Here is a 42,736-nt window from a genome sequence, read left to right on the forward strand (position 1 = left end):
GGTCCACGGCGTAGGTCGCGACGACCCGGTCGTACGGTGCGTCACACGGCCATCCCCCGGTGCCGTCGCCGATCGCCACCGTCACGTCGGCCGCCGCCCTGTCCAGCCGTTCCCGGGCGGTGGCGGCCAGTCCGGCGTCGGTCTCGACGCTCGTGACCCGGCCGTGGCCGGCGCGGTACGCGAGGAGCGCGGCGTTCCAGCCGGTGCCGGTGCCCAGCTCCAGGACCCGGTGTCCCGGCTCCAGCCGGAGGGAGTCGAGTATGTCCACCACGACGCCCTGACAGGACAGACTGGAGGTGGCCAGGCCGTCCGTGACCTGGGTGACGGTGGCCGTGTCCGGGCCCGGGTAGATCTCCTCCGCCCAGCGGGCGGCGTCCGCCGCGCGGTCCACCGGCCGGTAGGCGTGACCGTCCCAGTGCCAGAGCCGGTCCGGCGCGAACCGGTGCCGGGGCAGGGCCTCCACGGCCGCCCGGATCCAGGGCGACCGCACCGGCCACTCGCCCCGGCGCTCCATCACCTCAGCGAGGCGCCGGCTCCGCTCGGCGCACGAGGGCGCCGCGAGGGATGTCCCCGCGGGGGCATTCGCCGATACGGGGCCGGGCACCCCTGGGGGTACGTCCGGGGGCGGCGCGGCGGACATCGCTACTTCTTCTTGTGCTTGCCGTCGGCGGGCGGTGGCGGTGGCACCTGGCTGTCGGAATTACCGGGTGGCGGTTTGCCCTTCGCCGGATCGGCCGGCGGCTTCTCGTGCTTCCCCATGACGCTTCCCCCGTCCTCGGGCCCCGGCACCGGGCTCCTCGGCCCGGCCGGGCTTCCGTGGCCCAGGGTGGCGCACGGCGGACCCCGCCAGGTAGGGGGCATTCGGGTGACAGCGCCCAGCGGGCGGCCCCGACCGGCGACGGGCGGTCGGGGCGGGGCCCGGTCGGTTCGGCGTGTGGTGTGAGCCGGTTCGGTGTGCGGTGCGGGTTGGTTCGGCCTGCGCGCTGCGGGTCAGTTCAGGTGGACGCTCTGGCCGAATTCCGCCGCGTAGCCGCTGGCGGTGTCGCCGGGCGCGATCACTTCGAGGACCTCGCCGTCGCATGCCGGGCCCGCGTGGACCAGCACGTATTCGTCGGTGTTGTTCTGCACGGTCAGGGGGCGGGTCTGCCCGGCGTGACAGCCGGAGGGGTTCTCGATGACCTGCCCCGAGAGGACGAGTTGGCCGTGGGCGGCGGAGGCCGGGGCTGCCAGGCCGATGGCCATGGTCGCGGCGAGCGCCAGGGTGCCGGCCGCGGTCAGGATGGGGCGCATAGGTGACTCTCCTTCGTGGGTGGGCACCGGGGGCGATCCCGGACGCCCCGATCGTCACTGGCGATAACGAAGCGCCCTGGTACGGGTTATCGGTCGGCTCTCGCTTCCCGCGCACCCTCGGCCCGCCCGGAATTCACAGAGCCGTCGCTACGGCCTCCGCCCCCGGCCGCTGCGGGCCTACTGCGCGGAGGTCGCCGGCCGGGCCTGAGCGGTCCCGGGTCTGAGCGGTCCCGGGCCTTGCCTCCGCTTCACCGCCCTTGCCTCCGCTTCATCGTTCTCGTCACCTGCCGCGTCCGGCCTCCCCGCGCAGCCGGTAGGCCCGCTGTTGGCAGGCGCGGGAGCAGTACGTCCGGGGCCGCCCCGCGGCACTCTGTTCCACCGGCTTCCCGCACACCTCACACCCCTTTACATCACGAGTTTCGTCACGGCCCTTCCGGTGACCCTCCTCGCGTCCGCCCTCGCGTCCGCCCTCGCGTCCGCCCTCGCGTCCGCCCCCGGGTCCGCCCCTGTGCCCCTCTCCGTTTCCCTCCTCGGGAATGAGCGCCGCCACCCCGTCGAGCACCCGTCGCAGGCCGAACTCGAAGGGGTCGAGCGGCGCGTCGTAGGCCCCCTCCTCGTACAGCCTGGTCAGGGTGGGATACCGCTCGTCCAACTGGGCGAAGAGCGATTCGCGCGCGCTCCACCACTCGTCGTCGCTGACCCCGGTGCGCCGCTCCGTGCGCTCCGTGGCCGCCAGTTGCCGGGCGGCGCCGTCGACGAAGTCGCCGACCAGGGTCACCGCCGCGACCACCTGCGCGGGCGCCAGACCGGTGCGCGCCACGATGCTCAGCGCGCGCTCGAAGTCGGCCATCGCGTGCGGCCCCGGGATCTGCCGCTCCTCTCCCAGCTCGGCGAGCCAGGGGTGGCGCCGTTGCAGCGTGATCCCGGCGCGGGCCCACGCCTCCAGATCCGCGCGCCAGTCCGTGGGCTGGTCCGTGGGCTGGTCCGTGGGCTGGTCCGTGGGCTGGTCCGTGGGCTGGTCCGTGGGCTGGTCCGTGGGCTGGTCCGCCGGGCGGCCGGTCGCGTGATCTGCTCCGTCCGACGGGCCGAGTTCGCCCATGACCGCGTCGCGCATCAGGGCCAGCAGCTCGGCCTTCCCGGGTACGTGCCGGTAGAGCGCCATCGTGGTGAAGCCGAGCCGTTCGGCCAGTCGCCGCATCGACACCGCGCGCAGCCCGTCGGTGTCGGCCAGCTCGACGGCGGAGCGCACGATCCGCTCCAGGTTGAGCCCGCGCCGGGGGCCGATTCCCCACAGCAGCGCGGTACTTCGCTCCGGATTCGTCATGGCGGGCCCTCCTTCGGTGTGTATGTTGTCTAGCAGATGTGTACACCGTATACACGACAGGGGATTCTGATGATCTTCGTAGCTCCGTCGGGCGACGACACGGGACCGGGCACCGTCGAGCGGCCGTTCGCCACGCTCCAGCGAGCCCGGGACGAGGCCGTACCGGGCGCGGTGGTCGAACTCAGGGCGGGCACCTACCGACTGACCGAGACCTTCCTGCTCTCCGCCGAGCACTCCGGCGTCGTCTACCGGGCCCATGGCCACGGCACCCCGGACCAGGAGGAGGTGGTGATCAGCGGCGGACGTGAGATCACCGACTGGAGCGCCGATGACGACGGCACCCACCGCGCCGCGCTCCCCGGCCCCGCACCCCGCCAGCTCTACGTCCACGGGCGCCGCGCCGATCGCGCGTCGATCCCGCTGGAGGGCGTGGCCCTGACCCGTACGGCCGACGGCTACACCGTCGACGGCACCGGGCCCCAGTCCTGGGCGGGCGACGTCGAATTCGTCTACCGGGGCGCCTACCCCTGGTCCGAGGGCCGCTGCCAGGTCGCCGCCATCACCGGAGACGCGCACACGACCACCCTCACCATGGCCGCCCCCGCCTTCGGGCAGGCCGCGCGGCTCTACCACTCGAAATTCACCTGGGACGCCCCCGGCGCGGGCGAGTTCTACGGGGTGGACGCCCCCACCTCCGCCGAGAACAGCCCCGCCTTCCTCACCGAGGGCACCTTCGCCACGCGCGGCACGGAGCTGCACTACCGGCCACGCCCCGATGAGCCCCCGACCGGTGTGGTCGCCCCGGTGCTGGAGACCCTGTTGCACGCCCGGGGCGTCCGGGACCTCACCTTCCGGGGCATCACCTTCGCCGACGCCACCTGGCTCCGGCCCAGCACCCCGCAGGGCTTCCTGCACTACCACGGCAACGGCTACTACGACGGCGGCGACCTCCAGACCGTCACCTTCGCCGAGGGCGAGGGCCGGGTGACCGTCCCCGGCGACGACGCGACCATGCCCGGCAACCTGATCTTCGAGGACAGCTCCGGGGTCACCCTGGCGGACTGCCGCTTCGTCCGACTGGGCGCGGTCGCGGTGGAGTTCCGGGGCGCCGGAACCGACAACACCCTCCGCGACAGCGAGATCACCGAGGTCGCCGGCGGCGGCCTGGTGATCGGCGACGGCGCCCGCGACCACCGCGTCGAGAACAACCACATCCACCGCATCGGCCTCGACTACCACGGCTCCCCGGCCGTCCTGGTCACCGGAGCCAGCGGCACCGTCGTCGCGCACAACGAGGTGGACGACGTGCCGCACGCGGGCATCGTCGTCTACGAGGGCCGGGGCACCCGGGTCCTGAACAACCTCGTCCACCACACGATGCGGGTCCTCGCCGACGGCGGCGGCATCTACATCTCGGGCCCCCAGGGCGACTCCTACGCCACCGGCGCGCTGATCCGCGGCAATGTCGTCCGCGACACCATCACCTCGTACAACTACGGCCTCTACACCGACTACGGCGCGGCCCACGTCACCGTCGAGTCCAACGCCGTCCACCGTTCCGAAGCGTCCGTAGTCCTGACCGTCTGGCCCCCACTGGACCAGGTGACCTTCACCGGCAACGTCTGGGACATCGACCCGGGCGAGGCCCCGGACGGCGTGGTCCTCAGGGGCAACACCACGGTGCCGGGGGAGTCGTTCGAGACGGACCCGAGGGCGGTGCAGATCACGGCGGGGGCGGGCCGCCGAGCGGGGCGGTGACAGATGGGGAAACGGCCCGATCCGTCGACACCCGCTCATAGACTGACCCGGCCGTTACGAGAGGAAGATCGCTCATGCGTCCCGGAAGGTTCCAGGAGTTAGTTGTCGACCTGGCCAAGAACAACACCACCGCGATCCAGGTGCAGACGCTCGCGGAGGTGGGCGACACCAAGACCCCGGGTGGAGTCGCCATCACCACGGCAGCCGGTATCTCGCGGTGGGGCATAGTCGGTCAGCTCCCGGACGGCGCGAAGCACGAAGAGTTCGATGACAGCCCGGTCCACGGTCTGCCGACCGCGCCGGGGGACGCTCCAGAACCGACGGACGAGCCCGAGGCTTGGTTGGCCGCGCTGCTCGCCCGTTCCGAGTTCCCGGAGATCGCGAGCATCGAACGCTGGTCGACCCGCGAAGAGGCACGGCCCAACTACTCCGGACTGACCGTGCGTTTCCACAACGGCGCCAAGGTGTTCGTACGTCTTCTCTGACAGGGCCCCGAAGGTTGATGGCTTCATGGCCGCGGAGTACTCCTCCTCAGCGGTACGGGGAGGAGCACTCCGCGTCGTGTTGTGCGGGCTCGCCCCGGGAGCGTCTGGAGTCCCTACAGCCGACTACTGCGGTACTTACGGTCAGCCGGCTGGCGCGTCCCCCCATGGGCGTCACCTTCACACGCCCCGGGTGAGCACAAACGCGTCGCGAGGGTCGAGCGCTCGTTCGGATGTTCCATGTTGCGCACTTCACTCGGAGACTGGACCCGGGGCCGCGCCTGACATCACGGCCTCATGGCCGCTGCCGCCGCGTTCGGCGAGCGCGCGGCGGTCTTCGCTATCCGGGAGAAACGCGTGATCGAGACGGTTTTCAGAAGTGAGGACGTGCCCGCGGCGGACCGGTTGGAGCGCTGGCGTGAGCTGGTACAGCGAGCGCACGCGCCCGTGCAATTGGACAGTGAGCATCGGGGTGATTTCCGGGCGTCGCAGCGGATGCTGGAGTTCGGTGGGGTGACGGTGTGGCCGTGCCGGTTCCAGCCGGTGCGATTCCTGCGGACGCCGAAGCTGGTCAGACAGTCGGACCCCGAGCGGGTCAATCTCTCCCTGCCCACGCTGGGGAAGCTGAACGTCACCAGGGACGACCGTGAAGCGGTGTACGACCCGTTCAGCTTCTGCGTCATCGACAGCTCGCGCCCCGTGGACGTGCGAGTGGGTGTCCCCCACGAGGGGATCGGGTTCGACGTTCCCAGAGCCCTGCTCCCCCTGCCCGCGGATTCGATCTCGCAATTGAGCGGGTACCGGCTCTCCGCACGGGAGGGAATCGGCGCTCTGCTGGCGGACTTCCTCACCCGGCTCTCCACCGACACGGACTCGTTCCGCCAGTCGGATGGCCTGCGGCTGGCCGTCGTCGCCGTCGATCTGGTGTCCGCGCTGTTCGCCAACGCGCTGGACGCCGACGGCACGCTGCCCCCGGAGTCCCGCACCCGGACGCTGACACTGCGGATCCAGGCGTTCATCCGCACTCACCTGCGCGACCCCGGTCTGACACCCGCATCGGTCGCCGCGGCACACCACATCTCGGTGAGCTACCTGCACCACCTCTTTCACGACCAGGGCACCACGGTCGCCGCCCTGATCCGGCGCCTGCGGCTGGAGGGCGCCCACCGCGACCTCACCAGCCCCGCGTACCTGAGCACGCCCATCGGCGGCATCGCGCTCCGATGGGGATTCGCCTCCCACTCCACCTTCGCCCGCAGCTTCCACGCCGCCTACGGGCTGACGCCCCGCGACTGCCGCCATCGGGCAGTGGACGCTACGACAAGAATCAGGGCACTTGCTGCTAAGGACTCGGGCCGGGCTCACCGCGCATCCTGAAGGCGCAAGGAACCGCAGAAATGGAGGCGCTGATCCGGAAGGGATCGGCTTCGTCGGGGGCCCGCACACGGGGGCGGGCCCCCAACGCGAAGCCCCCGGGCCTTAGGGAGTGGACCGCCTACGGGTCGGGGCGTCGAGCGGTTCGTTTTCGGTCCGTGCGAATTGGTGGCTGTGGCCGCCCGAGTGCCCTTCGAAGAGTTCGCAGCCTTCATTCCTCCCTGCCGGTTGGCCGTTGTGGGTGGGGCAGTCGGGGAGGATGGCGACGGCGTCGGGGGTGTGGTCGTCTTCCCAGCGGGCCCAGATCTCGCCGTGGGTGGCGTCGTCGAGTTCCCGTACGAGGTCGACGTGGGGCCCGGTGGTGTGCCGCTCCAGCGAACACCGCAGCCGGGTGCTCACGTCCAGGGGGCTTCCCTGCTCGTCCGGGGTGATCTCCAACGCGTACAGCACGAGCTGGATTGGCAGGTCGGCGGTGTGCGTGCACCCGCGCGGCTGTGCGGTCACGACGATTCCTTGGCGTCGGTGTCGAGTACGACCGGCAGGTGAGTGCACTCCTGCAACGCCAACACATCAGGGGCGAGCCGGGCCAGGATTCCGGCCTGGGCCCGTAAGCGCCGCCCCGATCCGTCGTCGTCCACGCCACCGCCGTACGGATTCCAGGTCACGGCCCGTAAACCCGTTCCGACGGCGTGGCTCTTAAGTTCTCTAAGCTGCGTCGACTGATACATGAACACCCTCCTTGGTTGGTTGTTGAGCCGGGGCCTATACGGTGCGAGGGACGGCGAGCAGGCACCAGGTGCAGCTCCCGTCGGCGGTCACACCCCACGCGTCGGCGACGGCATCGACCAGCCACAACCCCCGCCCGCTCTCCTCCGACACCCCCGCCTCCCGCACACATGGCACCTGGGCGCCGCCACCGCTGACGACCTCGACGCAGACACAGACCTCGGTCCGCCACAGCCGCACCCCGACCGGGCCGCCCCGTCCGTGCCGGAAGCCGTTGGTCACCAGCTCGCTGAGCAGCAGCTCGATGGAGTCCCCGAGGGCGTCGAGCCCCCACATCCGCAGATGCTCCCGCCCGACCCGCCGCATCTGACCGGGCCAGGACCGGTCCTGCGGTGACAAGCCATCCCCGCCCCGGCCGGTGCGGCTGATCACCACATCGAACCCGGTACGGGCGCTCGGCCTGTCCCGCACCAGCTCGCCGATGTGCTGCCTGGTGCTTGTGTCCCGTCGCGTGGCTGTCATCGACATGCCCCTGTCCTCCACGGTTTGCGGACAGGGCGAGGCTGGGCCTGGAAGTGCGGGAGGTCCAGTTTTGTGCATCGCCGTCCGGCTTGGCTCTGTCTCAACTACGTTGATGTATGTGTGAGTTCTTGTGCAAGCGCGAAAAGCCAGCTTCAAAAATTGGCACATGCCCGAGTACGAGCACGGCTTGCCCGGAGGCGGACAGGGGGTGGGACACTCGGGGGTACGACACACGTCGGCACCCCACACAGGTCACGTCAAGCACCGACAGACCAACGGTGAGAGGGGACAGCAAGGTGGCAGCAAAACGGGGTGCGACATTCCGGCGTCGCGAGCTAGGCAAGGAGCTGAGGAAGCTCCGCGACAGGGCGGATCTCACGCTCCAGGACGTGGCCAGAGAGATGGGGTTCTCGCACACGAAGCTGGCGAGGGTCGAGATCGGGGAGAACGATCTGCCCCGGACGAGCGATCTCGTGGCCCTCATGGACCTCTACGACGCGAACATGCCGAGGGAGGATCGGGAGACGTTGCTCAAACTCCACCGCGAGTCGCTGAGCAAGGAGCCGTGGACGCCCTACAAGGCGTTCATGCCGTCGAAGATGCCGACGTATCGCGGACTGGAGCAGGACGCGCGAGTGATGCGGTCCTTCCAACCGAGCTTCGTCTTCGGGCTGCTTCAGACAGAGGCGTACACCCGGGCTCTGTACTCGATCGCCAAGCCTGTGGAAGAAACCACTTCGGAGTACATAGAGCAGAACGTTCGGCTCCGGATGGAGCGGAAGGAACTGATCACCCGTTCCGAAAGCCCGCTGGAGCTGCGAGTCATCATGGACGAAGCAGCGGTGCGCCGCATGGTGGCCGGTCCGGAGGTCATGCGGGAGCAGTACGAAGCGATCGTGGAGCTGGGCCGTCTGGACAATGTGACCATCCAGATCCTCCCGCACGACGTCGTGACGTACCGCTCGGAGACCAACTTCGCAATCCTCGACTTCTCCGAAACTCTCGACCCGGTCGTGCATGTCGATATGTCGAACACCATCAGCGTCACGGACGAATGGCGCGAGGTGCAGCGCAACATCCGCCGCTTCGACGCCATGCGTGACAGCGCCCTACCTCCGGCTCGTACAGCCGGATTCCTACAAGAACTAGAAAGCCAGTGGGGGTAGTCATCAGTACGCACATCACGGCCCTGGATGTGGCCGAAGAGTCCGCCTGGTTCAAGTCCTCCTACAGCAACGACACCGGGGGTAGCTGCATCGAGATCGCAGCCCTGACACCCGAGTCCGCCTGGTTCAAGTCCTCCTACAGCAACGACTCCGGAGGCGTGTGCGTCGAGGTCGCGACCCTGACCACCCACGTCGGCATCCGCGACTCCAAGGACAAGCAGGGCCCCGCCCTCGTCGTCCCCGCCACCACCTGGACCAACTTCATCACCTTCGCGACCGGGCCGGCCTCCGCCTGACCCGACGCGGGCCCGCGCACCACGACGCGGAGTGCTCCTCCCCGTACCGCTGAGGAGGAGCACTCCGCGTCCGTGTTCCGCGACGATGCCCATCTGATGTCGTCGCCCGCGTGTCTGGCATCAGGCGCCGGTATGGTCCGCGAGTATCCCGGCACCACGAGGGGGAGTGTGAAGTTCGCGATGCGGCCGGCGCGACCGGATGACGCGGATGCCGTCATGCGGATCATCCTTGCCCGCTCGGCATGGCTGGAGGAACGGGGGATGCCGAGCTGGCGTGACAGCGCTGAGAAGCTCGCGGCCCTGACCAGTAGCGACGACGGGTCGACGTACCTCCTTGAGGCCGATGGACAGCCAGTGGGATGCACGACGGCGACGGATTCCACGCCCCCGATGGCCTGGACGGCCGAGGAACTCGCGCAGCCTTCCCTGTATCTGTACAGCACGATCACTGACCCGGCGGTTCGCGGGGCCAACCCCGGCGCGATCATCGCCCTGTGGGCCGTCGATCGGGCCGCTCGCGAGGAGAAGCTCTGGGTGCGACGAGGCTGCCGTTTCCCCGGACTTGTCTCGTACTACGAGCGGCAGGGGTTCACGCTCATCCACGAGATGCAGAAGACCCATGGCCCGATGTACCTCATGGGGCGGCGAGCCGAGCGCATTGCGGATCTGGAGAACGTTTTCAACGGTGATCGTGCTCCGTTGGTGTAGACCCGGTGAGTGCACGGAAGCGGTATCGCGACCGACGGCGTCTGCTAGAGGTAGGCCGGGCCGCGCCTTCTACAACGTCACTTCCACCGAGCAGTGCTGGTACGGGAGCGGCGGGAAGAGGCCGACCGTGCCACCCACGCAGACGTGGAAACTCCGCACGATCCCGAATGACTTGGTGTGAGCCTGGTTTCTCCAGGTCCGCAGCTCGCCCTTGTGCCAGAAATTGTCCGTCACGTAGACGGTGGCCCAGTTGTGCTTGGTGCCGCCCCACACCCACACCCAGCCGTTCGAGCAGTTGTCCACCTGGATCTGGACACCGTCGTAGACGAATGGACGGGTACAAGCGGCCGTACCGGCGCTGTCGGCCATGGCCGGAGACGCTGCGGTGGTTCCGAACGCGGCAACAGTGAGCCCCAGGATGGCCACCATGCGCGCCAACCTGCCCGACAGTGACTTCATGTCCTACCTCCGATGTCCCGATCCCGACGCCTTCGAAGCGCGGACCCCATCGCAACGCCCCTTATGGAGCTGACGAGAAGTCTTTCCGTCGGACAGCGGACCCACAAATACAGAATGCTGATCGGATCTATCGGGCTTTCTGATGCCGCGGAGAGTGGCGGGGTCAGCCCCGCCCCGGCTCGTCCTCCGCGAAGAGGTCCAGTTCCTGCCAGACGCCCGACACCCGGCGCGCCGATGACCGGCTGCCGGCCGGGTCCGTCGCGGTCAGTTCGGCGAGGAGCCCGTACGCCACGCTCATCGCGACCGTCATCGACTGGATGTTCGCCACCCCCTCCGTCGGGACGACCAGGACGTGTTGGGCCTCCAGCGCGGGCGGTGAGTGGCGGGTGTCGGTGATGACGCAGGTGGTCGCGCCCGCCGTGCGGGCGATGCGGAGGGCCGCCGTGGTCTGGCGGTAGTGCTGCCAGAAGCTCCAGGCCACCACGCAGTGCCCGGGGCCCAGGCCCGCGAGGGCGTTGGCGAGTTGGGGGCCGCCCCGGTCCTCGTAGGTCACCGGGAAGCCCCGGCTCGCGGCCACCATCGCCAGTGCGTTCGCCGCGACCGCGTGGGTGCCGGAGGCGACGACCAGGGTGCGGGGGGCGTCGCGGATGGCGTCGACGACGGTGCGGGCGGTCGCGTAGTCGAAGGTGCGTTCCAGGGCGCGGAGGTTCTGGGCGTCCTGGGCGAAGGCCGTGGCCAGCAGGCCGCCGTCGGAGTCGGACGGGCGGCCGGGGTCGAACCGCTGGGCGAGGTGGACCGTGCGCAACTCGGCCTGGAACGGCGGCCAGCCCGGGTAACCGAGGCTCTGCGCGAAGCGGATGACCGTCGCCCGGTTGACCTCGGCGCGGGCGGCGACCTCGGCGGCGGTGGCGTAGGAGCAGAAGGTGGGCTGGGTCGTCAGCACCTGGCGGACGTGGGCGGCCTTCGGGCCCAGTGGCACATCCGTCACTAAACCGTCGAGCCACTCCACGACGGTGGCCCCGCTCGGGTCGTGGTCCTCAGCGTCATCCGTCACCGGCTCATTCTCCCCCGTACGCGCCCTGCCTAGAGGTGCACGTAAAAGTGCATCGACCGTTGTGCGCACCTTCATGTGCGGTTATCGTCCTCGCCATCGAGCAACGGGCCCCCGCACCACCGAGGAGCTGTCCATGTGCGTTGATCCCCACACCCCGCCACCGTCCGCCGCGGCCACCCGCCGCGGCGTCCTCGCCGGGGCCGTCGTCCTCGCGGGCGGGGCGGCGCTCACCGGAGCCGCGTCGGGCGGCGCGGTGGCGGCCGAAGCCCCGCAGCGCACGGCGAAGAGCGGACGACCGCCCCGGGGCGGCACGCTGATCATCGACGGTGGCACCCTCCTCGACCCGCTGACCGGCCGGGTCACCGAGGACGCCGTCGTCGTCATCGAGGACGGCACCGTCCGCGCGGCGGGCACCCGCCGGGCCACCCGCAACGACGTCGCCGCCGTACGGAAGGTCGCCAAGGTCATCCGCGCGCACGGCCGCTGGGTGCTCCCCGGCCTGGTCGACGCCCATATCCACCTCAGCACCCTCACCGACGCGCACCAGGCGATCCGGCTCGGCGCGACCAGCGTCCGCAGCGGCAGCACCGCCTTCTACCAAGACATCGCCCTCCGCGAACTGGCCCGCTGGACCCCGCAGCGGGCGCCCCGGATGCGGGCGGCCGGCATCTTCGTCACCCCCAAGCCCGGTGACACGATCCTCGCCGACCCCGATCTGGTCCCCCTCGCCCGGCTCAAGGACGGCGTCCGCAGCCCCGAGGCGCTGCGCCGCATGGTCGAGGTCAACCTCGCCCGGGGCGTCGACGTGATCAAGACCCGAGTCAATGAGCGCGCGGGCTCGCCCACCGAGGACCCGCTGAAGCAGGTGTACGACCGGGAGCAGCTCGCCGTCACCGTCGCGGCGGCCCGGCGCGGGGGAGCGACCGTGCTCTGCCACAGCTACAGCGAGAAGGGCATCCACGACGCCGTGATGGCGGGCGTCGACAGCATCGAGCACGGTGTCTACCTGGGCGAGCGGACCATGCGCGAGATGCGCAGGCGCCGGACGTTCTTCACGCCCACCCTCGCCGCGATGGCGAGCCTGGCGGCCGACCCGGACCCGATCCTCGCCGAACGCGGCCGGCTCTTCTTGCCGATCATCAAGCGGGCCGTGCTCAAGGCGTACGAGGAGGGTGTGCCGATCGCGGCCGGCACCGACTCGTCCGGGGGCGTGATCGACCCGATCGGACGCGAGATCGAGCTGATGCGGGAGGCCGGACTCCCCGCGCTCGACGCGATCCGGACCGCGACCACGGGCGCCGCCCGGCTGATCGGCCTGGAGCGCAGCGCGGGGCGGCTGGCCAGGGGCTTCCGTGGGGACGCCGTGCTGGTCGACCGCGACCCGCTGCGGAACGTCGCCACGCTCAAGGCGCCCAGCACGGTGATCAGTTACGGGTTCGCCGTCGACGCCTGACGGGCCGGGACGGAGGGGGTCACGGGCGGCCCGTACGGCATCCGACCAGCGTGCTTAGACTGCTGGAGCCGTGCGGCGCCGCCCGGTCCGCGTCTCCGGACGTCCGGACGCCGCCCCATGGCGTCCGGCCCGGTGCCCCCGTGCGCAGGGTCGTGTCCGCCGTCCCCGGAACCGTCCCGTTGGAGCGAGGATCACGCTCCACCGTCCCGTTGGAGCGAGGAACATGCTCACCACCCTCATCACCAACATCAGCGCCCTCGTCACCAACGACCCCACCGCGGGCGACCACTCCCCCCTCGGCCTCATCGAGGACGCCGCCCTCGTCATCGAGGACGACCGCATCGCCTGGACCGGCCGCGCCGCCGACGCCCCCGCCGCCGACACCGTCCACGACGCGGCCGGCCATGCCGTGATCCCGGGCTTCGTGGACTCCCACTCCCATCTCCTCTTCGGCGGCGACCGCACCCAGGAGTTCAACGCCCGGATGTCCGGGCGGCCGTACGAGGCCGGGGGCATCCGGACCACCGTCGCCGCCACCCGGGCCGCCGCCGACGACGCGCTCGAAGCCAACCTCGTACGCCATCTCACCGAGGCGCTCCGCCAGGGCACCACCACCTTCGAGACCAAGTCGGGGTACGGGCTCACCACCCACGACGAGGAGCGCGCCCTCCGGATCGCAGCCCGCCACACCGACGAGGTCACCTACCTCGGCGCGCACATCGTGTCGCCCGACTTCGCCGACGACCCCGCCGGCTATGTCGCCCTCGTCACCGGCGAGATGCTCGACGCCTGCGCGCCGCACGCCCGCTGGATCGACGTCTTCTGCGAGCGGGGCGCCTTCGACGCCGACCAGGCCCGGGCCGTCCTCACGGCGGGCGCGGCCCGGGGGCTCGTACCGCGGGTGCACGCCAACCAGCTCGGCCACGGCCCCGGCGTCCAGCTCGCCGTCGAACTGGACGCGGCCAGCGCCGACCACTGCACCCATCTCACCGATGCCGATGTCGCCGCCCTGGCCAGCGGGAACACCGTGGCGACCCTGCTGCCGGGCGCCGAGTTCTCCACCCGCGCGCCCTGGCCCGACGCGCGCCGCCTGCTGGACGCGGGGGCGACCGTGGCGCTCTCCACGGACTGCAACCCGGGGTCCTCGTACACGTCCTCCATGCCGTTCTGCATCGCGCTGGCCGTACGGGACATGGGGATGACGCCCGACGAGGCCCTCTGGTCGGCGACGGCGGGCGGGGCCGCGGCCCTACGGCGCACCGACATCGGCCGACTCACCCCCGGCGCCCGCGCCGACCTCGCACTCCTCGACGCGCCCAGCCACGTCCATCTGGCCTACCGCCCGGGAGTGCCCCTGGTGACCGGCGTCTGGCGCCGGGGCTTTCGGGAGGTCTAGCGTCCGAGTTCTGCCTGTTCCTCTCGGGAACTCAGCATGTGATCAGTGTGTTCAAGGCAGAGGTCTGACTGACGCGCACGCCGATTGGAAGGGATTGCAGTTCAGCCAGGGATTGTTTCCGGGCGAGTTCTGGGGTCTATTGTCCGCCGCTTGAGCCGATGGAGCCCATAAGCGACGACACGCCGTCCATTCACGGTGACCTAACCGTTACTTTGTCACTGGTGGTAACGCACGCTGCTGGGTGCACACCTCTTCAATGTGATCTAGACCATTACATTTCCGGCTGGGCTGCTAGCCCGTTGTGCAAACGGAGCCTTGGGCTCATCCCCGGGGCGCCGGATGTCGGTTGAGACCTGAGCGCGCCTCACCAATAGTGATGCCCGGCCCCGCGATCGATACGAAGGGGCCGGGCATTGTGCAGCCGAGCCTTGCGGAGGGCATTTCGGCTGCTCGCCAACGCTCACTCACCGAAGGACGTAAAGCGATGGCAAGAATTCGCACTGATGTGCGCCGAAATGTTGCGGTTGTAGCGGCGTTAACGGCAGCCGCAACATTCGCAAGTAGCGTACCGGCACTCGCCGAGGGCAGCCGGGCAACGGTCATCAGCGGCTGGGGATACGGTAAGGAATCCCAGCGCTGGTACGACGGACGCCGTGACCAGGTTTCTACGAGGGTCGCCCTCGAAGGCTGCAGCACTGATGGCACAAGCTTCAGCGCACCGTTCGTCCTCTACCGGGCCGTGGACTTGCGGCCGGACCCCGACTACGGATCCCGCGCCAACACCTGCAACGTCTCAAACTGGGGAACCATGACGACGGCCGGGAACTTCTACTTCAAGTACACCGGCACTCGCGTCATCAGCGCCCGCGACGTGGGCATCTACTGGTGACGCGCGCTCAGTGAACGCTCACGCCTGGGGGCACGCGACGTGCCCCCAGGCCCCGTTACGACGAAGGCTCGTATGACTCTCGAAGTGGCCGGGTGCACCTACGCCTACCGGCGTGGTGCCCCCGTTTTACGTGATCTCACTGTTGTTTTCCCCCCGGGGCGGACGGTCCTGCTGGGCCCGAACGGGGCGGGCAAGTCGACGCTGCTGGGCATCGCGGCCACCGCGCTCACCCCGGCCTCCGGCCGGATATCTCTCAACGACCTCAGCCCGGCGGACGCCAGGGCGAGGCGGGAGTACCGTCGCCGGGTCGGCTGGCTGCCCCAACAGGTCAGGCCCGTCGCCGGGCTCAAGCTGCGCGAGCAGGTCGCCTACGCGGGCTGGCTCAAGGGCATGGACCGACGGGCTGCCTGGAAGGCGGCCCGGTCGGCACTGGCCCGGGTGGGGCTCGCGGACCTCGCCGACCGCACGGGCCGCCAGCTCTCTGGCGGTCAGCTCCGGCGACTGGGGATCGCGCAGACTCTGGTGCATGGTGCCGAGTTCGTCCTCCTGGACGAACCGACGGCCGGCCTTGACCCACAGCAGCGCGCGGTCTTCCGCGAGACGCTCGACGCCCTGTCACCGTCGACGAGCTTCGTGGTCTCCACTCACCAGACCGAGGACCTGGCTGACGTGTTCGACACGGTCATCGTTCTCGCCCGCGGCACCGTCCGCTTCCACGGCACCACTTCCGGCTTCCTCGCCCACGCCCCGGAGGACGCCGCACAGGGACGGTTAGCCGAGGCCGCTTACACCACCTTCGTCGGCCGGGAGGTGTAACGGTGCCCTGGTCCACTCTGCTCCGTACGTCCGGCGTCGGCTGGGCGGTGATCCCCACCTGTGTGTGGATGTGGTACTTCACCAACAGCCCGACCTATTACGTCACCGAGAACTACTGGCAGGCCGCCACCTCACAGATCACCCAGATCACCATCGTGCCCCTGGCCGTATGCGCTGCCGGCGCGGCATGGGAGGCCCTGCGGCTGAAGCGCTCCGGGCTCGTGGACGGTGGTGGGGGCACCTCGGCCCGCTCCGCCCTCACTGTCGCCCTCGCGCAACTCAAACCCGTCTGGTACGCGAGCGTGCTCTTCACCGCCTGGTCCCTCGTCTGCGTCACCCGCTGGACCGATCACGCCCCCGGCCACCCCGACCTACGGGTCATCGCCCTCGTTGGCCTGATGTTCTGCGCCCACACCCTGGCCGGGTACGCCATCGGATGGCTTCTCCCGGGCCTGCTGACCGTCCCGGCTGTCGCCGTGGGCACGTTCTTGTGGCTGTCCTACCCCCGAGCCCTCGAACCTCTGTGGGTGCGCCAGCTCAACGGCACCAACCTCGCGGAGTGTTGTGGCTATGACCAGACCCTGACTCTTCGGGCATTGACCGTCCCCACGCTCGTCCTGCTGGGGCTGGTCGCCTTCGCACTCCTGGCGCTCCTGACCCGGACCCGGCGCGGCGGTCTGCTCACTCTCACCCCGCTCGTCGCTGTGGCCGCGCTCGCCGTCCCACTGGCGATTCCCCTTGGCTACAAGGTGGCTGAGAACCGGGACACCAGCGCGCAGACCTGTCTGAGGGGCGAGGTCCGTGTGTGCGTCTGGCCGGAGCAGCGCGCGGACGCGGACGAGTTCCGCACCTGGGCCCAGGAGGGGGCGTCCCGGCTGCGCCGCATGGGCGTCACACCGCCGAAGTCGTACTCGCCCTCATTCTCCAACCCCACTCGGCCGGAGGTCCTCAAGGCGCTCGTCACCTCCGTGATGCCCAGCACCTTTCCCGTTTGCGGCAAACGTCCCTGGGCTGGGCGGTCCGCTTATGTGCCGGTCGGTATTTGGCTGGAGCTCACCGCCGGCGCCTCCCGCACTGACATCGCGCGCACCACGGGCGCCAGCCCAGCCGTCTTCGCTCTCGTCAAACGGGTCCGTGCCCTGCCCCGCTCGGCCCAGCTCGCCTGGTACCGGAGCAACCACGCGGCCATCACCACCTGCACCGTTCAGCCTCGTCTCGACCCGAGCGACTACCCGGGGAGCGGCGCATGATCTGGTGGTTCCGGGTGCGCGCCGCACCCGCCGTCCTCGCGTCCCTGCTCGTGGTCCTGGCGACCGCGACCCTCGTCCGTACCTCCGAGGTTCCGGTGCCCTCGGTCGTCGGAGGACTGACCAGCGGGCTTCCCCTGCGGTTCCTCGCCCCCCTCCTGCCCGTCCTGCTTCTGCTGTACGGGCAGGCCCGCGCCGACCGGGCGATGGAACGAGTCGCTGCGCGTGGGGTCCGCTGGTTCGATCCCAGCTTCGCCATCGGCATGGTGGCCATCGCGGGCGCGGTCTCCGTGGTGGTCCCCGACGGCGTTGCCGTCACCCGCAACATCGCCGGGTACCTGGGCTTCGCCCTCTTGGCCCGCTGGCTGTCCACCTACCGTCTCGCGATGGCCCTCGTCAGCTTCCTCCCCTTCGCCGTCACCTCGTCAGGCGGCCATGCCAACCCTGCCCTGTGGGGTTGGCCCCTGCACGACGGAAGCTCCGCCCCGGCCCTCGCTGTCGCCACAGCCCTCTTCCTCCTCGGCCTCGCCACTTACCTCCGCCCACCTTTGCGAAACGACACGGAGGAGACAGACGCCTAAGGGGTGTTGCAGAACGGCCGGAATGATCACTCGGCACGCCATCGGTAAGATCGACTCGGGTGCACCGGGTGCACCAGAAGCGGGCAAAGTGCCCCCGCTGCGTTGCGAGATCATGGTGCGAATGAAGCGCCTCGCGGGTTCTGCAACACGCTTGAGGCCGTGTGGCGAAAGTGGCTCACGAGCGATGGATGATCTCGGTTCATGGCACGGGGAGATCGCTGGTTGGAGCAGCGCCTGACGGCCACTCCGGCCGGTGCTTGACCTAAACCTTGGTTGATGTATGAGAGTCGTGTCATCGAACGGCGAGACGAGGAGATTCCGATGACACAGCCCAGGATCCTGGTGACCGGCGCGACGGGAAAGGTCGGCGGCGCGGTGGTGACCCAACTGCACGCGATGGGCGTGCCCGTGCGGGCGCTGGTGCGGGGGGAGTCGGACTTCCCGGAGGGTGTGCAGGCGGTGCGCGGCGATCTCGGCGATCCCGCGTCGCTGGGCACGGCTCTGGAGGGCGTCGATTCGGTCTTCCTGGTGTGGCCGTTCCTGAGTGCTGAGGGCGCCTCGGACGTGATCGACGCGATCGGGAAGCACGCTCGACGGGTGGTGTACCTGTCGTCCGCCGGGGTTGGGGGCGAGAAGGGGAAGCCGGGCGAGGCGATCACCATGTTCCACACGGAGCTGGAGCGGCTGATCGAGGCATCGGGACTGGAGTGGACGGCGCTGCGGCCCACCGGCTTCGCGAGCAACACGCTGGGCTGGGCGGAGGAGGTCCGCGCCACCGGTGCGGTGCGGGCGCCGCTGGCAAGGCTGGCCCGCCCGCTGATCCACGAGGCGGACATGGCCGCGGTCGCCGTCCAGGCGCTGACGTCCGACGCCCTGCTGGGCGCCCGTCCCCTGCTCACCGGCCCCGCACTGATCACCCAGGAACGGCAGGTGGCCCTGATCGGCGAGGCGATCGGGCGACCGGTGCGGTTCGAGGAGATCGCGCTGGACGAGGCCGCCGAGCAGATGACGGCCGCGGGCTACCCGGCAGAGCTGGTGGAGGCCGTGTTGCCGGCCCAGGCGGAGATGATCGACAATCCGGAGCCGGTCAACGATGAAGTGGAGCGCATCACGGGCACCCCGGCCCGATCCTTCCAGGAGTGGGCGGTGGACCACGCGGCGGACTTTCGCTGAAAGGGACGTCACTCCACGCTGACACATCAGACCGGAGCACCGGATCTCGGCTCGGTCGCCCACCCGCGTGACGCCGAAGTCGAGCGCCTTGTCCAGGGAAGCCCCGAGCGGTTGAACCCGATCAGGCCGGGTCGGCGGGGCGGGAATTCGGGCCGGCCGGTCTGTCCACGCGGTAGACGTAGTGCGTGCGGTCGTCGGCCGGGTTGTCCGGGGCCAGTTCGGCGGTGCCGATCCTGCGTAGCCCCGCCTTCTCCAGGGCCCGCCATGACGCGCGGTTGGTCGTGTGGACCGGGACGACGACGGCGGACGCGGCCGGATAGTCGTTCCAGACGGCCGCGATGATCGCGCGGATGACGCGGGTACCCAGTCCCTGGCCCGTCCGCGCGGGGTCGCCGAGCAGGTAGTCGATCGTGACCGCGGTGTCGGGCAGTTCGATGTGGGCGGAGAGTTCCGCGCCGTACTCGGGGTAGTCCGCGAACCGGCACCGCTGGACCAGGGCGACCGGGACGCCGTCCAGCATGACCAGCAGGTCCTCGGACGGCTCTTCGCCGCGAGCCGCCGCCCCGAAGTCCCGCGCGACCGCCTCCGCCGATGTCTCGTGGTGCCACCACCGGGCCACATGCGGCTGCGTGAGCCACTTCCGCAACAGCCCGAAGTCCTCCTCAGTCAATCGACGCCATGTGATCACCGTGTCTCCTCGCAGCCGCCCCCGGGCGCACCGACCCTACCGGCCCGGGTACGGCCCTGGCCGGGGCAGGCGGGGGCGTCCGCCTACAAGGGCCGCAGATGCCGGTACGACTCCGGGTTCTCCCGCAGGAACTCCGTGAAGCTCGTCGCCGGACGCTCCGCCAGCTTCGGCACCGCGTCCGTCACCGTCGACATCTCGCCCGCTGCGATGGCTTCGTACGAGGTCACCCACCCCGTCACCTCCCACTCCTCCGCGCCGTACCCGGCCCGCGAGGCGTACGCCTCCTCCCGGGTCTCGGCCACATAGGTGACCTCGCGCCCGGCGAAGCGGCTCAGCTCGGCGGCGGCCTCCGACAGGGAGAGCGCCTCCGGGCCGGTGAGTTCGTAGGTCACCCCGTCATGGGCACCGTCGTCCGCGAGCAGCACGCCCACGGCGGCGTCCGCGATGTCGTCGTGTGCGACGGCCGAGACCCGGCCCTCGCCACCGGGGCCCCGGATCACCCCGTCGGCGCCCGCCATCGCCGCCAGCGCGGCCAGATAGAAACTGTCCCGCAGGAAGGTGTGGCGCACCCCGGTCGCCCGGATGTACTCCTCGGTGTGCCAGTGGTCGCGGGCGAAGGTGAAGGTGGCGCCGGGGCCCGCGCCCAGGAACGACACGTACACGATCCGCTCGACACCCGCCGACACCGCCGCGTCCACGGCCGTCAACTGCGCCTGGACCCGGTCGCGCGATTCGCGCGCGGAGACCAGGAACAGCGTGCCGGTGCCGTCGCAGGCCCGGCGCATCGCCGCACTGTCCCCGTACGCGGCGGGCGGGGCGACCGAACTGCCGGGGATGCTGGGCAGCCGCGCCGGATCGCGCCCGAGCAGCCTGGTCGCGGCGCCCCGCTCGGTGAGACGGCGGGCGACCCGGCCGCCGATACGACCGCTCGCTCCGGTGACGGCGATGACAGCAGGCATGGGCCGGTTCCTTCCCGTGGACGACGGACGACGGACGCTCGATGGCGAGGGGTGGGCGAGGACGAGAGAGGTACGGGGGCGTACCAGGGCCAGTCTCGGCCACCCCCACCACAACCGCAGGTCCAGGGTCGGCCGGGAAGCGTAGTCGGCGGTCGGATGAAGGGCGTTCGGGAGGGGTGTTCGGGAACGGCGTCCGGAGGAGTGCGCAGGATGGACGAGGGGTCGGGGAGCGGGCGGACACGGCCTACGGCGGGCCGGAACCGTGCAGCCAGAACGCCCCGTACACCGCCGCCACGGCCGCCGCGCCCACGACGATCGACCACGCCCGGACGGCCGTCGTCCGGGCGAGCGCCAGCGCCAGCGGAATCAGCAGCGGGAAGGCGGGCATCAGCAGCCGGGGCTTCGAACCGAAGTAGCCGGACGAGCAGAGCGCCAGCAGGACGACGATCCCGCAGTACGTCAGCAGGGCCGGCGGCTGGCCCTGCCGGACACCCCGCCAGAAGAGCCAGAGCACCAGCGCGACCCCCACCAGCAGGCCGAGCCCGGCGAGGAAGGCGGGGCCGAAGAGCCGTTCGCCGATGAAGCGGGCGAAGGCGATCCCGCCGTCGAAGCCGTTGCCCCACGCGGCCTGCACATCGAGATAGCCGAAGAGGCTTCCGACCCGGTCGCCCACCCACAGGACATAACCGGCGGCGCCCAGCGGGGCCACCGCCATCCCCAGCAGCATCCGCCCCCGGCCCCCGGCTGCTCCGTCCCGCCGCCAGGCGATGACCGCCGCGACCCAGAGCGCCGCCGCGACCGCGAGACCCACCGGCCGGGTCAGCCCCGCGAGCGACGCCAGCACTCCGGCGATCAGCCACTGGTGCCGGAGGGTCGCGTGGAGCGCCCACGCCGACAGCGCGACGAACAGCGACTCGCTGTACGCCATCGACTGGACGATGCTCACCGGCAGCGCACCCCACAGCGCCACGGTGAAGAGCGCGGGCCTGGCGCCGTAGACCCCATTGACCAGGACGAAGATCCCCCAGGCCGCCACGACCGACGCGACCGCGCTGATCAGCACCCCCGCGTCGCCCGCGCCGAGCGGGGTCACCGCCGTCACCGCCTCCTCCAGCCAGGGCAGCAGCGGGAAGAAGGCCATATCGGAGAGGACCCGGCCGTCCGGCGCGGTCAGCGTGAAGTCATAGCCGTGCTCGACCACCCGGGCGTACCAGAGCGAGTCCCACCGCTCGGAGAGCAGCACCCACGCACTGCGGTCCGCGCGCCACGACCAGAGGAAGAGCACGGCCAGACAGAGCGCCCGGATTCCCGCGAAGAGCAGCAGGGCGCGCACCAGGGCGGGGCCTGGCGCCGTACGGGGGCGGCGCGGGGTGTCCAACCGGTTGAGCGACATGCCGGGGGGTCCTTCGGGGTGAGACCGGCATGGGACCGGGTTCGGTGGCGCGGACCGGTCGCGTACGGGAACGGGGCGCGGGACGCGAACGGGTCCCTCCACGAGCGGGGGAGACTCAGCCTACCCACCGGTTCTGGGGTGGGTCGGTCGCGGTCGCCGGGTTCCGGGGGTGGGTGGGTTGGTCGCGGTCGCCGGGTTCCGGGGCGGGGCGGTCGCGGTGCGAGGGCCTCCCGGGCCGGGGCGCGGCGCGGGCCGTCGACCGGTCAGTGCCCGGGTGGCGCGGGCCCCGACCGGTCGGCCCCCCGGGCCGGGGCGCGGCGCCGGGGGCTCCGACTGGCAGGGGCCTGCGGTCAGGGCGTCAGCCGCACCGGCAGCCGTTCCACGCTGTTGCCGACGAAAGTGCCGTGCCGGGGCAGCTCCGCATCGGGCACCGCGAGGTCCAGCCCGGGGAAGCGGGTGAACAGCCGCTCCAGCGCCACGGACGCCTCCAACCGGGCCAGCGGCGCCCCCAGGCAGTAGTGGGCGCCGTGCCCGAGGGAGAGGTGCCGGGTCGCGTCAGCCCGGCCGGGCCGGGTGACGTCGAAACGGTCGGCGTCCGGGCCGTGCGCGGCCGGATCGCGGCCCGCCGCCGAGTAGCCCGCGAGCATCGGGGTGCCGCGCGGGATCACCGTTCCGGCCAGCGTGATGTCCCGCACCGGGTACCGGAAGGGGAAGTAGCTCACCGGACTGTCCCAGCGCAGGGTCTCCTCCACCACATCGGCCCAGCCGACCCGGCCGGACCGGACCAGTTCGAGCTGGTCCCGGTGAGCGCAGAGCGCCCGGACCGCGTTGGTGATCAGATTCAGCGTGGTCTCGTGGCCCGCGACGATGAACAGCAGCAGGGTGCCGATCAGCTCCTGCTCGCTGAGCCGGCCGTCGTCGTCGTCACGGGCGGCGATCAGCGCACTGGTCAGATCGTCGCCCGGCCGCTCCGCGCGGACCGCCGCGACCGTCGCGAGCACCTGCACCATCTCCCGGTTCGCGGCCACCGCCTCCTCGGGGCTGATGGAGGTGCTGACCACCCGGTGCGACAGGTGGTGCAAGCGGTCCCGGTACTCCTCGTCCACGCCGAACAGCTCGCAGATCACCCCCATCGGCAGCGGTAGCGCGAACCCGTCGCGCAGCTCGGCGACCCCGTCGCCGGCCGCCGCCGTGCGGGCCAGCCCGTCCAGCAGTTCGGCGGTGACGGCCTCGATCCGGGGCCGCAGCTCCGCCACCCGGCGCGCGGTGAACGCCTTGCCCACCAGCGCGCGGAGCCGCCGGTGCTCGTCGCCGTCGGCGGTGAGCATCCCGGACACGGTGGCGAAGGTGCGGAGTGGCCAGCCCCCGGGTATTCGCCCCTCCCGCAGTGCGGTGAAGTGCTCGGCGCCCTTGCCGACATCGGGGTGGGAGAGGCACTCCTTCAGCGCTTCGTGGCCCAGCACCAGGACGCCGGGGATGTCATCGGGGAGGAGGACGTCGGTGGTGGCACCCCGGGCGAGCAGCCGTGCGTTGGCGGCGTGCGGGCAGCCACCGCCGGGGTCCATCCGGTACGGGGCGGAGGCGGCGGGCGGATCCGTGGGGGTGGGCGGATCCGTGGGGGTGGGCGGGCGCGCGGCGGGCGGTGTGACGGGCTGGGTGGTCAACTCGGCTCTCCTGACGGAAGGGAGGATGGCGACGGGCGCCGGGCACGCCGCTTCGGTACGGTCCGCTGCGGATCACCCCCACGGACGGCGGCGACCGCGCGCGCCGCCCGCACCGGCGGGGGACCGCCGCGAAGGGCGCCGGGGGCCCTCCCGTTCGGTGGGAACCGGTGCTGCGTCGGCCCGTACCGCTACTGATGCGGCTCGCAGGGCCCGCACCGCTACCGGTGCTGCGTCGGCCCGTACCGCTACTGATGCCGCTCGCTGGGCCCGTACCGCTACCGATGCGGCCGGTCCGTCGTGTCCGTCGTGCGCGGGAGCTGGGGTTCCGTGAAGCGCACCGGCAGCGCCGCGAGGCCCTTGCTCCACGGCGACTTGACCCAGGACAGCTCCGACTCCGGGACCGCCAGCTCCAGATCGGGCAGCCGGTGTCGGATGGTGTCCACGGCGGTACGGGTGATCAGCCGGGCCGGGTCCTGCGCCGGGCAGGAGTGCGGACCGGCGCCGAAGGCCAGGTGCGAGCGGTTGCCGATCACCGGGGCGCCGTCGGCCGGCAGCACCTCCGGGTCCTGGTTCGCCCCCGCCAGACCGAGCAGCAGCATGTCCCCGGCGCGGATGTGCCGGCCCCCGAACTCCAGGTCCCGGGTGGCGTACCGGGCGGGGAAGTTCTGGGTCGGCGGATGCCGCCACAGCACCAGATCGAGCGCGTCGTCCACGCTGAGGTGCCCCACCGCGATCGACGACCGGAACGCCGGATCGCAGAGCAGCACCCGCAGGGTGGTGGCGATCCAGTTCAGCGTGGTCTGGTGGCCCGCCACGAACATCACCACCAGGTTGTGCAGCACCTCTTCGTCGGTGAGCCGTGCCTCATGGGACAGCAGCGCCGATGTGATGTCGTCGCTGGGCCGTAGCCGCTTCTCCCGGATCAGCTCGTAGAGGATCGAGTCGATCCGCTCGGCGGCGTTGACCGAGTCCGCGTTGGCGGCGACCATGCCCGCGATGGCCTGCCCCAGCCGCTGTCCGGTGGGGCCGTCCAGACCGAGCAGCCCGGTGATGACCTGGAGCGGCAGCTTACGGGCGTAGTGCGGCACCAGATCGGCCTCGCGGCGGTCGGCGAACGACGCGATCAGTCGCTCCGCCGCCGCCCGGACACTGCGGCGCAGCTCATGGCCGTCGATCCCGGCGAGCGCATCGGACACGGCCGTACGCATCCGGCGGTGCTGCTGGCCGTCGGCGAAGAGCAGCGCGGGCCGCCAGCCAATGATCGGCATGATCGGGGCGTTGGCCGGGACCCGGCCCTCGCGCAACAGGGTCCAGCGACGCGGGTCGTGCGAGAAGTCCTGTTCCTCGCGGGTGAGTCGGAGCAGCTCACGGTGGCCGATGACCAGCCACGCCCCGACACCGGGCGCGATGGTCACCGGCGCCACCGGGCCGTGCGTCCTGCGCAGCTCCTCGTAGAGCGCGGGCATGGCATCACCGTCGAGCACCGGCCCGTAGAGCGCGGTCGCGGCGGGACAGCGACCGCCGCCGAGCGGGGGCGACGCGTGGGGCGGCACACTCATGACGGCTCCGCCGTGTCGATCAGATGGCCGAGGAGGGCGATCAACACCCGTACTGACGAGCGCAGATCCCGGGCGTCACAGGCGACCAGCGGGGTCCCGGGCAGCAGGTCGAGGGCGGCCCGCAGCTCGGCCTCCTCGTGGAGCGGACTGCCGGGGAAGACATTGACCGCGACCGCGAACGGCAGCCCGAGGTCCTCAAGATTGCCCAGCGCGTCGAAGGACGCGGCCAGATCGCGGGTGTCCACGAGGGCCAGCGCGCCGAGCGAGCCCTTGGCCAGATCCCGCCAGGCGGGCAGGAAGCGCTGCTGTCCGGGGGTGCCGAAGAGGTAGAGCACCAGCGCGCCGTCGATGGTGATCCGACCGAAATCCAGGGCGACCGTGGTGGTGGTCTTACCCGGGGAGACAACGCTGTCGACGCGCGCGCCGGCCTGGGTCATCACCGCTTCGGTGGAGAGCGGCTTGATCTCCGAGACGGTGCCGATGAGCGTCGTCTTGCCGACCCCCAGCGGGCCGACGACCAGGATCTTGGCCGCTCCCGCGACGGTGGAACTGACGTACTTCCCGGGCTGAGTGCCCGAACCGGGCGCCGAGCCCGCTATGCGCGGACCCGGATCGGGGTCGGGGACAGCGCCGGGGTCCGGCGCGGTACCCGAGCCCGGCGCGGTGCGCGCACCCGGTTGTCCCGACGCCCGGTCCTGGGCGTCAGAGACGGCTTTCGAGGCCATGGAGGACCTTTCTGAGCATGGTCATATCGGTGTGTTCGGCCGGTGGAATGGGTGGCCGGGTCACGATCAGACCCCATTCGGCGAGGTCGGCGAGGAGTACCTGGACGATCGACGGGGGTTGGCCGATATGAGCGGCCACTTCGGCGACCGAGAGCAGGCCCTGACAGTGCGTCAGGATGAGATGGTGCTCCGGCTGGAGGGACGCCGGGAAGGCGGCGTCGGTCGCCATCACCAGGGTCTCCCAGGTCAGCGGCGCGCGGCCGGTGTCCGAACGGCCCTTGGTGATCACATAGGGGCGTACCGCCGACGGGGTCCGTTCCTCCCGACGGGCCGTCATGAGGTGTCGGTCACCAGGTCCCGTGGCTGACTGCTCAGATGCGCGCCTATCTTCGCCACCAGCAACTGCATCTGCTGGGCCACCAGGCCCACATCGGCCTCGGTGTCCGTGGCCACGCCGAGGTGCGCGCCCACCCCGGCATGGGTGAAGAGGACGAACCCGTGCTCGGACTCCAGCATCAACTGCCGCACGCCCGCGCCCCGGCCGAACAGCAGGGCTGCGGTGGAACGGCCGGTCATGGTCATCGCCGCGCAGGCGGCCGAGAGCGCCTCCGCCTCCCCGACGGTGAGCGAGGCGATCGGCCCGGTGAGCTTCTCGGCGGAGGCGTGGCCGAGCCGCAGGCCGTCCTCGGAGACGACCACGGCGTGCCGGACGCCCGGGATCTCGGTCAGTGGGCGAAGCATCCAGCCCAGGTCGGGAAGTCTGGTGATGGTCCCGGTCACTGCCGGCCTCCATGGTGCGCGTCGGGTGGGGTGGTCTCGGGGTGACCGGCCAGGGATTCGGCGACGGCCGCACGACCGCGCCGCGAGCCGGACACCACGCTGGTGATCGACGCGCGAGCGGCCTCCGGGGTCCAGTCGGGCCGATCGGCCGGGGCGGCTGCGGGCGGCGGTGGCTGTAGGGCCTGCTGGGCGGCGGCCTCCACGGCGGCGCCGCGCCGGCTCCGCCGTCGGGGCAGCGCGGCGGCTCCGCCGTCGTCCGGCCCGGACGCGCCGCCGCCCGCCGCCGCCTCGGCCTGCTCGCGCGCCGTCCGCCACAGGGTGCCGCCGTGGCCCCCCTGGTCGAGCCGGTCCAGCACCGGCTCCCAGGCGGTGGCTGTATGACCGGGCGCGTCGCCCGGGTGGGTGCCGGGCCAGGGCTGTTGCTGCGCTGACCGGGCCCGCATCTGTGCCTGGGGCTGCGCTGGTGACTGTGCTGGTGAGTGCGGCGGCGACTGAAGGGGCTGTTGAAGCGGCTGGGGCTGGGACAGGTACTGGTGCTGTGGCTGTGGGAGGGGCTGGTGTGCGGGCCCCGGTGCCAGGAACCGCTCCCCTCCCGGGTACGGGAAGGCGTCCTGATCTCCGGACGGATTGGGCGTCGCGACCGGATTGACGGCTGTCCCGACCGGATTCACGGCTGTCCCGGGCGAATTGACTGCTGTCCCGAGCGGATCGGGTGTCCCGAGCGGATCGGGTGTACCGGCCGGGTTCGGCGTCCCGGCCGGATTCGCGGATCCGCCCTGCGCGGGGTCCGGCCGGAGCGGGTCACCCCGGCCCTGTGCCGGGCCCGGGTACGGGGAGGGTTCCCGCGCCTCAGGGTGCCCGTGTGCTCCGGTGTGGGCGGGGAAGCCCGGCATCCGGCCCGCGGGGGGTCGCCCGCCGCGCTGCTGGGACGACTGCCGCCACGGAGTCTCGCCCGGGTACGGCGAGGAGTCCCGCGCGGCCCGGCCCGGCCCGGCCGTCGGGTACTCGACAGCCTCCCGGCCGGTCGGCGCGTGCCCGGTCGTCCCGTGGCCGTTCGTCGTCGTCGTGGGCCACGCCGCCCCCGGTTCGCCCGCCCCGTGGCCGGTCGCCGCCGCCGTGGGCTGCGCCGTCCCGTACCGGGGTCCCGCTCCCCACTCGGCCGACGCGTGCTGCGGGGTCTCCTGATACGACACGGGTGGTGTCGCCGCGCCCTGGTACCCGGAGGGGCGGGGGGAGGCTTCCGGCCCCGCCCCGTACGGCCGACGGGCCACCGGCGGTGTGATCGGCTCCCGCCCCGGCTCCGCCCGGCCGCCCGAGAGGTGCGAGACCGGTTCGGTCAGCAGCCGGTACGGCACGAACGCCACCGCCCGGGTCCCGCCGTACGCGGATGTGGCCGTCAGCTCGACGCCGAAACCCAGCTCCCGGGCCCAGCGGCCCGTACACGCGAGACCGAGCCGGGGCACCGCACCCAACTGGGCGAGGTCGAGTTCGTCCCGGAGGCGGGCGGTGGACTGGCGCAGGATGTCGGGCGGCATCCCCAGCCCCGCGTCGTCTATCTCCACCACCGCTCCGGCACCCACCTCGCGGATGGTGACCACGACCTGGGTGCGCGACGGTGAGAAGACCGTGGCGTTCTCCAGAAGCTCGGCGAGGGCGTGCATCAGACCCTCGGCGGCCGGGGGGACCACGTACAGATTCTGGCCGCCGTGCACTTCGATCCGGGTGAACTCCACGATCCGGGACTGCGCCCCCCGGACGCAGTCGTAGAGCGAGAGCGGCCGGCTCTCGCGGCGGGCGGGCCAGATGCCGCACATCACCAGCAGTGTCTGTGCCTTACGGGTCATCTGCGCCGCCGCGTGGTCGGCCTTCATCACCTCGGCCATCAGCCGGGGGTCCTCGATGGTCTGCTCGACGCGGTCGAGCACCTGCTGCTGGACGGTGGCCATCGCGTGCATATTGCGGGCGACCGACTCGAAGGCCGCCTGCACCGAATCCCGCAGCGCGCGCTCCCGGCGCACGGCGTCGTCCGAACCGAGCGCCCCGACCAGCGTGGCCAGGGCCCGCGCGAACTCTTCGCCGACTTCGGCGGCGGGTGCGAGCGGCCCCGGGACCCCTTCCAGCCGCTCGCCCGCGCGCAGGCGTTCGGCGATGGCGGGCAGGCGTACGGTGGCGAGCCGGTCGACCTCCTGGGCGCGGGCGTCCGCCGTGCGGCGGGTGTCGGCGTGCCGGGCGCGCTCGCGCCTCAGCAGCCGGGTCAGGGCGAGGGCCCAGCAGAGCGCCAGCGCGGCGACGGCGGCGCACGCCCAGGCGAGGATCTGGCGCCGGCCGGCGTCGGTGTACCGGTCCGCGAGCACGGCGCCGCCGACGACGAGGGCGACGACGGCGACTGCGGTGACCACGACGGCGAGGGTCCCCCAGGGGCCCCGGGACGGGCGGTGGTCCCCGGTCGGGCTCACCATGACGATCTCGATCTACCCGATGTGCCGTCCGTGCAGATCACGACGTAGACCACGACCACGAAGACCGAGCCTTTCCCGAAGACCGAGCCCCAACCGGACAGACCGGACTCCCTCGGAGAATCGGGAGCGGTCTCGATCCTACGATCAACAGGGCTCGTTCGAATATCAGTTGGCGAACTCACGTCAGATTGCTACTGCGTCCCGCGCTGATTCATGCTATGCACCAACTGTCACTCGAACACCATAGGCCCCTTGGGTCCCAAAGCTCCACGAATTCGCCATAGGTTGACCGGGGTCGCCTACCCCGTCGGGACGTCCGCCGGTACCGTCCTCTCCGGGAGGCCGGGGCCGTCAGTACGGCCCAGGGCCGGCCGAAGCGCGCGCCGGACGGAAGCTCCGGCCGGACCGGGCGGGACCAAGACGGCAGGCGGCGGACGCCCTCCGGGAGAACCCACAGGGCCGCGGGAGCACACCGGGGGCATGACCGGAGGGGCGAGTGAACGGTTTACCGGACGAGGACGCGCGGGACCACGGCGTACGCGACCACGGTGTACGCGACCTTGGCGCACGTGCGCAGGAGGCGCACATCCGGGATGTAAGCGTCCGGGACGTAAGCGTCCGGGTGGTGCGGCCCGAGGAGCTGGCCGCGGAGGAGATCACGGCCTGGCGCGAGCTGCGGGCCCGGTCCGGAACACCCGCCAGCCCCTTCATGGAACCCGAGTTCACCCTCACCGTGGGTCGCGTCCGCCCGACGACCCGGGTGGCCGTCCTGAGCCGGGACGGCGCGCCCGCCGGCTTCTTCCCGTACGAACGCGGACCGCTCGGCCGGGGCCGCGCCATTGGACTCGGTGTCTCCGACTGTCAGGGCGCGGTGCTCGATCCCGGAGTGCGCATCACCGCCAGAGAACTACTGCGCGCCTGCTCCCTCTCCGCCTGGGAGTTCGACAACCTCGAAGCTGGCCAGCGGCTGTTCACGCCCGCCGCGACCGGCGGGTTCGACTCCCCGGTGATCGACATCGCGGCGGGATACGAGGCGTACGAACAGGTACTGCGGGTCGAGAGCCCCAAGTTCCTCAGGACCACGCTCGCCAAGGAGCGGAGGCTCGGCCGGCAGTCCGGCGCGACCCGGTTCGTCTTCGACGAGCGCGACCCCGCCGCCCTGCGCACCCTGATGGAGTGGAAGTCCGCGCAGTATCGTCGCACCGGCCGCCGCGACCGGTTCGCCAAGGAATGGATCAGCACCCTGGTCCGGCTGCTGCACGGGACCCGCACCACCGGCTGCTCCGGTGTGCTCTCCGTGCTCTACGCCGGCGACCGGCCCGTCGCCGCCCATTTCGGACTGCGTTCGCGCACCGTGCTCGCCTGCTGGTTCCCGGCGTACGACACCGAGTTCGCCAAGTTCTCACCGGGGCTGATACTGCATCTGCGGATGGCCGAGGCAGCCGCCGCGGCAGGCATCGGGATGCTCGACATGGGGCGTGGGGCCGCGGAGTACAAGGACTCCCTCAAGACTGCCGCACTCCGGGTCCACGAGGGCGCAGCGGTCCGCCCGGGGGCCGGGGCGGTCCTGTCCTGGCTGGGCCGGGAGCCCAACCGGCGCGTCCACGGCTTCGTCCGCGACCGGCCCCGGCTGGCCGGATACGCCCAGCGGACGCTGAACCGCGTGGGCAGACTGCGCGGCGACTGACGGGACCTACCGACAAGCCGACCGACAAGCCGACCGGGGAGAAGACCGGGGAGCCGACCGACAAGCCGATCGGGGAGAAGACCGGGGAGCCGACCGACAAGCCGATCGGGGAGCCGAGTGGGGAGATGACCTGCGACCGGCGCGCGGCACCCGTCCGCCTCGGCCGCCACCCAGCAGCCTCCTGCCCACCCAGCAGCAGCCCCCGGTACCTTCCGGCCCGTACGCCGACACGCGAGGACTCCCCTCATGGAACAGCCAGCGCAGCCAGCGGGGCTCGCGCCCATCCAGGTCGCCCGACTCGACCTGGACGGCCCCGAGGGCGCCGTACTGGACTTCGGCCCGGCACTCGGCGACGCCGACGACCGGGTCGCGGACATCGCGGCCGGTGATGTCTTCACCCTGGTGCGCCTACGCGGCCGGCCGGTCGCCACCGTGCTCTGCCGGATCCCGGCCGGCACGGATCCGGCCGAGGCCGTCGCCGCAGAGGCCCGCGCCCTCCTCGCCGGTACCCCGCCCACCGCCGCGCCCCCGGCGCCCACCGTCGAGGCCCGCGCCCTGCCCCGTACCACCGTGGTCGTCGCGACCCGGGAGCGCGCCGGACAGCTCGCCCGCGCCGTCGACTCCCTCCTCGCCCAGGACCACCCCGACGCCGAGATCGTCGTGGTCGACAACGCGCCCGTCACCGACGCCACCCGGCACCTGATCGGGCACGCGTACGCCGGCCGGGTCCGCTACACCCGCGAACCCGTACCCGGGCTCGCCATCGCCCACAACCGCGGAGTCGCCGTCGCCGACGGCGAGATCGTCGCCTTCACCGACGACGACGTGATCGCCGACCCGCACTGGCTCACCGCGCTCACCGAACCCTTCGCCACCGATCCCCGCCTCGGCTGCACCACCGGACTGATCCTGCCCGCCCGGCTCGGCACCCCCGCGCAGATCCTGCTGGAGAGCCACGGCGGCTTCGCCAAGGGCTTCACCCCCCGCCTCTACGACCCGGCCGCGCCACCCGCCGACGAAGCCCTCTTCCCCTTCACCGCGGGCAGCTTCGGCTCCGGCGCCAATATGGCCTTCCGTACGGAGGTGCTCAAGGCCGTCGGCGGCTTCGACCCCGCCACCGGCACCGGCACCCCCGCCCGGGGCGGCGACGACCTCTATGCCTTCGTCAGCGTGCTCGCCGCGGGCCACCGGCTGCGCTACAGCCCCGAGGCACTGGTCTGGCACCACCATCGGGAGACCTGGCACGACCTCCGGAACCAGGCGTACGGGTACGGCGCCGGGCTCACCGCCTATTTGACCGCCGTGCTGGTCCGCCACCCCGCGCTGCTCCCGTCGTTGATAGGGAAGCTTCCCCACGGCCTGGCCCACGCCCGTACCATCACGGCGCACCGCGCCGGGGGCGACGCGACCGTCCCCGGGACGCACGGGGCACAGAACTATCCATGGCCGCGCCACCTCTCCCGGCTGGAGCGCCGGGGAATGCTGGCGGGGCCCATCGGATACGTGCGGGCCCGCCGCCGCGTCCGTGGCGTACGACCGCCGTGGGACGGCCCTACGGAGTGAGCGGTACGGAGCGGGTCGTACGGAGCGGGTCGTCGTACGGAGCAGACCGCAGAGAGACAAGAGGCACGAGGTGACCGACGGCGTATGAGGTACGAGATGACCGATGGTCCGAGAGGCATGAGATGACCGACGGCGCCGGAGCGAGGACGCCACCCGTACCCGTACTGCTCTATCACGCCGTCATGGACGATCCACCGTCCTGGATAGCGGAGTTCACGGTGCGCCCCCGGGACTTCCTGGCGCATCTCGACGCCATCGTGGCCAGCGGCCGTACGCCTATCACCATCAGCGCGCTCGCCGCCGGACTCGCGGGTGGCGGCGCGCTCCCCGAGCGGCCCGTCGCGCTCACCTTCGACGACGGGTTCGCCGATCTGCCGGGGCCGACGGCGGATGCCCTCGCCGCCCGGTCCCTGCCCGCGACCGCCTATCTGACCACCGGCGCCATCACCCCGGGGCTGCGCAGCCTGCTGCCCCCGGCGCCCATGATGACCCTGACCCAAGTGCCCCGGCTGGAGGGGTACGGCATGGAGATCGGCGCCCATACGGTCACCCACGCCCAGCTCGACACCCTGCCGGCCGGCGCGCTCTGCCGGGAACTGCGCGAGCCCCGCAAGGTGCTGGAGGACGTACTCGGGCACGCGGTGACCCATCTCGCCTACCCGCACGGCTACAACAGCCGGGGGGTGCGCAGGGCCGCGCTCGGCGAGGGGTACGCGTCGGCGGTCGCGGTGCGGCACGCGCTGAGTTCGGGGACCGACGACGCGTATCGGATCTCCCGGCTCATCGTGCGGCGTACGCACACGGCCCTGGACGTCGAGCGGTGGATGGCGGGACGGGGCGCGCCGGTGGCGCCGTTCGGCGACTCGCTGCCGACGATCGGATGGCGGCTCTACCGGCGCACCCGCGCCGCCGTGAAGGGCTCGGTGTTCGCGGGCTGAGCCGCCGTGGTCCGGTGATCGTTGAGTGGGTTGGTCCGGTGATCGTTGTTCGAGCGACCGCCCCGCCCCGCCCCGCCCCGCCCCGGTCGGGTCGGGTCAGGGGCGGATCTGTAGGAAGTACGGGTCCGTCACCGCCGTGCGCAGACTCTGCCAGGAACTCTCCCGGGCCAGGGCGAGATCACAGCCGGGTCCGGGATCGCGCCAGTTCCACTGGAGTGCGGCGTGCACCCCGTCGAGCTTCTTCACCACCCGGGGCACCTCCCGGTACCAGTCGGCCTGCGCCTCGGGCCGGGTGGGATCGTCCGCCGTACCGAACTCCGAGAGCATCAGCGGCTTCTTGTCGGAGATGTTCTCGCGGATCCACCGGTGGGGCTCCCGCTGGGTCCGTTCGAAGCTCTGCCACGGCGTGTCGTGACAGCGGTAGTAGTTGTACTGGTTGTAGCCGATCCAGTCGACGTACTGGTCCCCCGGATACAGCCGGGGGAAGAGATGGTTGTGCCCCGGATAGCCGGTGATGATCCAGGTCCACACGGCGTTGGTCACCCCGAGCGCACGGAACCGGTCGTGGACGTGCCGGTAGGCGGCGACGAACTCCGCGGGGGTGCCAGCGGCCGGCGTACGGGTGTCCATCTCCAGGTCGAAGGAGAGGAAGACCGGCTTGCCGTACGCCTTGACCCGCTTCGCCTGGACGTCGATCACGGTCCGGTCGAGCGCCCCGGACGCGATCCCGCGCCAGGTCGGCTGCTGCGCCTTGGTGCCGCCCCACCACTTGCTCTCCCAGGACAGCAGCAGCATCCGGTCCTTGCCGACGCGCTGCTCCTGCTCGGTCAGCAGGGTGCCCTCGGGGCTGCCCCGGTTGGACATGTCGTGGTACGTGTAGACGATGTCCAGGCTGCGGCCGAGGCGCTTCTCGTAGGCGAGCACCTTCTCCACCAACTGGGGCTTCTCATGCCGGACGTACGCGCCGAACCAGGCCCCGCACGGCGGTACCAGCAGCTTGGTGACCCGACAGCGTGGATCGTCGGGGGGAGGGAGCACTCTCTCAGGGGTGCTGTCGTCGTCGGCGCCGAACGACTTCTGGAGCGCGAACGCCCCCACGAGCAGCAGGACGAGGGCGCCCGCGGACACGGACCACAGCCTCCGTCGATCGCGCCGGCCGTGCCGGGCGGGTGGTACCCCAGGGGTGGGGGGTCGGGGTTCCTCCGTCACAGGGGGTCAGCCTTTCTGGGATGAGCCCTTCCGGGACGGTGCCGCCGTGGCGGCGCACCGTTGCCTGCCGTGGGAGGGCAGTTGGGGACAGCAGGCGGCGAGCATCGTCAGAAGAGTCAGCAGGACCAGTACCCGCGGGCCGCTGAACTCCCGCATCGCGATCAGCGCCGTGGCGACGACGACGACGGCGCTCAGGCTCAGCAGGACGGCGAGGACGAGCCGCTCGATCCGGTCCGAGTCACGGTCGAAGCCGGTGTCGCGGCTCGCGGCGGGTCCCACCGCGCGGTGGCGCTTCAGGGCGGGGCCGCAGACCCGCAGCAGGGCAAGGCCGGGGCCGGCGAGCAGGAACAGGGCGATGGGCGCGACCCGCAGGGGTGTGGCCGCGGGAAGGGCGGTGGCGCCGAGGGCGCACCAGCCGAGGAAGGGGGGCAGCGCCCTGCTGGTGAGGGAGCGACGGGTGGCGCGGAGGTGACTGGTGGTGAGGGAGCGACGGGCCGCGGGAGGGACGGGCCGGAGTTTCATGAGGTCCCTCCCGTGGCAGTGGGGCCGTCGGTGCCGGTGCCGGTGCCGGTGCTGGTGCTGGTGCTGGTGCTGGTGCCGGTGTTGGTGTTGGTGTTGGTCGTTCCCGTGGTGCCGGTGGTGGTGGTTCCCGTGGTGCCGGTGCTGCTGCCGCTGCCGCTGCTGCTATCGGTCGGCTTCAACTGGTAGATCGCGCCCGCGCTGTTCTGCCCCACCCGTACGAAGAGCGGTGACGCCGCCACGGATTCCTCGATCTGCCGGAGCTGGGCGCCGGTGAGCATTCCGTTCATCTCGGAGTTGGCGATCTGCCCCTGGGTGAGCAGGAAGTACGCCTTCCCCGGTGCCACCACCGCCGCCATGTCCCGGGCGATGATCCTGTCCGGGTCCTCCAGGATCCGATCGACGTGGTCCTTGGTGTCGTCGAGGAACCAGTAGTGGTCGATTTTCCAGTACGAAGCGTAGGCGAGCGGGTAGTTCCGATGTGCGGCAACGACGAGAGAGCCCTCGGGTGCCTGGTCGAACAACTGCTGGACCAGCGCGACCTCCTCCGGTGGGAAGTAGCTGAGCCGGTCCTTGCCCGCGTAGCTCGGCACGAACAGAACCGTCAGTACCACCAGCACCACCACCGGCACCACGCCGTGGCGGAACCCCCGCGCCGGCCGGGACTCCCCCGCACCGGCGGGGTCGGCGGCCAGGTCCTGGACAGGGCTCGCCGGCCCGGCGGCCGGGAGCAGCGCGGAGGCGGCGAAGAAGCAGAGGAAGGGCAGCATGAACATCAGCACCCGGAAGATCATTTCGCTGCCGTAGTCGTTGGCGACCGCCATCAGCAGCGGCACCCCGGCGAGCAGCAGCAGCGGCCCGGCGCGGCGACGCAGCGGCTTTCCGCCCCGTACGACTCCGATCAGCGCCAGCAGGAGCACCAGGCCGGACAGCAGCCGGGCGGCCCAGGAGACGACCAGCGCGCCGGTGCCCGTCGGGGTCGCCCCGTACCCGGTCTCCAGATTGTCGGTGACCTTCCCGAAGGAGCTGATCATTTCGGGCACCGCCTCCCGCAGGAAGGGCAGCGACGCCGTCAGGTTCCAGGCGAGGAAGACGATCAACAGGGCGACGAACAGCGGCCAGTCGCGGTAGCGGCGGGTCAGCCAGAGCGCGGCCAGGCTCACGCCGAGCATCACCGGCGTGAGTTGGTGCGCGATGACGATGGCGGCGATCAGCGGCACCAGCAGCGCCGTCCAGAGCAGTTGCCGGGAGCGCGGTCCCGGCGGCGGGCGATCGGCGCGGCGCAGCGCGACGGCGATGACCCCCAGATAGAGCGCGAAGGCCAGCGACTGCGGCGAGAAGTAGTCCTGTCCCACCCAGTTGGCGACGTAGAAGATCCAGACCGCGGTCCAGATCAGCCGTCGGTCCTGGGTGAAGGTGCGGTAGATCAGTAGCAGTGGGGCGAGCAGCAGCAGACTGGAGAACAGCGGCCACCAGGCCATGAAGGCCGCCGCCTGCTCCGCCCCGGTGAGCTCCACCAACGCGGCCTGCGCGGCGAAGAAGCCGGGCCACTGGTCGTAGACGGCCATATCGCCCAGCTCGGGCCCGCGCTGGAGCCGGCCGGCGGTGATCAGATGGTCGATGACCGCGTCGTGCTTCCAGGCCCACGAGTACAGCGGGGTGGGGTAGACGATCGCCTGGGTCGCGCGCTCGATCAGCAGCAGACCCACGGTGTACGCCAACGGCCACCAGCCGCTCCGGCGCGGATCGCGGACGCAGAACCAGAAACCGGCCGTCAGCGTCACCAGCGCCAGCCAGTGGACGACCGGCAGTTCGGTGAGGAGACCGTAGTCGGAGAGCCGGGTGATGTCGGTGGTCGCCAGGGAGACCGCCCACAGGGCCATCGCCAGGGCGAGCGGGACCACCAGCGGCAGCAGTGCGCGCCGCCGCGCGGGGTCGGTGAGGGCGGTCCGCAGCGCGGCGAGCGTCCTGGTCGGCCGGTCGGCGGCACGGTCCAGGGCACGGCCTCCGGCGCCGCCCTCGCCGGCACGCTCCTCGACGTCGCGCCCGCTGTCATGGTCCTCGCCGGCACCGCTTCCGCTGGCACGCCCCTCGCCGTCACGGAGCTTGCCGTGGCCGACCTCACCATCACCTTCCGGACCGTGCCGTCGCCCGGAGGGGGAGCCCTCCGGGGGCGGTACGGGTATCCCGGATCCGGTGGCTGGCTGTCGCACGCTTCTCCCCAGGTGGCTCGGTTCCACGGCGGCGCCGAGCGCGCCGGGCATAGCCAGCTCAGCGCCGGTGCCGCACCGGTCGGAACCAGCGGTATCGGCGGTATCGGCGGTATCGGCGGTGCGGGGCGCGCGATCGAGCCCCATCCGTCCGTTGCTGGGCCCCGTCCGTCCGTTGCTGAGCTCCGCCCGGCCGTTGCTGAGCTTCGCCCGGCCGTTGGTGAGCTTCGCCCGGCCGTTGGTGAGCGCGGCCCGCAGCCCGGGTACGCAGACCGCCGCCACCAGGGTCATCGACCCGAGCACGGCCCAGCCCGCGCCCGCGATCCCGGCCGGGCCGAGCAGGAGTGCCGCGCTGCCCAGCACCAGGGCGCACATCGAGCCCTGGAGGACGGCGAGCACCCCCGTACGCCCCTGGACGCGCAGTACCCCGATGTACAGCTCCACCACGACCCTCGGCAGCGCGGCGGCGGCCAGCAGGCGCAGCACGGTGGTGCCGTTGTCGGCGTACGCGGGCCCGAACGGGGCGAGGATCTGCGGGGCGAAGACCACCAGCACCAGCACGACGGGCACCAGCAGCAGGGTCATCCGCCGCAGCGCCCCGCGCACCCCGGCCGCCAGGGTCTCCGGGCTGTGCGAGGCGTGCGCGGTCAGCGAGGAGGCCATGTTGATGGCCATGAACTCCATCGTGCCGCCGACCGTGTAGGCGATGTAGAAGAAGCCGTTCTGGGCGGCGTCGAACTGGACGGCGACCACCACCGGCAGCAGATTGATCATCGCCAGCGAGAAGAGCGACCCCACCGAGTCACCGGCGAGGAACCGGCCGATCTCCCGCATCGGCGGCGGCACCCGGTCCTGGTCGGCCTCGGTCTGCCGGGGGATGAGCCTGCGGAAGATCAACCAGGCCAGTGGCAGCACGGAGAGCGTCATCGCCGCCGCCCAGGAGACGAAGATGCCGAGTACCGGCAGCAGGGTCGCGAACGCGACGAGCAGCAGCAGCTTCCCGATGGAGAAGACCGCGTTGCCCAGCGGCACCCAGAACGCCTTGCGGAGGCCGGTCAGCACCCCGTCCTGGAGGGTCAGCAGCGCCCAGCCGACACAGGCCGCGATGAAGAGGAGACCGGCCGACGGGCCGTTGAGCGGTGCGTAGGAGGGGCCCCACAGATCGAGGGTGAGGAGGAAGGCCACCGAAGCCAGACAGACCACCACGGAACTGGCCAGATAGGCCCGCCACACCAGCGGTCCGGTGGCCCGCCCGGCGCGGGGCACGTAGCGCACCACGGCGCCGATCATGGTGGTCGCGGTGAGGGAGGCGAGGAGTCGCATGGCGGCGATGGCGGCGGAGCCCTCGCCGACGGCCTGCTCGGAGTAGTAGCGGGCGGCCACCAGCCAGAAGCCGAGCCCCAGGGCGGCGGAGACGCCGGTGGAGAGCATCAGGGCGTAGGCGTTGCGGAACATCGAGCCGCCGTCGTGGGCGTCCTGCCCGGCCGTTCCGGCACCCCCGCCGACCGCATCGGCACCGGGTTCGGGCGCGCCGCTCCCGGAGGTCCCGGCCGGCACCTCCACCCCAGTCGCCTCAGTGACGTCGGTCTTCTCAGCCGCCTCGGCCGGCTCATTCGCCCCGGCCGTTCCGGCGGTCCCGGGCGGTTCCGCCGCGGCGGCCCCGTACAGCCGGGTCGTGTCAGCCACCGGTCCCGCCCGGCGCGGGCGCGGTGCCCGATTCCTTCAGTACGGCGATCACCCGGTCCGCGTTCAGCGGGTCGACGGGCAGCGCGTGTCGGGCGAACCAAGCGGCGGACTCGGGCGCCGGGGAGGGGTCGGTGAAGTCGTCCCCGGCGTAGGTGTCGAGCGGTGGATCGTAGAGGTAGCCGGTGGTGATGCGGTGCCGGGCGAGCGCCGCCCTGGCCGCGTCCCGGTCCTCGACCAGTAACGGAACCCGGAACAGCGGTTGTACGGGGCCGTTCACGGGCGGCGCCCACTCCGTGGCGAGCAGCCGTTCGGTGCCGGTGCGGCAGGCGGCGAGCCGGGGTCCGAGCCGGTTCAGCAGCCGCTCCACGCGCCGGAGCCGGAACCTGCCGGGCCGGTGCCGGTAGTCGTGCATGTCCACGCGTACCCAGGAGTGGAAGTCGTCGAGCGCCGGCGCGGCGGCCATCGCCCGTCGTAACTCATCGGGCCGCAGTGCCATTCGGATGTCCTCGCGCTCCTCAAGGCCGAGCAGCCGCAGGGCGGCGCGGGCCGCTCCGGTGAGCCGCAGTCCCCGCACACCGGCCTCGGCGTGCGGTCGCAGGCCGTACGCGAATTCCGCCGACAGCCGCACCGGCTGGAGGAGTTCGTCCCTGGCCTGCTCCAGTGTCACCCGGAGCCCGGGGTCGGCGACAGTGAGGAATCCGCCCGTCTTGGCGCCGGTGTGCTTGGAGAGGCTGAAGACGGATGCGTCGCCGAAGCTGCCCACCGGCCGGCCGCCCACCTCGCTGCCGATCGCGTGGGCCGCGTCCTCCAGCAGCGGGATGCCCAGCCGGTCGCAGTGCGCCCGCAGATCGGGGGCGGGGTCGGGATTCCCGTACAGATTGGTGGTGAGTACCGCGCCGAGCCCCTGCCAGGTGTCGGCGGGTACGACGGCCACGTCGATGGAGCCGTCCCCGGCGCATAACGGAGCCTGTACGGGGCGGAGGCCGGCGGCGAGCACCACGAAGAAGATCACATCGTCGTTGACCGGCGACATCAGCACCCGGGCGCCGGGCGCGCACCAGTGGCGCAGGGCCACGTACAGCCCGAGCCGACACGACGGCACGTACAGGCACTCCCTGCCCAGTCGGGCCCGCATCAGCTCTTCCAGAGCCGTGTACGCCGATGGACTGCTCTTCCCGGACGCCATATGCGCTCCCCCTGCCGACCCACCCGACTGATCCGCGCCCAATGTGTCCCCGCCCGGAGTTCCCCGTCAATCAGGACCGTCAACCAGGACCGTCAAACATGGCAGTCAAACGTGGCCGTCAAACATGGGCAGGGCCCTTTCCCGGGGGAAAGGGCCCTGATGTCTCCGATTCGGCCAGGCGCGGCTCACTCGTCGAGAGTGAGCCCTTTCCGCAGCCTGACCAGGGTGCGGGAGAGCAGCCGGGACACATGCATCTGGGAGATTCCCAGTTCCTCGCCGATGTCCGACTGGGTCATGTTGGCGACGAAACGGAGGGAGAGGATTTTACGGTCCCGGGGCGTGAGGCTCGCGATCAGCGGCTTCAAGGACTCGATGTACTCGATGCCTTCGAGTCCGTTGTCCTCGTAGCCGATGCGGTGGGCGAGCGCGCCCTCGGAGTCGTCGTCCTCCGGCTGGGCGTCGAGTGAGCTGGCGCTGTAGGCGTTGCTCGCCGCCATGCCCTCGACGACCTCGTCCTCGCCGATGCCCAGATGGACGGCGAGTTCGGGGACGGTGGGGGAGCGGTCCAGCCGCTGGGCCAGCTCGTCGCCGGCCTTCGCGAGGTCGAGCCGCAGCTCCTGTAGCCGGCGCGGCACCCGCACCGACCAACTGGTGTCCCGGAAGAAGCGCTTGATCTCGCCGATGATGGTCGGCATCGCGAAGGTGGGGAACTCGACGCCACGGCTGAGTTCGAAGCGGTCGATCGCCTTGATCAGCCCGATGGTGCCGACCTGGATGATGTCCTCCATCGGCTCGCTGCGGGAGCGGAAGCGGGAGGCGGCGAACTTGACCAGCGCGAGATTGAGTTCCACGAGCGTGTTGCGGACGTACGCGTGCTCGTGGGTGCCCTCGTCGAGGTTTTCGAGGCGGGCGAAGAGCGTCTTCGAGAGGGCTCGCGCGTCCAGCGCCCCGACCGTGTCGCGGTGTGGGATCTCCGGAAGGCCGGCGGGGACCGCGGGAACCGAAAGGCTGTCGGGGTCCTCGGCGTCGCTCTGCGGGAGCGTTTCCGTGGCGGGGGTGGGGGTGGGATGTGTCGACGGCGCGATAGCGGGAACACGCGATTCGTCGAGCCGGGGTGACATGGGTCTCCTCCATCGTTCTCGGCATATGGCTGCCGGTGCCCATACATTGCGCTGCGGTGAGCGGCGCCTCCAAAGCCGGTCGATGTTGGCCGTGTGTTTTTCGGTCACCACCAGCCTTACCCGCTCTCCCCGAGCGGTTGCAAGTGGCAATTGTCTGCAATGACCATTTTGCTGGGGAGTTCCAGTGGAACCGTCCCGGGGATAAGGCGTAGTCTTCGCCGGAAGTCACAGGAAAAGTCACACCGGACGCATGACACGGCGAAGAGGGACGAGCATGGACCGCGCGACGGTCGGCAGCGCCAATCGGGGCCGACTCCAGGTCGAGGTTCGGACCGTGGGGCACAGTGAAGTGGTGCAGCCGGCGGGTGAGTTGGATCACCACACCGCCGACCTGCTGAGCGCGCCTCTGGAGGCCGCGCTGACGCAGGGGCGTTCCCGGCTGGTCGTGGACTGCTCACGGCTGGAGTTCTGTGATTCGACCGGGCTCAACGTGCTGTTGGCCGCCCGGTTGAAGGCGGAGGCGGCCGGGGGAGGCGTCCATCTGGCGGGGATGCTGCCCGTGGTGGCGCGGGTCTTGGAGATCACCGGCGCGGAAGCGGTCTTCACCGTGCACGCGACGGTGGACGAAGCCCTCTCCGGCTGAGTCACACGATGAGCTCGCGCTCTGCTGAGGGCGTAGTGAGTGTTGTCACCTCCCGACAGGGCAGGAGAACTTTCGCGGAGCTCCCGCGAAGTGTGGCCCGTCGGGCACTCTGAGTATGGACAGGGGCGTCGAGGTGCGACGTTGTCATGTATTGGTGAACCGGTGAATCGGTGAGGTGAAGCGCTGATGAGCACCACCCGGCCGCAGCCGCCGGGCGACCTCGGCCCAGAGCCGAAGGGCGTCGTCGGCGTCCCCTCAGGGGCGTCCGGAGGGCCGGTGCGCAGACTTGCCCTGGCCAGCGCCAGCGGCATCGTTCCGCTCGCCCGCGACTTCACTCGCCAGGCACTGTACGACTGGGGCTGGCTCCCGGCCGCCACCGCCGACCGCCGTGCGGCGGCCGAGGACGTCCTGCTGGTCGTCTCCGAGCTGGTGACCAATGCCTGCCTGCACGCCGAGGGCCCCGAGGAGCTGAGAGTGAGCTGCGACGGCAAGGTCCTGCGTCTGGAGGTCACCGACGGGGGCGCCGGCCAGCCCGCGCCCCGCACACCGCACCGCGCCGGCCGGCCGGGCGGGCACGGCATGTTCATCGTGCAGCGGCTCTGCCTGGACTGGGGAGTCGCCAGGGTGGCGGGGGCGCCGGGGAAGACGGTCTGGGCCGAGCTGGCCGCCCCGGCCTGACCGGACACCCCGTCGGCGTCGGGACTTTCCGGGCCTGGGGCGCGAGGGAGCTCACTTCAGCCCGTCCGGCGTTTGAGGACGGACCTTCGCGCTCAAGGCGGCTGGAAGGCCAAGGTCCCTCGGACGAAGCCGCTCGCCCGTGCCCTGCTCCCCGCCGCCTCGGGCGAGCCGGTCAGTCCGGGCGATGCCCAGCTCGCAGCGACCGTCGGCGCGGGGGGCGGGACTCGCTGGTCCGAGTTTCTCGGGGCCTGGGGCGCGGGGGAGCTCACTTCAGCCCGTCCGGCGTTTGAGGACGGACCTTCGCGCTCAAGGCGGCTGGAAGGCCAAGGTCCCTCGGACGAAGCCGCTCGCCCGA

39 protein-coding genes and 1 pseudogene (1 of these 40 running past the window's edge) are annotated in these 42,736 nt (G+C 71.3%); 18 read left to right on the top strand and 22 right to left on the bottom strand.

Annotation, left to right across the window (positions count from 1 at the left end; translation table 11 throughout):
* The 3 genes from ACH4S7_RS28450 to ACH4S7_RS28460 all read right to left on the bottom strand — a co-directional run.
* A protein-coding gene (locus ACH4S7_RS28450; protein ID WP_398524165.1) for a methyltransferase domain-containing protein crosses the window boundary here: on the bottom strand, nucleotides 1–640 show its 5' portion. Its footprint begins 575 nt before the window's first position; only the first 640 of its 1,215 coding nucleotides appear in the window; the start codon lies at nucleotides 638–640; its stop codon lies off the left edge, out of view.
* Between the two features lie 350 nt (nucleotides 641–990).
* Nucleotides 991–1,290: a hypothetical protein gene (locus tag ACH4S7_RS28455; protein WP_398524166.1), complete on the bottom strand. Its 300-nt coding sequence runs from the start codon at nucleotides 1,288–1,290 to the stop codon at nucleotides 991–993.
* Between the two features lie 280 nt (nucleotides 1,291–1,570).
* A complete protein-coding gene (locus ACH4S7_RS28460; RefSeq protein WP_398524167.1) occupies nucleotides 1,571–2,614 on the bottom strand; it encodes a TetR/AcrR family transcriptional regulator C-terminal domain-containing protein in 1,044 nt (347 codons plus the stop codon).
* Between the two features lie 69 nt (nucleotides 2,615–2,683).
* Between ACH4S7_RS28460 and ACH4S7_RS28465 the strand changes: the two genes are divergently transcribed.
* From ACH4S7_RS28465 to ACH4S7_RS28475, 3 genes are all read left to right on the top strand, one after another.
* Entirely contained in the window at nucleotides 2,684–4,372 is a 1,689-nt protein-coding gene (locus ACH4S7_RS28465; RefSeq protein ID WP_398524168.1) for a right-handed parallel beta-helix repeat-containing protein, read from the top strand.
* 74 nt (nucleotides 4,373–4,446) lie between these two features.
* Nucleotides 4,447–4,857, top strand: coding sequence for a hypothetical protein (locus tag ACH4S7_RS28470; RefSeq protein WP_398524169.1), 411 nt, complete (start codon nucleotides 4,447–4,449; stop codon nucleotides 4,855–4,857).
* Nucleotides 4,858–5,151: 294 nt separating this feature from the next.
* Nucleotides 5,152–6,231, top strand: a complete 1,080-nt coding sequence (locus ACH4S7_RS28475; protein WP_398524170.1) for a helix-turn-helix domain-containing protein — start codon at nucleotides 5,152–5,154, stop codon at nucleotides 6,229–6,231.
* Nucleotides 6,232–6,333: 102 nt separating this feature from the next.
* Here ACH4S7_RS28475 and ACH4S7_RS28480 read toward each other — a convergent pair whose 3' ends face one another.
* The 3 genes from ACH4S7_RS28480 to ACH4S7_RS28490 form a co-directional block, all read right to left on the bottom strand.
* Nucleotides 6,334–6,732, bottom strand: coding sequence for a hypothetical protein (locus ACH4S7_RS28480; protein WP_398524171.1), 399 nt, complete (start codon nucleotides 6,730–6,732; stop codon nucleotides 6,334–6,336).
* Nucleotides 6,729–6,893, bottom strand: a complete 165-nt coding sequence (locus ACH4S7_RS28485; RefSeq protein ID WP_398524172.1) for an endonuclease/exonuclease/phosphatase family protein — start codon at nucleotides 6,891–6,893, stop codon at nucleotides 6,729–6,731. Before ACH4S7_RS28485 ends, ACH4S7_RS28480 begins: the two co-directional genes overlap by 4 nt.
* A gap of 97 nt (nucleotides 6,894–6,990) precedes the next feature.
* The gene (locus ACH4S7_RS28490) at nucleotides 6,991–7,482 is read right to left on the bottom strand and encodes an ATP-binding protein (protein ID WP_398524173.1); all 492 of its coding nucleotides are present in this window, start codon (nucleotides 7,480–7,482) and stop codon (nucleotides 6,991–6,993) included.
* A 290-nt stretch (nucleotides 7,483–7,772) separates the two neighbouring features.
* Here ACH4S7_RS28490 and ACH4S7_RS28495 point away from each other — a divergent pair, with 290 nt between their 5' ends.
* From ACH4S7_RS28495 to ACH4S7_RS28505, 3 genes are all read left to right on the top strand, one after another.
* Nucleotides 7,773–8,642 carry a helix-turn-helix domain-containing protein gene (locus ACH4S7_RS28495; protein ID WP_398524174.1) on the top strand — a complete coding sequence of 290 codons (870 nt, stop codon included), beginning with the start codon at nucleotides 7,773–7,775 and terminating at the stop codon, nucleotides 8,640–8,642.
* Between the two features lie 29 nt (nucleotides 8,643–8,671).
* On the top strand, nucleotides 8,672–8,938 hold the full coding sequence (locus ACH4S7_RS28500; protein ID WP_398524175.1) for a DUF397 domain-containing protein: 267 nt from the start codon (nucleotides 8,672–8,674) through the stop codon (nucleotides 8,936–8,938).
* Nucleotides 8,939–9,106: 168 nt separating this feature from the next.
* Nucleotides 9,107–9,646, top strand: coding sequence for a GNAT family N-acetyltransferase (locus tag ACH4S7_RS28505; protein ID WP_398524176.1), 540 nt, complete (start codon nucleotides 9,107–9,109; stop codon nucleotides 9,644–9,646).
* 69 nt (nucleotides 9,647–9,715) lie between these two features.
* Here the strand turns inward: ACH4S7_RS28505 and ACH4S7_RS28510 are convergent, their stop codons facing one another.
* Nucleotides 9,716–10,105: a hypothetical protein gene (locus ACH4S7_RS28510; protein WP_398524177.1), complete on the bottom strand. Its 390-nt coding sequence runs from the start codon at nucleotides 10,103–10,105 to the stop codon at nucleotides 9,716–9,718.
* Between the two features lie 163 nt (nucleotides 10,106–10,268).
* Nucleotides 10,269–11,159 (bottom strand): MurR/RpiR family transcriptional regulator, encoded by an 891-nt coding sequence (locus ACH4S7_RS28515; protein ID WP_398524178.1) that lies wholly within the window; start codon nucleotides 11,157–11,159, stop codon nucleotides 10,269–10,271.
* 133 nt (nucleotides 11,160–11,292) lie between these two features.
* On the opposite strand from ACH4S7_RS28515, the gene ACH4S7_RS28520 reads away from it, so the two are divergent.
* The 7 genes from ACH4S7_RS28520 (at nucleotide 11,293) to ACH4S7_RS28550 (ending at nucleotide 18,714) form a co-directional block, all read left to right on the top strand.
* Nucleotides 11,293–12,612 carry an amidohydrolase family protein gene (locus ACH4S7_RS28520; protein ID WP_398524179.1) on the top strand — a complete coding sequence of 440 codons (1,320 nt, stop codon included), beginning with the start codon at nucleotides 11,293–11,295 and terminating at the stop codon, nucleotides 12,610–12,612.
* A 223-nt stretch (nucleotides 12,613–12,835) separates the two neighbouring features.
* Entirely contained in the window at nucleotides 12,836–14,008 is a 1,173-nt protein-coding gene (gene hutI / locus ACH4S7_RS28525; protein WP_398524180.1) for an imidazolonepropionase, read from the top strand.
* A gap of 484 nt (nucleotides 14,009–14,492) precedes the next feature.
* Nucleotides 14,493–14,897 carry a hypothetical protein gene (locus tag ACH4S7_RS28530; protein WP_398524181.1) on the top strand — a complete coding sequence of 135 codons (405 nt, stop codon included), beginning with the start codon at nucleotides 14,493–14,495 and terminating at the stop codon, nucleotides 14,895–14,897.
* Nucleotides 14,898–14,969: 72 nt separating this feature from the next.
* On the top strand, nucleotides 14,970–15,713 hold the full coding sequence (locus tag ACH4S7_RS28535) for an ATP-binding cassette domain-containing protein (protein WP_398524182.1): 744 nt from the start codon (nucleotides 14,970–14,972) through the stop codon (nucleotides 15,711–15,713).
* A gap of 2 nt (nucleotides 15,714–15,715) precedes the next feature.
* Nucleotides 15,716–16,963: a hypothetical protein gene (locus ACH4S7_RS28540; protein WP_398524183.1), complete on the top strand. Its 1,248-nt coding sequence runs from the start codon at nucleotides 15,716–15,718 to the stop codon at nucleotides 16,961–16,963.
* Complete coding sequence (locus ACH4S7_RS28545) at nucleotides 16,960–17,541, top strand: hypothetical protein (RefSeq protein WP_398524184.1); 582 nt, start codon at nucleotides 16,960–16,962, stop codon at nucleotides 17,539–17,541. The genes ACH4S7_RS28540 and ACH4S7_RS28545 overlap by 4 nt, the downstream gene beginning before the upstream one ends.
* A gap of 321 nt (nucleotides 17,542–17,862) precedes the next feature.
* Nucleotides 17,863–18,714 carry an NAD(P)H-binding protein gene (locus ACH4S7_RS28550; RefSeq protein WP_398524185.1) on the top strand — a complete coding sequence of 284 codons (852 nt, stop codon included), beginning with the start codon at nucleotides 17,863–17,865 and terminating at the stop codon, nucleotides 18,712–18,714.
* Between the two features lie 121 nt (nucleotides 18,715–18,835).
* Here ACH4S7_RS28550 and ACH4S7_RS28555 read toward each other — a convergent pair whose 3' ends face one another.
* The 9 genes from ACH4S7_RS28555 to ACH4S7_RS28595 all read right to left on the bottom strand — a co-directional run bounded on the left by ACH4S7_RS28555 (nucleotide 18,836) and on the right by ACH4S7_RS28595 (nucleotide 28,881).
* Nucleotides 18,836–19,402, bottom strand: coding sequence for a GNAT family N-acetyltransferase (locus tag ACH4S7_RS28555; RefSeq protein WP_398524186.1), 567 nt, complete (start codon nucleotides 19,400–19,402; stop codon nucleotides 18,836–18,838).
* 83 nt (nucleotides 19,403–19,485) lie between these two features.
* Nucleotides 19,486–20,361 (bottom strand): SDR family oxidoreductase, encoded by an 876-nt coding sequence (locus ACH4S7_RS28560; protein WP_398524187.1) that lies wholly within the window; start codon nucleotides 20,359–20,361, stop codon nucleotides 19,486–19,488.
* Nucleotides 20,362–20,605: 244 nt separating this feature from the next.
* A complete protein-coding gene (locus ACH4S7_RS28565) occupies nucleotides 20,606–21,754 on the bottom strand; it encodes a glycosyltransferase family 39 protein (RefSeq protein ID WP_398524188.1) in 1,149 nt (382 codons plus the stop codon).
* Between the two features lie 350 nt (nucleotides 21,755–22,104).
* Nucleotides 22,105–23,319: a cytochrome P450 gene (locus ACH4S7_RS28570; protein ID WP_398524265.1), complete on the bottom strand. Its 1,215-nt coding sequence runs from the start codon at nucleotides 23,317–23,319 to the stop codon at nucleotides 22,105–22,107.
* A 374-nt stretch (nucleotides 23,320–23,693) separates the two neighbouring features.
* The gene (locus ACH4S7_RS28575) at nucleotides 23,694–24,977 is read right to left on the bottom strand and encodes a cytochrome P450 (RefSeq protein WP_398524189.1); all 1,284 of its coding nucleotides are present in this window, start codon (nucleotides 24,975–24,977) and stop codon (nucleotides 23,694–23,696) included.
* Entirely contained in the window at nucleotides 24,974–25,702 is a 729-nt protein-coding gene (locus ACH4S7_RS28580) for a GTP-binding protein (RefSeq protein ID WP_398524190.1), read from the bottom strand. The genes ACH4S7_RS28575 and ACH4S7_RS28580 overlap by 4 nt, the downstream gene beginning before the upstream one ends.
* Complete coding sequence (locus tag ACH4S7_RS28585) at nucleotides 25,680–26,039, bottom strand: DUF742 domain-containing protein (RefSeq protein ID WP_398524191.1); 360 nt, start codon at nucleotides 26,037–26,039, stop codon at nucleotides 25,680–25,682. The genes ACH4S7_RS28580 and ACH4S7_RS28585 overlap by 23 nt, the downstream gene beginning before the upstream one ends.
* Complete coding sequence (locus ACH4S7_RS28590) at nucleotides 26,036–26,482, bottom strand: roadblock/LC7 domain-containing protein (protein ID WP_398524192.1); 447 nt, start codon at nucleotides 26,480–26,482, stop codon at nucleotides 26,036–26,038. The genes ACH4S7_RS28585 and ACH4S7_RS28590 overlap by 4 nt, the downstream gene beginning before the upstream one ends.
* On the bottom strand, nucleotides 26,479–28,881 hold the full coding sequence (locus ACH4S7_RS28595) for an ATP-binding protein (RefSeq protein ID WP_398524193.1): 2,403 nt from the start codon (nucleotides 28,879–28,881) through the stop codon (nucleotides 26,479–26,481). The genes ACH4S7_RS28590 and ACH4S7_RS28595 overlap by 4 nt, the downstream gene beginning before the upstream one ends.
* A gap of 682 nt (nucleotides 28,882–29,563) precedes the next feature.
* Between ACH4S7_RS28595 and ACH4S7_RS28600 the strand changes: the two genes are divergently transcribed.
* The 3 genes from ACH4S7_RS28600 to ACH4S7_RS28610 all read left to right on the top strand — a co-directional run bounded on the left by ACH4S7_RS28600 (nucleotide 29,564) and on the right by ACH4S7_RS28610 (nucleotide 33,129).
* A complete protein-coding gene (locus ACH4S7_RS28600) occupies nucleotides 29,564–30,628 on the top strand; it encodes a GNAT family N-acetyltransferase (RefSeq protein ID WP_398524266.1) in 1,065 nt (354 codons plus the stop codon).
* Nucleotides 30,629–30,874: 246 nt separating this feature from the next.
* Entirely contained in the window at nucleotides 30,875–32,191 is a 1,317-nt protein-coding gene (locus tag ACH4S7_RS28605; RefSeq protein ID WP_398524194.1) for a glycosyltransferase, read from the top strand.
* 122 nt (nucleotides 32,192–32,313) lie between these two features.
* A complete protein-coding gene (locus ACH4S7_RS28610; protein WP_398524195.1) occupies nucleotides 32,314–33,129 on the top strand; it encodes a polysaccharide deacetylase family protein in 816 nt (271 codons plus the stop codon).
* Between the two features lie 96 nt (nucleotides 33,130–33,225).
* Here the strand turns inward: ACH4S7_RS28610 and ACH4S7_RS28615 are convergent, their stop codons facing one another.
* From ACH4S7_RS28615 to ACH4S7_RS28635, 5 genes and pseudogenes are all read right to left on the bottom strand, one after another.
* Complete coding sequence (locus ACH4S7_RS28615) at nucleotides 33,226–34,257, bottom strand: hypothetical protein (protein ID WP_398524196.1); 1,032 nt, start codon at nucleotides 34,255–34,257, stop codon at nucleotides 33,226–33,228.
* Between the two features lie 87 nt (nucleotides 34,258–34,344).
* On the bottom strand, nucleotides 34,345–34,860 hold the full coding sequence (locus ACH4S7_RS28620) for a hypothetical protein (protein ID WP_398524197.1): 516 nt from the start codon (nucleotides 34,858–34,860) through the stop codon (nucleotides 34,345–34,347).
* 2,446 nt (nucleotides 34,861–37,306) lie between these two features.
* Nucleotides 37,307–38,630: pseudogene (locus ACH4S7_RS28625) on the bottom strand (lipopolysaccharide biosynthesis protein); the annotation flags it as partial.
* 115 nt (nucleotides 38,631–38,745) lie between these two features.
* Nucleotides 38,746–39,939 (bottom strand): DegT/DnrJ/EryC1/StrS family aminotransferase, encoded by a 1,194-nt coding sequence (locus ACH4S7_RS28630; RefSeq protein WP_398524198.1) that lies wholly within the window; start codon nucleotides 39,937–39,939, stop codon nucleotides 38,746–38,748.
* A gap of 185 nt (nucleotides 39,940–40,124) precedes the next feature.
* Nucleotides 40,125–41,060 carry an RNA polymerase sigma factor SigF gene (locus ACH4S7_RS28635; RefSeq protein ID WP_398524199.1) on the bottom strand — a complete coding sequence of 312 codons (936 nt, stop codon included), beginning with the start codon at nucleotides 41,058–41,060 and terminating at the stop codon, nucleotides 40,125–40,127.
* Between the two features lie 274 nt (nucleotides 41,061–41,334).
* On the opposite strand from ACH4S7_RS28635, the gene ACH4S7_RS28640 reads away from it, so the two are divergent.
* Nucleotides 41,335–41,703, top strand: coding sequence for an STAS domain-containing protein (locus tag ACH4S7_RS28640; protein WP_398524200.1), 369 nt, complete (start codon nucleotides 41,335–41,337; stop codon nucleotides 41,701–41,703).
* Between the two features lie 186 nt (nucleotides 41,704–41,889).
* The gene (locus tag ACH4S7_RS28645) at nucleotides 41,890–42,381 is read left to right on the top strand and encodes an ATP-binding protein (protein WP_398524201.1); all 492 of its coding nucleotides are present in this window, start codon (nucleotides 41,890–41,892) and stop codon (nucleotides 42,379–42,381) included.
* The last annotated feature ends 355 nt before the right edge of the window (nucleotides 42,382–42,736 follow it).

Source organism: Streptomyces sp. NPDC020965 (assembly GCF_044333555.1).
Lineage (GTDB): Bacteria > Actinomycetota > Actinomycetes > Streptomycetales > Streptomycetaceae > Streptomyces.

Bases quoted from the DNA above. Each gene is read 5' to 3' on its own strand.
- ACH4S7_RS28510 (WP_398524177.1), bottom strand. From the start codon at position 10,105: ATGAAGTCACTGTCGGGCAGGTTGGCGCGCATGGTGGCCATCCTGGGG.
- ACH4S7_RS28520 (WP_398524179.1), top strand. From the start codon at position 11,293: ATGTGCGTTGATCCCCACACCCCGCCACCGTCCGCCGCGGCCACCCGC.
- ACH4S7_RS28610 (WP_398524195.1), top strand. From the start codon at position 32,314: ATGACCGACGGCGCCGGAGCGAGGACGCCACCCGTACCCGTACTGCTC.
- ACH4S7_RS28585 (WP_398524191.1), bottom strand. From the start codon at position 26,039: ATGACGGCCCGTCGGGAGGAACGGACCCCGTCGGCGGTACGCCCCTAT.
- ACH4S7_RS28455 (WP_398524166.1), bottom strand. From the start codon at position 1,290: ATGCGCCCCATCCTGACCGCGGCCGGCACCCTGGCGCTCGCCGCGACC.
- ACH4S7_RS28565 (WP_398524188.1), bottom strand. From the start codon at position 21,754: ATGTCGCTCAACCGGTTGGACACCCCGCGCCGCCCCCGTACGGCGCCA.
- ACH4S7_RS28470 (WP_398524169.1), top strand. From the start codon at position 4,447: ATGCGTCCCGGAAGGTTCCAGGAGTTAGTTGTCGACCTGGCCAAGAAC.
- ACH4S7_RS28545 (WP_398524184.1), top strand. From the start codon at position 16,960: ATGATCTGGTGGTTCCGGGTGCGCGCCGCACCCGCCGTCCTCGCGTCC.
- ACH4S7_RS28630 (WP_398524198.1), bottom strand. From the start codon at position 39,939: ATGGCGTCCGGGAAGAGCAGTCCATCGGCGTACACGGCTCTGGAAGAG.
- ACH4S7_RS28490 (WP_398524173.1), bottom strand. From the start codon at position 7,482: ATGTCGATGACAGCCACGCGACGGGACACAAGCACCAGGCAGCACATC.
- ACH4S7_RS28605 (WP_398524194.1), top strand. From the start codon at position 30,875: ATGGAACAGCCAGCGCAGCCAGCGGGGCTCGCGCCCATCCAGGTCGCC.
- ACH4S7_RS28620 (WP_398524197.1), bottom strand. From the start codon at position 34,860: ATGAAACTCCGGCCCGTCCCTCCCGCGGCCCGTCGCTCCCTCACCACC.
- ACH4S7_RS28575 (WP_398524189.1), bottom strand. From the start codon at position 24,977: ATGAGTGTGCCGCCCCACGCGTCGCCCCCGCTCGGCGGCGGTCGCTGT.
- ACH4S7_RS28570 (WP_398524265.1), bottom strand. From the start codon at position 23,319: ATGGACCCCGGCGGTGGCTGCCCGCACGCCGCCAACGCACGGCTGCTC.
- ACH4S7_RS28550 (WP_398524185.1), top strand. From the start codon at position 17,863: ATGACACAGCCCAGGATCCTGGTGACCGGCGCGACGGGAAAGGTCGGC.
- hutI (WP_398524180.1), top strand. From the start codon at position 12,836: ATGCTCACCACCCTCATCACCAACATCAGCGCCCTCGTCACCAACGAC.
- ACH4S7_RS28465 (WP_398524168.1), top strand. From the start codon at position 2,684: ATGATCTTCGTAGCTCCGTCGGGCGACGACACGGGACCGGGCACCGTC.
- ACH4S7_RS28530 (WP_398524181.1), top strand. From the start codon at position 14,493: ATGGCAAGAATTCGCACTGATGTGCGCCGAAATGTTGCGGTTGTAGCG.
- ACH4S7_RS28640 (WP_398524200.1), top strand. From the start codon at position 41,335: ATGGACCGCGCGACGGTCGGCAGCGCCAATCGGGGCCGACTCCAGGTC.
- ACH4S7_RS28580 (WP_398524190.1), bottom strand. From the start codon at position 25,702: ATGGCCTCGAAAGCCGTCTCTGACGCCCAGGACCGGGCGTCGGGACAA.
- ACH4S7_RS28535 (WP_398524182.1), top strand. From the start codon at position 14,970: ATGACTCTCGAAGTGGCCGGGTGCACCTACGCCTACCGGCGTGGTGCC.
- ACH4S7_RS28645 (WP_398524201.1), top strand. From the start codon at position 41,890: ATGAGCACCACCCGGCCGCAGCCGCCGGGCGACCTCGGCCCAGAGCCG.
- ACH4S7_RS28475 (WP_398524170.1), top strand. From the start codon at position 5,152: ATGGCCGCTGCCGCCGCGTTCGGCGAGCGCGCGGCGGTCTTCGCTATC.
- ACH4S7_RS28460 (WP_398524167.1), bottom strand. From the start codon at position 2,614: ATGACGAATCCGGAGCGAAGTACCGCGCTGCTGTGGGGAATCGGCCCC.
- ACH4S7_RS28560 (WP_398524187.1), bottom strand. From the start codon at position 20,361: ATGCCTGCTGTCATCGCCGTCACCGGAGCGAGCGGTCGTATCGGCGGC.
- ACH4S7_RS28635 (WP_398524199.1), bottom strand. From the start codon at position 41,060: ATGTCACCCCGGCTCGACGAATCGCGTGTTCCCGCTATCGCGCCGTCG.